At 57.0% G+C, this 48,874-nt stretch carries 32 protein-coding genes, 1 tRNA gene and 1 pseudogene; 15 read left to right on the forward strand and 19 right to left on the reverse strand.

Features of this window, described 5'->3' with window-relative positions; all coding sequences use genetic code 11:
- Positions 1–49 precede the first annotated feature (49 nt).
- The 4 genes from HBA54_RS25880 (at position 50) to HBA54_RS25895 (ending at position 6,412) form a co-directional block, all read left to right on the forward strand.
- Positions 50–126 (forward strand) — tRNA-Met (locus HBA54_RS25880).
- Positions 127–612: 486 nt separating this feature from the next.
- Positions 613–1,455 carry a pPIWI-associating nuclease domain-containing protein gene (locus HBA54_RS25885; RefSeq protein ID WP_205944925.1) on the forward strand — a complete coding sequence of 281 codons (843 nt, stop codon included), beginning with the start codon at positions 613–615 and terminating at the stop codon, positions 1,453–1,455.
- A gap of 744 nt (positions 1,456–2,199) precedes the next feature.
- Positions 2,200–4,509 (forward strand): AAA family ATPase, encoded by a 2,310-nt coding sequence (locus HBA54_RS25890; RefSeq protein ID WP_167230660.1) that lies wholly within the window; start codon positions 2,200–2,202, stop codon positions 4,507–4,509.
- Entirely contained in the window at positions 4,499–6,412 is a 1,914-nt protein-coding gene (locus tag HBA54_RS25895; protein WP_167230663.1) for a UvrD-helicase domain-containing protein, read from the forward strand. The genes HBA54_RS25890 and HBA54_RS25895 overlap by 11 nt, the downstream gene beginning before the upstream one ends.
- 59 nt (positions 6,413–6,471) lie before the next feature.
- Here the strand turns inward: HBA54_RS25895 and HBA54_RS25900 are convergent, their stop codons facing one another.
- The 4 genes from HBA54_RS25900 to HBA54_RS25915 form a co-directional block, all read right to left on the reverse strand.
- The gene (locus HBA54_RS25900; protein ID WP_167230666.1) at positions 6,472–8,181 is read right to left on the reverse strand and encodes a recombinase family protein; all 1,710 of its coding nucleotides are present in this window, start codon (positions 8,179–8,181) and stop codon (positions 6,472–6,474) included.
- A 1-nt stretch (position 8,182) separates the two neighbouring features.
- The gene (locus tag HBA54_RS25905; RefSeq protein WP_167230655.1) at positions 8,183–8,377 is read right to left on the reverse strand and encodes a hypothetical protein; all 195 of its coding nucleotides are present in this window, start codon (positions 8,375–8,377) and stop codon (positions 8,183–8,185) included.
- Positions 8,378–8,725: 348 nt separating this feature from the next.
- Positions 8,726–9,109 (reverse strand): helix-turn-helix transcriptional regulator, encoded by a 384-nt coding sequence (locus HBA54_RS25910; protein ID WP_167230669.1) that lies wholly within the window; start codon positions 9,107–9,109, stop codon positions 8,726–8,728.
- A 6-nt stretch (positions 9,110–9,115) separates the two neighbouring features.
- Positions 9,116–9,673: a hypothetical protein gene (locus tag HBA54_RS25915; protein WP_167230672.1), complete on the reverse strand. Its 558-nt coding sequence runs from the start codon at positions 9,671–9,673 to the stop codon at positions 9,116–9,118.
- 151 nt (positions 9,674–9,824) lie between these two features.
- On the opposite strand from HBA54_RS25915, the gene HBA54_RS25920 reads away from it, so the two are divergent.
- The 4 genes from HBA54_RS25920 to HBA54_RS25935 all read left to right on the forward strand — a co-directional run bounded on the left by HBA54_RS25920 (position 9,825) and on the right by HBA54_RS25935 (position 15,747).
- The gene (locus HBA54_RS25920; RefSeq protein WP_205944926.1) at positions 9,825–10,064 is read left to right on the forward strand and encodes a helix-turn-helix transcriptional regulator; all 240 of its coding nucleotides are present in this window, start codon (positions 9,825–9,827) and stop codon (positions 10,062–10,064) included.
- Between the two features lie 213 nt (positions 10,065–10,277).
- Positions 10,278–11,222 (forward strand): radical SAM protein, encoded by a 945-nt coding sequence (locus HBA54_RS25925; protein WP_205944927.1) that lies wholly within the window; start codon positions 10,278–10,280, stop codon positions 11,220–11,222.
- On the forward strand, positions 11,219–11,629 hold the full coding sequence (locus tag HBA54_RS25930; RefSeq protein ID WP_167230678.1) for a DUF6375 family protein: 411 nt from the start codon (positions 11,219–11,221) through the stop codon (positions 11,627–11,629). The genes HBA54_RS25925 and HBA54_RS25930 overlap by 4 nt, the downstream gene beginning before the upstream one ends.
- 17 nt (positions 11,630–11,646) lie before the next feature.
- The gene (locus HBA54_RS25935; RefSeq protein ID WP_167230681.1) at positions 11,647–15,747 is read left to right on the forward strand and encodes an NACHT domain-containing protein; all 4,101 of its coding nucleotides are present in this window, start codon (positions 11,647–11,649) and stop codon (positions 15,745–15,747) included.
- Positions 15,748–15,952: 205 nt separating this feature from the next.
- Here HBA54_RS25935 and HBA54_RS25940 read toward each other — a convergent pair whose 3' ends face one another.
- The 6 genes from HBA54_RS25940 to HBA54_RS25965 all read right to left on the reverse strand — a co-directional run bounded on the left by HBA54_RS25940 (position 15,953) and on the right by HBA54_RS25965 (position 25,245).
- Positions 15,953–18,043 carry a DUF3363 domain-containing protein gene (locus HBA54_RS25940; RefSeq protein ID WP_322096124.1) on the reverse strand — a complete coding sequence of 697 codons (2,091 nt, stop codon included), beginning with the start codon at positions 18,041–18,043 and terminating at the stop codon, positions 15,953–15,955.
- Between the two features lie 1,282 nt (positions 18,044–19,325).
- On the reverse strand, positions 19,326–21,179 hold the full coding sequence (locus HBA54_RS25945; protein ID WP_167230684.1) for an ATP-binding protein: 1,854 nt from the start codon (positions 21,177–21,179) through the stop codon (positions 19,326–19,328).
- A 24-nt stretch (positions 21,180–21,203) separates the two neighbouring features.
- Positions 21,204–22,577, reverse strand: coding sequence for a hypothetical protein (locus tag HBA54_RS25950; protein ID WP_167230687.1), 1,374 nt, complete (start codon positions 22,575–22,577; stop codon positions 21,204–21,206).
- The gene (locus HBA54_RS29320) at positions 22,577–23,302 is read right to left on the reverse strand and encodes an ImmA/IrrE family metallo-endopeptidase (protein ID WP_240932916.1); all 726 of its coding nucleotides are present in this window, start codon (positions 23,300–23,302) and stop codon (positions 22,577–22,579) included. Before HBA54_RS29320 ends, HBA54_RS25950 begins: the two co-directional genes overlap by 1 nt.
- A gap of 351 nt (positions 23,303–23,653) precedes the next feature.
- A complete protein-coding gene (locus HBA54_RS25960) occupies positions 23,654–24,244 on the reverse strand; it encodes a hypothetical protein (protein WP_167230693.1) in 591 nt (196 codons plus the stop codon).
- Between the two features lie 11 nt (positions 24,245–24,255).
- Positions 24,256–25,245, reverse strand: a complete 990-nt coding sequence (locus HBA54_RS25965; protein WP_167230696.1) for a DNA-methyltransferase — start codon at positions 25,243–25,245, stop codon at positions 24,256–24,258.
- Positions 25,246–25,664: 419 nt separating this feature from the next.
- Between HBA54_RS25965 and HBA54_RS25970 the strand changes: the two genes are divergently transcribed.
- Both HBA54_RS25970 and HBA54_RS25975 read left to right on the forward strand, forming a co-directional pair.
- Complete coding sequence (locus HBA54_RS25970; protein WP_167230699.1) at positions 25,665–26,180, forward strand: KwaA family protein; 516 nt, start codon at positions 25,665–25,667, stop codon at positions 26,178–26,180.
- A gap of 20 nt (positions 26,181–26,200) precedes the next feature.
- Complete coding sequence (locus tag HBA54_RS25975) at positions 26,201–27,187, forward strand: Kiwa anti-phage protein KwaB-like domain-containing protein (protein WP_167230702.1); 987 nt, start codon at positions 26,201–26,203, stop codon at positions 27,185–27,187.
- A 468-nt stretch (positions 27,188–27,655) separates the two neighbouring features.
- Here the strand turns inward: HBA54_RS25975 and HBA54_RS25980 are convergent, their stop codons facing one another.
- The 8 genes from HBA54_RS25980 to HBA54_RS26015 are packed head-to-tail and all read right to left on the reverse strand — an operon-like array spanning position 27,656 to position 36,287.
- A complete protein-coding gene (locus HBA54_RS25980; RefSeq protein WP_167230705.1) occupies positions 27,656–28,366 on the reverse strand; it encodes an AroM family protein in 711 nt (236 codons plus the stop codon).
- Entirely contained in the window at positions 28,359–29,780 is a 1,422-nt protein-coding gene (locus HBA54_RS25985; RefSeq protein WP_167230708.1) for an amidase, read from the reverse strand. Before HBA54_RS25985 ends, HBA54_RS25980 begins: the two co-directional genes overlap by 8 nt.
- Positions 29,780–30,724, reverse strand: a complete 945-nt coding sequence (locus tag HBA54_RS25990; protein WP_167230711.1) for a LysR family transcriptional regulator — start codon at positions 30,722–30,724, stop codon at positions 29,780–29,782. The genes HBA54_RS25985 and HBA54_RS25990 overlap by 1 nt, the downstream gene beginning before the upstream one ends.
- Positions 30,721–31,686 (reverse strand): ABC transporter ATP-binding protein, encoded by a 966-nt coding sequence (locus tag HBA54_RS25995; protein WP_205944928.1) that lies wholly within the window; start codon positions 31,684–31,686, stop codon positions 30,721–30,723. The genes HBA54_RS25990 and HBA54_RS25995 overlap by 4 nt, the downstream gene beginning before the upstream one ends.
- 4 nt (positions 31,687–31,690) lie before the next feature.
- Positions 31,691–32,680 carry an ABC transporter ATP-binding protein gene (locus tag HBA54_RS26000; protein ID WP_167230714.1) on the reverse strand — a complete coding sequence of 330 codons (990 nt, stop codon included), beginning with the start codon at positions 32,678–32,680 and terminating at the stop codon, positions 31,691–31,693.
- A complete protein-coding gene (locus HBA54_RS26005; protein WP_167230717.1) occupies positions 32,680–33,621 on the reverse strand; it encodes an ABC transporter permease in 942 nt (313 codons plus the stop codon). Before HBA54_RS26005 ends, HBA54_RS26000 begins: the two co-directional genes overlap by 1 nt.
- The gene (locus HBA54_RS26010; RefSeq protein ID WP_205944929.1) at positions 33,618–34,628 is read right to left on the reverse strand and encodes an ABC transporter permease; all 1,011 of its coding nucleotides are present in this window, start codon (positions 34,626–34,628) and stop codon (positions 33,618–33,620) included. The genes HBA54_RS26005 and HBA54_RS26010 overlap by 4 nt, the downstream gene beginning before the upstream one ends.
- 54 nt (positions 34,629–34,682) lie before the next feature.
- Positions 34,683–36,287 carry an ABC transporter substrate-binding protein gene (locus tag HBA54_RS26015; protein WP_167230720.1) on the reverse strand — a complete coding sequence of 535 codons (1,605 nt, stop codon included), beginning with the start codon at positions 36,285–36,287 and terminating at the stop codon, positions 34,683–34,685.
- A gap of 268 nt (positions 36,288–36,555) precedes the next feature.
- Between HBA54_RS26015 and HBA54_RS26020 the strand changes: the two genes are divergently transcribed.
- Together HBA54_RS26020 and HBA54_RS26025 are read left to right on the forward strand one after the other, a co-directional pair.
- Positions 36,556–37,677: an S-methyl thiohydantoin desulfurase family protein gene (locus HBA54_RS26020; RefSeq protein WP_167230723.1), complete on the forward strand. Its 1,122-nt coding sequence runs from the start codon at positions 36,556–36,558 to the stop codon at positions 37,675–37,677.
- Positions 37,674–39,215, forward strand: coding sequence for a hydantoinase/oxoprolinase N-terminal domain-containing protein (locus HBA54_RS26025; RefSeq protein WP_167230726.1), 1,542 nt, complete (start codon positions 37,674–37,676; stop codon positions 39,213–39,215). Before HBA54_RS26020 ends, HBA54_RS26025 begins: the two co-directional genes overlap by 4 nt.
- Before the next feature lie 164 nt (positions 39,216–39,379).
- On the opposite strand, the pseudogene HBA54_RS26030 reads toward HBA54_RS26025, so the two are convergent.
- Positions 39,380–40,137, reverse strand: a pseudogene (locus HBA54_RS26030) (IS110 family transposase).
- Positions 40,138–41,389: 1,252 nt separating this feature from the next.
- Between HBA54_RS26030 and HBA54_RS26035 the strand changes: the two are divergent.
- From HBA54_RS26035 to HBA54_RS29540, 3 genes are all read left to right on the forward strand, one after another.
- Positions 41,390–41,992, forward strand: a complete 603-nt coding sequence (locus tag HBA54_RS26035) for a toxin-activating lysine-acyltransferase (protein ID WP_167230729.1) — start codon at positions 41,390–41,392, stop codon at positions 41,990–41,992.
- 97 nt (positions 41,993–42,089) lie between these two features.
- Positions 42,090–42,752, forward strand: coding sequence for a hypothetical protein (locus HBA54_RS26040; protein ID WP_167230732.1), 663 nt, complete (start codon positions 42,090–42,092; stop codon positions 42,750–42,752).
- A gap of 40 nt (positions 42,753–42,792) precedes the next feature.
- A partial coding sequence (locus HBA54_RS29540; protein WP_277345435.1) for an SPM autocatalytic domain-containing protein occupies positions 42,793–48,874 on the forward strand: 6,082 nt, incomplete at its 3' end.

Below are 48,874 nucleotides of genomic sequence, written 5' to 3' on the forward strand. Positions count from 1 at the left end.
AAAAAAATCCAACACACTCCCTCCTCAAACAAAACAAAACCACCCATAACGCGGGGTGGAGCAGCCCGGTAGCTCGTCAGGCTCATAACCTGAAGGTCGTAGGTTCAAATCCTACCCCCGCAACCAAAACCCCGAAAAAAGCCTTGCTACCTCAAGAGGTTGCAGGGCTTTAATTTTTTCTGTGTTTGTGCCTCAACAAAATCAATGGCTTAGGTTCGTAGGTTCAAATCACCCGCAACCAATTGCTCTTTGGCGCGCCTCCGCCCTTGTGTGACGAGATCCCTGGCGGCCAGTTTCCCCAATAGCCGGGCCAGCCTCACCAAAGACTCATTCGCTTCACCTGACAATTTCAGCGTGTCGGAGGGATGTTTCGTGGACTGGTCGATAACCTCGGCAGCTACAAAGGTATTTTTCGTTCGCATTTCGTTCTTTTTCTATGGGTTTGGCAGAAATTCAGCTTATAATTGCGACAGTCGATTCTGCGTTGAGTTGGATTAAGCGGACTCTCGCGGCTGCAGGACGATGCCTCACTATTGGTCTTCTGGTAAAGGCGACACACAAGAGATTTAGACAAGCATGGTCAGACGAGTAACGCGCTCACAGTTGAACAGCATGGTACGCCAGGCGGAGCAAAAGCACCGTCAGGCGGTCAACAAGTATAATCGTGAGGCCAGAGCACATAATCAGAAAGTCAGGCAGTCGATTGACAAGTACAATCGGGACGTTCGTGCCTACAATTCGCGTGTCCGGGCGGACCGGCAACGGCTCAAGAATGAAATTGCAAGGCTCGGTCGCCAGCAGGTAACAACGCGTTACGTCACATTCCGAACATCAGTCACCGCCGTTCAGACCGCGTATGACCGGTTGGAGCATATGGCAGATGCTGGTGGTCTTGATGAGCGCTATAACGAAGTCCTCGATCTGTCTGAGCGGGAGGCCGCGAACAACGCAGGACTGATGAATGCCCTGCTCGGTGATGCAGATTCAGCCGGAGGCTTGCCACCGGATTCACCTGAAAGTGCGCTGACGCCGGTTTTGCGATCCATCTCCACTGAGCTTGGCGACCGCTGGCGAGGGGCATTGTTCTCACTGAGTCCGCACAACCCTGATGCCGCACGGCATTTCTGTACGAGTGTCCGCGAGATCATCACAAGCATCCTTGAAGTCAAGGCACCAGATGGTGCCGTCTTTGAGACGATGCCCGATTGCGACCGCACGCAGCAAGGAAAGCCGACGCGCCGCGCCAAGATTAGGTACTTCCTTCATCTAAAAGGCATGAAGCGAGATGAGCTTGAAGCGTTCGTCGAAAGCGACATGAACAATGTCGTAGAGCTATTTCGGACCTTCAACGAAGGTACCCACGGTTCCGCTGGGAATTTTGACCTCACGCAGCTTCAGGCCATTCGTAAGCGGGTGGAGGATGGCATTATGTTTCTTTCGCGGCTGGTGCCCTAATGTAGGTCACTGCAATGCATCCAGTCCGCACAGTGCGAAGCATCATAGCTGGGCAATAAAAAATAATAAATTAGCCATCTGCGTGCGCCCTTTTGCTGGGTTCAACTGTTCAGGCCATGTTGATATCTTGGTTGGAGGTTCCAAACCAAAGGATTGCCCGCCAACATGTTGAGTGTTGGCGGGCAATTAACGCTAGATCAAACGATTACTTGCTACAGATTTTGAGTACTTATACCCTAACGGCGATGCAACCCCTTTTCTGCATCCTCGCCGTGACCTGAGTGGCGTCGTGATCGCGGTTGAGCTTTCGGCGCCTAGCGTTCCCCAGTGTTGGGTGGAGGGCAACGGCATGGGCTAAGCGAGTTTCCTTAACTGACACGCCGGGGTCATATCCCGGCTGCCACGCCTGAGGGTGTACCGATGCAACCGCATAGGGAACCTAACGCTCCCCAGTGGTGGGAAGTGGTGAAAGTTGTGCTGGAGGTAATCCGGCTCATTATAGCTATCGTCCTTAACCTCTAGGGGCGTCCAGGGCGCGGGCTTCGGTCCGCGCCCGTTTTTTAAAAGACTAAGTAACGACAAATTTATTATTGTATTCAATTTGAAAACTGTCAATATAAATTTGTTAAAATAGAATATTCATCTGTGTTAATTCTTAATGCCAATCATATCTCACATAAATAGAGAATTGATGTATTGTAGTCGCAAATAGAGAAATTTTGAAAAGGGCGATCATAGTTTAAAATGAAAATCAAATACGCCGAAATTCAAAATTTCCGAAAACTTCAGTCGGTGCGTCTCGATCTGGCGTCCGAGACAACGGTATTTGTCGGCGCGAACAATAGCGGTAAGACATCGGCAATCTTAGCTTTGCGGCGATTTCTGGTTGATCCGAGACGATTTGACGTAAAGGATTTTACGCTTTCTCATTGGAAAGAAATAAACAAGGTCGGGAAAAAATGGATTGAAGCGGTTGGACAAGAGGATCCCATTGACGGAGACGAGACCTTTTGGATCAAAGTCTGCCCATCGCTTGATGTTTGGTTGGATGTCGAGGTCAACGAAGTTCACCACGTCAGGCATCTGATACCTACACTTGATTGGGCGGGCGGACTACTTGGTGTTCGACTCGTATTTTGTCCGAAGTCAGTAAAGGACTTACGGAATGAGTTCGCCGTAGCGGGACGCAATGCCCGTAAACTGGTAACGGATGCCGGGGATGATGGAGCGGACCTTAAGATTTGGCCAACTACGCTATCGGAGTTCATTGAGCGCCGTTTGCTCAGTCAATTCGAAAGGCGTTCATATTTGCTTGATCCTGCTAATCTTCAAGACCCAGAAAAAGGCCTGGCAAGGCCACAAGAACTACTTGCAGAAAGCGAGCCTTTGGATGTCGCGCCATTCGAAGGCTTGATCCGAATAGACGATATTCCAGCCCACAGAGGGTTCTCGGACGTTGGCGATACGACGCGAACTTCCGGCGAGCACAATCCGAATGATGTGTCGGGACGGACAAATGCGTATCGGTTATCCGAGCAATTGCGTTCGTACTATTCGCGGCACCTTGATCCTACAGATGGTATTCCCGAGAGCAGCGACCTTGATGCTCTTAAAGCAATCAAAGTAGCGCAAGACCAATTTGACGAGAAGTTACGTGAAGGGTTTTCTGCCGCATTGAACGAGTTAGAGGACCTTGGATATCCGGGGGTCACAGATCCGAAGGTAACAATCTCGTCTCGAATTCGTCCGGCAGAGAGTCTGAACCACGCATCTGCCGTTCAGTATGATGTTGCGAACTCGGACGACGACAAAGATTCCGGTCTCATTCGATTACCTGAGCAATATATCGGGCTTGGATATCAAAATCTGATCTCGATGGTATTCCGCTTGATGAGTTTTCGTGATGCGTGGATGCAGGTGGGAAAAGCTGCGAGGACCCTCGAAAGTGGATCGCTGACTGACATTGCTCCAGAACCCATTCATCTTGTGATGGTGGAGGAACCGGAAGCGCATCTCCATGCTCAGGTCCAGCAGGTCTTTATCCGAAAGGCACACCACGTTCTGCGTAAACATGAGAACCTCGGCAAAAGCCCAATGTTCTCTACGCAGCTCGTTGTTAGTACACATTCGAGCCATATCGCACATGAGAGTGATTTTGCATCTTTGCGCTATTTTCGCCGATTGCCTGCCGGAGAAGCGGCTCGCATCCCAATCTCTTCCGTCGTGAACTTGTCCGAAGTTTTTGGGCCGGATCGCCAGACGGCGCGGTTCGTGGCACGATACCTAAAGACGACCCATTGCGATTTGTTTTTTGCGGATGCTGCAATCCTTGTCGAGGGACCGGCGGAACGCATGTTGATCCCGCATTTTATTCGAAACTCATACCAAGACCTACACAAGCGTTATGTGACTTTGCTTGAGATTGGCGGCAGCCATGCTCATCGGCTACGTTCGCTTATCGAGAAGCTCCACCTGCCGACATTGATTGTCACCGATCTTGATCCAGCGGAGAATAAGAAGGGGCAACCAATAACCATACCAGCAAGAGGTAAGGGGCATATTACTCGAAATGCCGTGCTGCGTTACTGGCTGCCGCATATAAAGGATTTAGACAAACTGCTTGACCTCCCGTTCGAGAATAAAGTTGACCAGCTAGATAGTCTGTTTTCTGTGCGCGTCGCATATCAGGCTCCCGTCATGATTACGTTGAATGACAATGAGGCGGAGGCGATTGCAACGACGTTTGAAGACGCTTTGGTCATCGAAAATCTGGACGTTTTCAAGACTTTGAAAGGCAAGGGATTGGTCAAAAAGTTCCGAGATGCAATTACATCTTCGGACAACGTACAAACACTCTCAAAAGAACTGCGAAAGGCTCTGGCAGATGGCCAGAAAGCTGCATTCGCGCTTGATATCCTATTTATGGACCAAGCAACTGAAGTTAGGGCCCCGACCTATATTGCAGAAGGCTTGAGTTGGCTTCAGACGCATTTGGAAACCACAAAGGTGGAAAGGTTGTCGACGGAACATCTGGAAGCTGACCATGACGGATAGTGGTGCGATAGATGACGACAGTGTAGATGCCGGTGCCGACGCGGAAATCGTTGAGTGCCTGAAACTCGATGCACCGAGGAGTTTCTTTCTGTTTGCCGGTGCAGGGTCCGGGAAAACGCGCTCACTCACAGAAGCGCTGAAAAAGGTGCTCCCGGAAGTGCGCAGGCATTTGAGGCTGCATAGGCAGCAGATTGCTGTCATTACCTATACGAACGCTGCATGTGATGAGGTTCGGCATCGGACTGAATTTGACCCTTTGGTCAAGGTCTCAACAATCCATAGCTTTGTCTGGTCACAGATTGATGGATACACAGCTGATATCAAGGCGTGGCTGGAGCAAGAACTAAATAACAACATAGCCGAACTGGAAGAGAAGGAACGCAAAGGGCGTGGAGGCAAAGCATCTCTAAAACGTCAGCGGGATATACGCGCCAAATCCGAGCGATTGGCTGATCTGCCGAGCATCAAGAAATTCACCTACAATCCCGACGGCGACAACTTTGGCAGAGACTCTTTAAATCATGCCGAAGTGATTTCCATAGGTGCAAATTTCCTAACAACTAAGCCATTGATGCAGCGCATTCTGGTCAATGCATTTCCAATAATATTAGTTGATGAAAGCCAAGATACGCATCGTCCATTCATGGAGGCTTTGTTCGACGTTCAGTGCAAGCAGAAGGATAAATTCTCGCTTGGTCTGATCGGCGACACCATGCAACGCATCTATGGTCATGGATTAGCAAGCTTGGGACAGAATGTCCCGCCGGACTGGTCGACACCGGCAAAGGCAATGAACCACCGCTCTCCCAAACGGGTCATAGAACTCATCAATCGTATTAGAGAGCCGGTCGATGGCAGGCAGCAGCAGGCAAGGTCGGATGCTCAGGAGGGAACGGTTCGCCTCTTTATTGCCGTGAGTGGAGAGTCATCAACGGAACAAACCGAGCAAAAACTTAAGGCGCGCATGGCGGAAGTCACTGGTGATGATGAATGGTCGAATCCCGAAGGTGATCTGAAAGTTCTGGCTCTTGAGCATCATATGACTGCTCGTCGCTTGGGTTTCTCGGAATTGTTTGAGTCTTTGGCTGTCGCAGACCGCCTGAGAACGGGTTTGCTCGATGGGACTCTTCCAGGTTTGAGGTTGTTTTCTGAACGCGTGCAGCCGGTTATCGCAAGTCGGCAATCTGGTGATGAGTTCGCTGTCGCTGTGATCCTTCGAAAATGGTCAGATTTGCTCGGCAAGAAGACGTTGTTTGCGGCTGGTGATGATCAGACCAGAACCCTTTTAGAAGCTTCTGCTGCTGTCGACCGTCTGGTCGAGTTGTTCGGGAACGGTGCTGAACCAAGTTTTTTGGACGTGTTACATGTTGTCGCGGAGACGAACTTGTTTCCTATCCCAGAAGCACTGCAGCCATTTTCTGATCGGTCAGAAGCAGCACTATTTTATGAGGTTTCGGCGGCTCTGGCCGATGTTGAAGACGATGACCGCGAAGAGCTTTCCGAGACGACACGCGCTTGGGGGGCATTTCTACTAACTCCATATTCGCAGATTGCCGCGTATCGAGACTATGTGAATGGTCTAGCAGCTTATGATACGCACCAAGGTGTAAAGGGAAGAGAATTTGACCGTGTATTTGTGATTGTGGATGACGCTGAAGCGAGAGGTTTTTTGTTCCCGTACGAGAAGCTCTTTGGCGCTAAAGACAAATCAGCAACAGACCTTAAGAACGAACAGGAAAACAAGGAAACGGGGATAGATCGCGCGCGCCGGCTTTTGTATGTGACATGCAGCCGGGCAATGCAAAGCCTTGCGCTGATTATTTATTCAGAAGATCCAAGAAAAGTGCGTGAGTACGTTTTGCGTGAGAGTTGGTTTGAAGAGCACGAGGTCGAGCTTCTCTGAGACGTGACATGGGGCGAGTCTAATTTCGCTCTAGGCTTTTGGATGTATGACGGTAGTGTTCATGTGACTGAACAGAAAAGTTCTCGTAAGTATCGTTGGTATCGCTCCCCCGCAACCACTGAAACCGACACTCCCGAAAATGGGGTGTCGGTTTGGTGCTTTTGGGCCCGGTTTTCTCCCATTTTTTCCCGGCTCTGCGCCGCCCAATCGAGGATGGTTCCGAGGTCGCCGTGCAGGGTCGCGTCGATCTGGCCGCGCTTTGGGCCCGGTGTGAGGGTGATCCTGCCGACGATATCGCGAATAGCCTGGGTCGCCTCGTCGCGTTCCTGCGGGCTCTGGAGCGCCTCTGCGAGGCGTTCCACCTTGCCCCGGTAGATGCCGGCAAAGCCCGGGTGAATGTCCGGCACGTCGGCGATGGCGCTGTCGAGGCGCGCTCTCAACGCATCCTGTTCGGCCTCCAGTTTGTGCAGGCGTTCCATCAGCGCGCGGGTATAGCCGCCGTCCTCTATAACCGCGACGATCTCCTTGAGCTTGCGGTCGATCTCCGAGAGCGCCCGGCGGTCTGCGCCGGCCGTGGCGCGGCGCTCGCGTTTCAGGCGGTTGGTTTCCTCGACATAGGCCCGCATGGCCCGGGCCGCCACCTCCGGGGCCATCAGCCGGTCGCGCAAGCCCGCCAGGACGCGTTCCTCCAGGACCTTGCGGGCAATGGAGCGGCTGTTCTGGCAACTGGCGTTCATCACATGGGTGGAGCAGGCGTAGCGGCCCTGGCCGCGCATCACATAGCGTCCCCCGCAGCAGCCGCAGAAGATCAGGCCGGCGAGCAGGGCGCGGGGCCGGTGGGTCCGGTTCAGGCGTTCGGCATGACCGGCCTTGATGGCGGGGGCGTAGGTGATCGCCAGCTCGGCCTGGCGCTCCTTGACCGCCTGCCAGAGCGCGTCATCGATGATGCGCAGTTCCGGCACTTCCTTGACGATCCAACGCTCCGGCGGATTGAGCCGTGAGACGCGCTTGCCGGTCGCCGGGTCTTTCATGTAGCGCAGGCGGTTCCACACCAGCCGGCCGATGTAGAGTTCGTTGTTGATGATCCCGGTGCCGCGCCGGGCGTGGCCGCGCAGGGTGGTGTCTATCCAGAGCTTGCCGGCCGGGCCGGGGATGCTCTCGGCATTGAGGCGCCGCGCCAGGGTGCGCGGGCTGACGCCAGCGGCGAAATCCCGGAAGACGCGCCTGATGACCTTGGCCTGGGCCTTGTTGATTCTGCGTCCGCCCCGGATCGGATCGCCCGCGCTGTCGGCATCCTTCACCACGTCGTAGCCGTAGCAGAGCCCGCCGCCGGACTTGCCCTGCTCGACCCGGCCGCGCAGGCCCCGATGGGTCTTAGCGGCGAGGTCTTTCAGGAAGAGGGCGTTCATGGTGCCTTTGAGCCCCACGTGCAGTTCGCTGATCTCCCCCTCGGAGAGGGTGACGATCTCCACGCCGGCAAAGCGCAGATGCTTGAAGAGGGTCGCCACGTCGGCCTGATCGCGGCTGACGCGGTCCAGGGCCTCGGCCAGCACCACATCGAAGCACCCCGCCTGCGCGTCCTGCAACAGCGCCTGCACGCCGGGCCGGAGGGTGACGCTCGCGCCGGAGATGGCCGCATCGTGGTAGGTCGCGGTGACCGTCCAGCCCTCGCGCTCCGCATGTTCGCGGCAGAGGCGGAACTGATCGGCAATCGATGCCGCCTTCTGATTGTCGGAGGAGTAGCGGGCATAGAGGACGGCGCGGGTCATCCTAGCGGGCCTCCCGGTCGTCGCCGGCTTGCCGGTTGTCGTTGGCGGCGCTCAAGCGCTCGAAGGCTTCGCGGGCGATCTGCCGGCCGAGCAGGCGCGCGAGGGTCAGCACCGCTGTATCCAGTCGCGTCTCTGCCGTCCCGTTGTCGTTCGCTGCAAGGATGTCTTCCTGCGGGCGATCCTGGTCCTCGTTCATCACCGACTCCTTCCCAAGGCGAGCTTGGTGGTAAGTCAGACGTGGGCTTGATTGTGGAACAGGTCAACAGGAAAACTCCAGTAATTCCATGCAGTTAGATCAGATCATAGCAAGTAAGAGCAGGCATGAGGAAGCGCTATCCGGTGTCATCCAATCTCATCCAATGAATATTTTTTGGAGCTTGGCAAAATTCTCGCCGGGCCGAAGAAGGCGGGCTGTCAAGGGCGGCCATCAGGCCGCCGCCTCCGGCGGTCGTCAGACCCTTGACAGCCCGGCGCGGCCCGGCAGGCTTGCCGGCAAGCCCTGAAACAATCCTCTGCCGGTTCTCCGGCGTCTTGCTCCGTTGGTTCATATCTTCATCCTGTGGCGCTCGGGGACGGCCTCCGCGATGGCGGTGACGAGAGCCTGGGCCAGCCCCAGGTCGCCGTCGTCGAAGCTGCGGGCCAGGGCGGTGATGCTGGCGATCTGGCTGGCGCGGCGCTCGGGCTCACGCCCCCGCGTGCGGTCCTTGAGGCGCGAGGTGGGAAAGAGCGCGGATGCGGGCACCTGCAAGGCGATGGCGAGGCGCTCCAGGGTGACGAAGCTGGGGGCGGAGGCGCCGCGCTCGATGGCGCGGACCGCCGCCTCGGAGCGGCCGATGCGCTCGGCAAGATCAGCTTGGGTCAGGCCGTACCGCTTGCGCAGGGCACGGACCAGAAGACCGACTTCGCGGGCGAGGGCGATGGTGGGCATCGGCATCTACACCAAGACGAGAGGGTCTGGCGTCCAGGGACGCACCCTGCCGATGGGCTGCCCGGGATTAGCCAAGCGCTCCAGATCGACAAGGGCGGCTTGCAGCCACTCACGGTCCTCGTACATGTAGACCCGCGCCCCGCCGCGCCGGGAGGCGATGACCCCAAGGGCGAGCTTGGCGTGGATGCCGGCGACCGTATGGGCGGGCACGGCAACGGCCTCGCGCACCGCATCGGCATAGCGTCCGTGGGTCTCCCAGCAGTGCAGCCAAGCCTCCGGATGGCTGTCCTGGAAAGGCCGGTATGGGAGATCGTGGCGCAGTTCTCTAGCCTCGCGGAGGCGGGCGCGCAGCCGCCGCGCCCGGGCGTTCTGGTTACGATAGGATTCGGCCACGGCGATGCGGCGGAACAGCTCGGCATCGGGATTGGTGTCTGAGGCGAGCAAGGTCGGAGCCGGCAGGGCGGCCAGTGCCTGGAAAAGCGGAAATGCCATTGCCGGGGCGGCAACACTGCCGGCCAGCATGGCCCGGCGCGAAAGTCCTGTGCTAAGGGTAGGGGTAGCCATGACCGGACTCCACTAAGTCGGGTTGTGGTCAGGCGTGGGGCGGGTGTTACGAGCACCCCCTCGCGCCGCTCTGTGCACCATTGTGGTTGCTTCGGTGTTAGCTTATCAACGTGACATCCATCCTGCGTAAAGTCAATATTAAAGTACAAAAATGGACTTGATAATAATCACCCGACATCAATGCAAAGCGGCTCGGGCATTGGTGGAAATGAAGCAGGTAGACCTTGCGGAAGCCGCTGGGGTTTCAAAACAGACACTGGTTGATTTCGAACGCGGCGCCCGAACCCCGCACCGCAATCACATTGTGGCTATTCGTACCGCTCTCGAAACTGCCGGCGTTGTGTTCATCGATCCGAACGGTGGTGGACCCGGTGTACGGCTGCGGGAATGATGTCGATCCGGCCCGCCGACATGACCGCGCCGAAAGAGCGCAATTCGCGGTATGGCGCCTAACGACAGAATGCAGCGGACGGCGAAGCGCGTCGACGCTGATGCTGAGCGATAGTGGCACGGAAGCATAGCGTCACAAGTTCGGGCGAGAAACACTGAGCGGCGAAACGTAATCCTTGCGAGCTGCGCGAACTGACAGGGGAGACGTAGGGTAGTGAAAGCTTCGATGGACAGCCATCAGCCTGACACTTGGCAGTTGCGCGGCGGTCCGGCGGGACTCCACATATTCAACCGCAATACCGGCCTGAACGTCCTCGTCGACGAGATTCCTGTTCCCTCCTCGCTCCACTCGCGGGCGCCTCGGCAGGTATCTATCGCGCTCACGAACCGCTGCGATCTAGCGTGCGTGCACTGCTACGCGCCGAAATCGCGGGACGAGTTGCGTTTTGACGCGATCACACGGTGGCTCGCCGAGCTTGACGCGAATGGCTGTCTCGGGATCGGCTTCGGGGGTGGCGAGCCCACGCTATATCCGGAGTTCGCAAGGCTCTGTCAGCACGCCGCACGTGAGACCCGGCTTTCGGTGTCATTCACGACGCACGGCCACCACATCGATAGAGAGCTGGCTGAACGGCTGCGCGGCACCGTGAACTTCATCCGCGTGAGCATGGATGGAGTCGGCGCGACCTATGAGTCCATCCGACGGAAATCATTTCCCGAACTGATCGCCAATCTGGACAACGTTCGGGACATCTCCCGCTTCGGCGTCAACGTCGTCATCAACAAGCGCACGCTGCCCGACCTCGATGAAGTTGTGCGTATCGCTGCCGACGCTGGGGCCTGCGAGCTGCTGCTTCTCCCACAGATGCCAGTTCGCAACGTACAGGCCATCCCCGAGGACGCGCTGCAGGACCTTTGCCGCTGGGTGAACGCGTATAAAGGACCCCTGACGCTCTGTATCAACGAGGCGAGCGCGGACGGCTTTCCAATTTGCGATCCGTTGGCCGGGGAACGTGGTCTTCGCGCCTACGCCCATATTGACGCGATGGGCGTACTTAAGCCGTCCTCTTACTCAAAGACCGGCGTTCAACTCGGGGAGGGAAGCGTGCTTCAAGTGCTCGACCAACTCGCGGACGAACTCGTGGAGAACGACAGATGAAGATCTGGTACCAGCACGGCTCCGAGCACTCGGCAAACCTCGTGATGATCGGACACTTCGAAGACGCAACCGAGGCGACGAAAGCAAAGGAGATCATCGACGCACTCACAGAGCAGGTTGCGAAGGATCAAGAGAATGGCACGCTTGTGCTCGGCACCCCCCAGAGTCGATATGGCAGCGAGATGCTCGATCTGCTCGGTCGCTTGAACGTGGCATCGATCGGACCGGGCGAGTTGGAACAATTCGCATACGAAGTCGATATCGAAGTGAAAGGCAAGTCGGTCGTCGTCACCACCGAAGAACTCGACATTGCCGTATTCCTCAAGATCCTAATCCTCCACGGTGCGCGCATTGAGGTTTACTCCGCGCATGACTATCCAGACACTGCCCACGGGCGAGGGAAATAGGCCCTGGTGGAGTTTCCATGCCAGCACTGAACTGGGATACCTTCGCGAATCTGCCGGGTAGCGCCGAGAAGAACTTCGAGCTGCTCTGCAGAGGCCTCGTTCGCCACAATTATGGTAGCTACGGTGTCCTTCGCGCCCTCGCGAACCAGCCAGGAGTCGAGTTTCATCTGAAGTTAGACCGGCATTGTGACGCCCTGGGTGGCCCGGAACGTTGGTGGGGGTGGCAATGCAAATGGTACGACCTGCCGGAAAGCGGCACGCTGGGATCGAGGAGGCGGTCCAAGATTGTGGACGGCATTCGCAAGACAGAGGTTCATGTTCCTGGGGTCACGGACTGGGTGCTCTGGACTCGTCGCCCACTGACCAGCGGCGATCAGACGTGGTTCTATGGATTGTCGTCGAAGATGTCTTTGCACCTCTGGACCGCGGACGATATCGATAATCTCCTGGTCGGCCAGGCAAACGTGTTCCGCGGAACCTACTTCGGTGATCTGGTACTGACGCCGGACTTGTTGCGGGAACGACGCGAGCAGTCAGTCGCTTCGATTCGCGCGAGATGGCAGCCGGAAGTCCATCAAGTCGTAGACGCTGAACGTGACCTCCGACGCATGCTTGGGGAGTCAGACTCGTGGAATTCTCTCCGTGAGCTGGCCGCGGACTTGCGCTCAGCTGTGACAGCGGCGGAGTCGGCACCACAGGTGCCGGCCGCACTCGCGCCCATCGTGTCGCATGGAGTCGATACAGCAAGGCTCTTCGCTGATGGACTCGAGCGTGTTGCCGACGCGATTCGCGATGGAGACATTGACCTGTTACGAGATGAGCTCAGCTCGCAGCCGCGCAAACTGGCTGATGAAGTGGCCACGGCCCCTCGGCGACTGCGTTCAGGGAATCATCAAGCCGGGCTCTATGTGACGAACGCGATTGGCGGATGTCTTGAGACTCTGGACCTGTTCTCGGCAGTTGATGACGCCTTCTCGTCCCGCGTCGTCGCATTGGCCGCCTCGGCCGGCTGTGGCAAGACGCATCTTGCCGCCCAGCTGACAGCAGCTACAGACGGACGGCCGGACGGAATACTCCTGCATGGCCGGGACCTGCACGCGACACATAAGCTCGACGACCTTGCGCGGCAAGTGACGATCGCGGGTCAGCCCGTTCAAACCATGGAGCTCTTGCTCGCGGCTGTGGATGCCGCTGGTCAGCGCGCTCGCCACCGGGTGCCGGTGGTCATCGACGGACTCAACGAGTCGGAAGATCCACGGACATGGAAGCCGCAGCTCGCTGCGCTGGAGACGGTCCTTGCGAAGTATCCGTACGTCCTGCTGGTCTGCACCATTCGGCCAGAATTCCAAGAAGAAGCTCTTCCCGCCGCAACTCGGCGCGTAGAGATCGCTGACTACGGTGTGGATGTAGAAGACGCAATTCAGCTCCACTTTCGACATTGGAAGATTGACGCGACCGACGCCTCGCTACCCGGTTTCCTTCGCCACCCGTTGACCCTGAGGCTCTTCTGCGAGGTGAGTAACCCGACGCGTCATAAGATGGTTGGCATCGACGCGATGCCGGGATCACTGACCGCGTTGTTCGATCGCTATCTCGATCAAGTCGGCGACCGAGTCGCAGAACTCGCTCCTCGAGCACAGCGTTACTACGCGCAAGACGTTCGGTCGGCGCTTACTACCATTGCGCAGTCCCTGTGGACATCGCGCACTCGTTCAATGGAGCTGTCTGAATTGCGCCACGCTCTGGGAGACGAGGGGCGCCCCTGGGACCAAAGTCTCGTGCGAGCCTTAGAGTATGAAGGCGTCTTGCTCCGCATGCCGTCGGACGGCGGCGGCGCGTACATGCCTGTGTACGACCGCCTGGGAGGGCATATCATCGCCAACGCTTTGCTCGCAAGCTACGGGCAGGCAGCCTTCGAGGCCTGGGTTCGTGAGGCGTCCACGATAGAACTTTTAGCCGGCGACTATGATAAACGACATCCGCTTGGCGAGGATATCCTGTATTCGCTTGTCGGGCAGGTCCCTCGACGCTTCTCCTCGAAGCAGCTGTGGCAGCTGGTTGACGAACCGCTCCGCTCTCCAGCCCTGCGATTCGCTGCGAAGCTCGAGGCGGCTTGCTTGGACGCGGCAACGGTCAACGAATTGCTCAACCGCGTACGAGGAGGAGACGCAAGGTTGCTTGAGCAACTCTGGGAAGTGCGAGGAGCGGCGAATCACCCACTGAACGCGGAAGCACTGGACGGAGTGCTTCGGCCGATCGGAGTGGCGATCCGAGACCTTGCTTGGACGGAGTGGGTGCGCAGAAACCAAGACAAGATACTTCGAGACCTGGAGCACCTCTCGCGACGTTGGAGAAACAGGGTAGCGCGGCCAGGCGATGTGCTTCGTGCTCGCTGGATCATGTGGACGCTCACGAGCACGGTTCGACGGTTGCGGGACCAGGCGACGAGCGCACTCTATTGGTTCGGTCGGGTCGATCCAGGAGGCCTTTTCGGCCTGACTGTCGACTCCCTGACCGTGAACGATGCCTATGTGGGCGAGCGCATGCTCGCCGCCTCGTACGGCGTCGTGATGAGTCACCAACACGCAGACGCGGATTTCGCGGTCTTCTTGAAGCCGTTTCTCGGACAGCTCGCATCCGCGCTTGTCGGAGTTGCGGCAAGCGCGCCCACGCATCACTATCTCGCGCGACTCTACGTGCGCGGCATTGCCGCGTTCGCCGCGAAATTCTACGGGTCCACTCTGCCGCACGCATTGCGTGGCACATGGGTATTCGCGACGCCTGACCCCGTCCAGCCTCTCTCAAAAGACGATGCGAGATCCGACGAAGCAGGGCGAACGCTCCACATGGACTTCGAGAACTACACGCTGGGGAGGTTGTTTGACGATCGCCGAAACTACGACATGGACCATGCGGGGCATCAAGCTGCCGTGGCTCATGTGCGCGGCGTTGTGTGGGTCCTCGGATGGCGAGCAGCGAGCTTCCAGGAGCTCGACAGTAGGATCATGGAAGATGGCTATCGCGGAGGGCGTGGCGAGCGGCCACTCGCCGAACGCTACGGCAAGAAGTACGGCTGGATCGGGTTCTACACGTACGCCGGACTACTCGAGGAGCGAGGCGAGTTTCCTCGCGAAAACCATGAGTTTTCCGACGTGGACATTGACCCGTCGTTCCCTGAAGGTCCGCCTATAGATGGAAGCGCCTCGGTTCCAGTGGCCTGGCTGTCGCCGACCGTTGAGAGTCATGAGAGTTGGATACGAGAGAACACCACGTCGGTACCCCGCAGCCTCCTTCGTCGGGATCTGATCGGTGGCCACCGTGGGCCGTGGGTGGTCGTCCACGGCTTCGTTAAGGCTGAGGACAGGGTTCTCGGGCGAGAAGTATGGGCATTCATCTCTGCGTTGGTAACACCGAAGGAGAGCGTCGCGCGACTAGTTGCTGCGCTGAACGCCGGAGAGCGGCCTTGGGTGTCTCGTCACGTTCCGAGCGACTATTACACGTTCTCTGGCGAGATCCCTTGGCACCCACACTTTGCCTCCGGGGCACTCGCCGAGAACGCGTACTGTGAGAGCGTGCGGAACCGCGCGGGCGCAGTCGAGATGGAGGTGCTCGCGCACAGCTACGCGTGGGAGAGCTACCACAACGAAATGAACCGCGCGGGAAGCACGCTGGTGCCGTCTCAGCCCTTCTCGCATCGGTTCGACCTCCGCAGCGCCGCGCAATCCTTCGACCATTTCCTGCCTGACGGGGGCCGAGCCACGATCACGCTCAGTGGTGTCGATGGCCTCGAAGGAGACGTGCTCTACATCCACGAGGACCTACTTCGGCAGTACTTAGACGACCGCACCATCATCTGGTTTGCGTTCGGTGAGCGGGAGCTGCGACCCTATCCACCATCACCGCCGCAATGGCTCGTGGATGCTCAAGAGCAACAGGCAAGTACGTGGTGCGAGGTACTGACAGAGGCAGACCTCAAACAGAATGGAAAGCCATCGCGAAAGAAGAAGGCAGCCAAGCGGCAGCCGGGAAAGACGAGCACAGCGAAGAAGCGGTCCGCCAAGAAGGCCCGGAAGCAGGTTGCATCCAAGGGTGCAAAACGGGCCGGAAGGAAGCCGTGACCACGCCGTTCGGCAAGTGCCAGTAGAGATGGCCGCTAACCACCGGTTGCAGCGGACGGTCCGCTACGCGGCCCGCCACTGAACCGGAGCGCTAGCTGCGTTTAAACGACCGCTTTGGGGCACGGACTCCGGTGCGGTGGAGTTCTGCTTCTGGCCGGACCTCAGACCTAGGCGCCGATATTATCGGGGGGACACAGCACGCACCCTACATCCCGATACCGGGCCCGCGCTTGCGGCCCAGTTCCCAAGAGATGCCGCTGCCTCGGACAAAGCCGCTGACCTGCCGGCCCAGCGTCTTCTCGATGACCGGCCGCCAGGGGACGAGCGTGAACTCCTTAGAGCGCTCCACCAGCGCATATTTGCCGCTGACCAGCTGCACGGACTGCCGATAGGTGCCGCTGATGCGATCGCCGCTCTCGGCCATGCGGAAATTCAAGCCTTGCTGCTGAGCCAGTTTCTTGCCCGTTTCCTCCACTTCGCGTCGAGCCAGAGTGGCGAGCATGTCACGGCGGGTGACGAACCCCGCGTCGGTCTCGCCGGCCAGCCCCTGTGCGATAAGCCATTGCCGGCGTCGAGCGAGCGCGTCGCTAGCCTCTCGACCAAAGCCGCTGCCCCGGAGCGGGACCGGAGCGTCGGCGACCAGCTCGCGGTCAAGCCAGGTGGCGGCGTTCGCTGTCACCTGGGCGTCAAGATCGATGAGTGATAGCACCTGGACACCAAGCTGCTTGCTGCGCCCTGTGTCGTAGTCCCGTGCGCGGTCCTCGAAGTCCTGGGGGATGCACCAATTGCCATCGTCCAGGCGCTCGACGATGCCGGCCCGGCGCAACGCCTCCAACCGGCGCACATGGGCCTGGACGTAACCTTCGTAATTCCCGTCCGGCAGCCGCATGCTGTCGCGGGCGGCTAGGAGATGCATTGCCGGCTCGTAGAGGCCGCCGTTGTCGTGGGCCAGTTCGGCGATATTGCGGTCGGCGGGGCGGGCAGGGGCCTCGGCGCGGCCGATCTGGACAATGCTGCCGACCGCGATCTCGTCGCCGGCCGCCTCGCTCGCCTCGGCGTAGTGGACCCGGCCGTCCGCGCCGTCTATGACGAGGTGCAGCCGCCCGGTCAACTCGTCGCTTGCCAAACCCTTGCCGGCCACCCTGCCGACGGTGGGCGGCTGCCTGTCCACGCCCCTATGGATCACATAGCCCTGGGAGTCGCGCGCGAGACCCTGTCCGGTCATGGCCCGGTGCATGGTCTTGATGATATCGCCGCGCTCGCCCAGCTCCCGCAGCGTCTTCTCCAGGCGGCCGGAGAGGGACCAGCGCGCCGGGGCTTCTTCGCGGGCGAGACCCATGCGCTCCAGCCGCTTGAGACGGCTGATCAGAAGGGCGCGGTTGGCCCGCCCGAGATAGGACTGTTCCGCGCCGATCCGGAGATCGACGAGGCCCTGGTCGTTGACCTCCTGAAGGATGGCCCGGTCGAGCCGGGTGAAGCGGTCTTGTTCCACCTCCCGGCCGAGCTTCTGCCGCACCTCCCATTCGCTCTGTGGGCCAAGCTCCAGGGTGGCTATCTCGCTCGCCCGGTGGCGGATGCCATGGGCGATGTAGTCGCCCGCGATATTGAGGATCTTCCCATCGTCGGTCATGCCCCGGATCACGACATGGGAATGGGGGTGGCCGGTGTTGTGATGATCGACCGCGACCCAATCGAGCTGGGTATCGAGGTCGCGCTCCATCTGTTCCATGAGCTGACGGGTGAAGTCCCGGAGGTCGCCAAGTTCGGTCCCGTCCTCCGGCGCGACGATCAGGCGGAACTGATGGCGGTCGTCCTGGCCCCGGCCGAGGAAGGCCGCGCCGTCCGCGCGGTCCAGATTTGCCGAGTAGAGCCGGCAGCCTTCGCCGTCCAAGGTCACACCGTCGCGTTGCAGATACCGGAGGTGGGCATAGGCCGCCTGGCTCTTGCCGCCGTGCAGCTTCACGACACGGGCTTTGACGATGACGCGGCGCGCCCGGAACCGCATGCCGCCCTCGGGCCGGCTCCAGCCGCTCTGGCGCGGGAAGGTGGCGACGATCCTGGCACCCCGGCCGCGCGCGTTGAAACGGCCGGTCCTTGACGTGCCCTTGGCGAGGCCGATGCGGCGCGGGTCACCGCCGGCCCGGGTGACCTCCCGTGTCATCCGCTGCAAGAAGGAGACCGGCTTGCGTCGGTAACCGCCGCTGCGGGCGCGGGGACGGCCCAGGCGGGGCTCGAAGCGCTTGTCGTCGTCGCGTGCCATGGCTTTGCATATCAGCCTCGGGCAACGCGGAGACAAGTGGCACCAAGGCTCGAAGCTGGAAACGTGATCTAACCCAAGAGCTTGCGGAGATGCGAGCGAAAATCATGGTGCCGTGGATATTTCGATGGCGCCAAAATGGCGTTAGAAAAACAGTGTGCAGACAATCACTTAGCACTCATGGAGTGCTGCGAACGGCGTTCGCTTTATCTTGCCCTCTTAAATGTATCCGCTTTACCAACTCTCTTCGATGAAGTCTTTGCTGTTCTCATATCCACCCCCCTTTTCGCTGATCCGTTTCCACATCATCAAGGCTTGGCGGTCCAGGCACTACTTCGTGCCGACCTGGTGCTAGCAGAAACTGTCTTCAGAGAGCAGCAAAGGCCCTAACACTGACGTCGTATTTAGAAGCGTTTTCGCCTCTGGCGCCGGCAAGAAAATCGCGCTCATTTCCTCCCGTAAATCCCGTCATGGGATGCCTGCATGACACTGGAGTTGATCAAAACCCTGCGCTCAGCCTGCTCCTTCCGTCATCAGAATCTAGCCAATATCACGCTTTCGTCGACTCATTCTCTGGCCGTAAGAATCGGAAATTTGCTCCGTCGATCTGCATCCGATGAAGGATGACCGCGAGCACTCGGACCATCGTAACGACGGCTCTGTTGCGGCCTACACGGCGCTGAATCGACATACCTGAGCCACTGGGACCGACCTTTGGCACACGACAGAGAGCCAAACTGGCGGCCTTGAAAAGCTGCATTCGGACCTCCGGATGAAAGCGTTTTCGACTGCATTTTATGTCAAACGCAGTCTCGCAGCATCGTGTCTAGTAGCGATATTATGACCCGGCATTCGCTTCAGAATCATGGCCACTCGCCGGTCGACTCGTTCTTGATCACTCAGGTTTTTAGAGGCCGCGGGAGATCACTTTCCGATCCAACAGGACGCAACGTCAATTCCCATTGTTCGCACGAGATGCTGCGTCTTTGCAGGGTTCCAAAACCAAGAGTCCCTGCTACTTGTCGTACCTCTGCATCTTGCCCTATAGCTCCGCTAGGCCGCAAACTCGGTCAAAGTGCAGCTGACGACTGTTCTATCTTGAGAAAAGCTAGAAGCTCAACAAAGTCGGCGACTGATCGCTCCTTGGCCATGTTCTAGATTTCGAATCAGCTTGGTATCCGTCTTCGGGCGTGTCGATCTTCGGCCGCAAGCTGAACTATAGCAATTCGTCGGATCGCAGCAGTTTGGAGTTTCGAGTCTTTTGATCTTGGATCGTTGGGCCTGCGCTGTTTTTGTATTTGTCTGAATCCGCAACTTCGTCTCAGTCGACCATTCGGAGTTGACAAGGTGATGGATCAATCGTCGTCATTGTCGGGCGTGAGAGGTGCATGAACGAACACAGAGCTTGGCCTGGGGCAAGGTTTGGCACCGACTTCCATGTTGCATCGTTCACACCCGGAACTACCTTCCGTAGGCGTTGCAGCACGCCAGTGTCAGTGAGTTTATGTAGGATCCAATTGTTTACCAAACCCAGGACTTCGTCTGGTAGATGGCTAGGAAGCTGTGTTATGAAGACGAGGCCTAAGTAACGCTTGCGTCCACGGCGCGCGATGCGCGCCACCTGATCAAAAAGATTGGGCATCTGCTTGATCCTTTGGGCCGATAAGAATTCGTGCGCCTCCTCGATGAAAATGTTGATCCGAGTTAGCGGCGTCGGCTTCTTGGACTCTCTCAAGGCAAGCTCGCGCTCTGTGTAGAGTTCATCCTGTCGAATCTGTAGGGTCCGCAGCAATTGTGCGATCACCAAGTTGCGGAGATACGGAGCATCCATGTCACTAAGATCAATGACTGCGATCTGCCCCGGGATGATAAGTTCGCCTGAATTGATGCGATCCTGATCGTTTTGGGAGAAAACCTCGGCTTTTTTCATTCGCCAGAGACGTTTGGCAATCGCCATCCAAGAGAATTTGTTTGTCTCAATGTCACGCTTTTGAATTACCTCCACCAACCTCTTTTCATGCCCTTTGAATCCTCTCGAGCGCCCCTCGAAGCTGTCGAGCGACTTATTGATTTTCGCGATTGCCGCACTAACTGTGTCGATCATCATCTCGATGGTCATGCGTGGCCAACCACGATCGAGTTCATCGATTTCTAGTGCTAGGTTTTGTTCTTGCTCGTTCGCTGGAAAGATTCGTTCGGCTTCCATCGTCACCCGGCAGATCTCGTAGGCGTCAATCAGCCGTCGCTCCTGGGCATCGTTTAAACTGAGAATTTCGGACAGCACGTTTGGTGAAAGTTCATCAAACGCAATCTTGAACTGGCGGATGTTCGCATGTTTAGGATTGGCTGGAGTCCGACCTGCGAGTACAAACAGGCGAGTGTTGTCGGCGCCCTTTGCCCGAAGCTCTCGCTTTTTTAGTGCGGCGAGCATCTGCTGATTCTCGGTCGGTTTCTCCATCGTGGTGTATTCGCCCTCAATATCGAAGATGACAACAGCGTTTCCGGCATCTGCAAGATTCATGATTGTCCCAGAAACCGTCGTGCTCTTGCCTCCGCCGGTCGTACCAAGAATAGCCATGTGGCTGAAGAGCACTGACTTCTTCGCTGCCGGCATTTTGATAGGTAGGGAACTGATGCCGTCCAAGAGCCCCAGACGAACGGGCTTCTCGTTTGCAGGGATGTCAAGGCCAAGCACTTCTTTGATCTCATTTTCGGTAAGAAGGAAAACAGGGCTGTTCGGGCAGGGGCGGCGCAATGGAGGGATGAGTTGGCTGTCGACGCGCTCCCCGAAAACCTCAACCTGTGCAATGCCGTGATACTTTGGCGTCAAGACAGCCCCATGGGCCGCCGCGACCACAAGGGTGGGAGCGGTGGCGCCAAGCGCATCGGGCTCAGCGAAAGGCCCCGAGGCGACAACGCCAAGATATTCCGCCTCGACTTCGCCGGTCCGAGGATGGATGCTTGGGATTCTGACAAAAGCTTCACGGGCGACCGCTCCAATCTGATGTTCCGGCACAAGTACGGTGACATTGCCATCCTCGGAACCAGGGCGATCGAACATAGTACGTGCACATGAACCGATATAGGGTTCCGGCTCCTGATATGGGCCACCGTTGTCTGTACCAGTGCGCTCAAGGCGATTGGCGGCGGTGGAAATCTTCTCTGTTGAACTCATAGCAGTCTCCTGTATCAAGCGGCGTCAGGCCCGCGTCTTACGTTCATCGAGAAAACGGAAGGGGGAACCGCTGCGGGCTAGGCTGGCATGGACCTGGGCCGAAAGGCTGCCGGGCTCAAACATGCCTTTGCAGGTGCGGTCGGCGATATCGATCAGGTTTGGAAAGCCGCGCGCCTCTTGTAAAACGCTGTCCGCCATCACGATCTGCGCAGCCTCGTGAACATGATCCTCGTGGGCGTAAAAGACGCGGCCTGGGCATAGTGCGGATGCCCGGAATACTCCGAGAACCACCTTCGAGCCTGCATCCTCCTGAAAGCTACGGACCGCTTGGTACAGGCCAGATTTCTTGTAGTGCGGGCGCTCGTAACTGCTGCCAGCAATATAGCCTTCGATGATATCTTTCGTATTGCGCAGGATGGCATACTGCAACGGTAGGAGCGCATTGGCGATGGTGACGATAGCCTGATCACTAACCGTGCTCGGCACAAAGATGAACCTCTGGTGTTCAAGAAGAAGTTGCCGAAGTATTTCTAAGCTCGCAAATGCCATCTCGTTCCGACCTGAGCCGACGATCAACTCATGCGGCATCGGTCCTCCGTGTCCCATGCGCCATGGGCACTGTGAGCGCTCCACTAGCATGGCACGCTCGGCATAAATCATTAGGGCACGGCACAGCATGTCGCTGATATTCATCGGCCGACCATCGTCGCCAAAGTCTTGTTTGGCCACCTCCCGCTTCTTTCGGCGGGCGCGACGGGAAAGGAAATCCAGAACCTCGTCCTCGGGGTTTTCGTTCTTTCGCAATATGTCGTGGCGGTAGAGCCTATGCCCGATACAGCCGCCATCCCCGGTACCTTGATAGGACGTAAGGCAAATACCAATCTGGACTACGGATACGGGAAGGGTACTAACTGCGACGCGCGTGCCGTCGCAAGCCTCTACAAGTCCATTGAAGAGGACGTTGCTTAGTGCCCGAGTGAGGATGTCGGGAGTGAGAGTGTAGATGCCGCTCTCACGGGAGGCGTCTGGCGCAGATGGAAGACCTGCCTCCAATGCCTTTAGTACTCTAGGCGCCATATCATCCTCGAAGCGCGCTGCTGTTTCAACCTCACGCTCAAGACGAGCAGCGAGCAGGTTCATCCGCTCCCCAGAGGTCCAGGTATCGAGGTCTAGGGCTGCCTTAAATTCGGTCTCAAGAGACTCGGACTCCAATTGATCCTCGGGTCCAAAAGCCTCCTCTCTCTCGGCATCGCGGCGACTTGCCGCGAATCCCGCGGGCTCCTCAGCTTCGGTACCAACGCCCTCATCTTCGTCGTCGGATGAGCTTAAAGCATCCTTGACTTTGTCCAGTCCCATAATGACCTCCGATTCACTCAAATCATTTTTCGAGCGGGCCATCAGGACTTCGACTCCATTATTTTCCCAAACAGCGCGGTTACACCAGAAGACGTTCTTGTTGGCTGGATCATGGTGGCCAGCCGCGCAGCTGCAATTGCTGGTAGGCCGAAGTGGCGCCGTATGGAATCGGCAGAAGGATCACTCATAGATCGAACTTCGCGCCAAGGCGCGAGGAGTTCGATAGCCAAGTCATCCGCTTCATCCTCCATAGCGGCAACCCGTCCGGCTAGGTGAAGCTGACGACGATCCATGGCATGCCGGAACGGCTCAATGGGTACGTCACGTAGTGCCGCCGAGAGCTTCTCCCCATGTGTTGATGAGCGGGTGCGGTCGAGGACAGCTAAAATTTGGGGTCCGAAAGCAGCTACAGCGTCCTTCCGTGGTTTGAGGTAGTGGAGCAGCAGGTGTGCTACTTCGTGAGCGATGGTCAGCCGCTGCTCGTCTTCGGGATCGTTCTTGTTCACCAATACTAGGGCGGCTCCCGCATCAGCGAAGAGGCAACCATGAAGCGCGCGTGGGGTACTCTCGACCCACGGATCTGCCCCGATACGGTTGAGTACCTCGCAGATGGTGCTCGATGTGAGTCCTGGCACACGTAGAATTGCAACCGGCAGTGCCCGGCCAACTGCGCGTTCTATGTCCACCGGATTGCCAAAGAGGGAGCGGCCTCCTATTTGCCGCCAAAAAGTATCCGCTAGATCCACACTCTGCGAGCGGGCCGTCATTCATCCTCGTCCTGGTCTCGGGCAGCGATGAGGCGTCCAGTGTGAGAGGTACTTGACTTATGAGCCATCCTAAACCGCTCGACAGCCTCCGCAGCTCTCAAGAACTTAACCAATTGATCCAAGTCTATAGCAAGGTCCTTGGCTATTTCGGAAACGTCCTCGATCCAGCGTCCTGAGCGCGGGCGTAGGCACAAAGCAAGCTCGTTCAGAACTCTATCGGAAACGGCGAGGTCTAACGCAGCATCCCCATCGAACGCTTGGCACCATTCCTCGATCAGAGAGGCGATCAATGGGGCAGGCCCACGGATTGCACGGCGGGCAGCGCGGGCAATAGCCTTATCGGCAGGAGATCTAGAGTTCATCTCGCAACCTCCTCATCCTCAAAAGGATACGATCTTTAGTCTGTTTCACGATCTTTTCGATATCTGGAGCATCTGGATCGAGCCCAAGAGCCTTCGCGAATGCCGAAGTTTTCTTTTCATCGTTGAGGATGAGGCTAAGGACCCTTACCTCGATGTCATTCGTAGCAAGCTTGTTTCCGTAAAGTTTCATAATGTGTCGGGCGTCTATTGCGTCTTCACCTCTAAATACATCTTTCGAGCGAGAGGCCCAGAACTCGACATCGGTTCGAACGTTTTTGGCAAGAAGTGCGCCCCGGTTAGTGCGTGTGCGCAAAAGATCTATGGCGTCAGCGTTCACGATCCGACAAAGGTAGGACCAAAGGGAACTCTTGTCAGTGTCACACTTCGCTGGTTCGGCCGAGTAGATTAGAATCGCATCAGTGGCAAGGTCATGCCGATCTTCGGGTGATAAGCTTGGGAACTTGCGAGCGAGGAAGCCCTCCAGTGGGTCGAGAGCAGCGAGAAAGAGATCGCGAGACGCTGTGCGGCTTCCGGCGCACATTCGCTGATGGACCGTGTCAAGACGTTCCTTGAGGTCCATGGGACACACCTTTACCGGGTCTCTGGCTGTGCGATAAGACGCTGCTGGGCCAACTTGCAGTAGCTCGGATTGAGTTCAATGCCTATTGATGGAAGCCCTCGGGCGGCCGCAACGGCTAGGGTCGTGCCCGATCCAGTGTACGGATCAAGGACGATACCTTTCTTGGGACACCCTGCCGCTAGGCATCGATTGACCAGCGCCTCGGGAAAGGGCGCGGCATGTCGATACTTCCGTGGTGCATTAGGCGCGGGAATGTCCCAAACGTCTTCTTGGCCATCAAGCCCTTGCCGATCGAAATAATATTTGCCGGTTTTTGACAGGATAAAGATCGTTTCAGTAGTAGTCCAAGGTCGGTCTCTTACGCTCGGCTCCGCTAGGGGCTTCGGTTTGCGCCAAATGACGGACGACCGAAGCACCCAGCCGTCGGCTTGAAGGGCGAGGGCGACGCGCCACGGTACGCCGAGGAGGGACTTCCTTGGCAAACCGAAGCCCGGCCGATCGACCGCTCGATATTTTTGCCGGGCAACGCCCCGCCAAATTTGTTTTGGATCGCCGCCTCGGGGCTGTCCTCGGCCAGAATAATAGGTGTCGCCGAGTACAACGAAGGCCGTGCCGGTGGGTGTGAGTGTTCGTAGAATCTCGCGGAAGACTTCTGTGAGATCCTCCACATATTTTTCGACGGTCTCTTCTTGGCCAGCTTGGCCATCAATTTCATAGTCACGTTGCCAGTAATAGGGGGGGCTTGTCACCACACAGTCGATTAGATCATCTGGAAAACGTTTTAAGTTCGTGAGTGCGTCACCATTGCCTACGATCCAAGGCACTTGGCCGTCATAGTAGCCGTACTTGGAATTCTCGAGTAAGTCAGGGTTTATTAAACTGAAGTCATCGTTTTTCCGCCCTTTAAGGCTCCTGGGACAAGGCTCGGCATAGGTCTTTGGGGCATTTTGCTCTTGCCGACTAGGCAAAATATCTCCACGAGTATTGACCTGATCTGTCACTTTGCCTCCTGATTACTCACATAGATCATAAATAAATCATAGATTCCGGCCAATTATTGGGGTTTATAGAGATTTGCGCGCTTAATAAAACTAATGATTTCTATCATATTTACTTTCGTATTTAAGTGCGCTACTGGAATCATCTAAGATGACAGTGTGCTTAGGTCCCCAAGAAATAACAACCTCAAATGGCAGATTTTCGGCAGCGCATCAAAGTGTCTGTGTGCTGAGATGGTTTTGAGTGGTTGTTCTGCTCAATGCCTGACTCTGCTTATGGGAGCGACCGCCCGACAGTTGGCGGGAGGATACGACCCTTCTAGAACCAGACATAGCAACATAGCTGATCTACTATAAATTGGGACCCGATTAAGACAGTGCTGGCTGGTCAGCCAATTTTCAAGAAGGGCGTTGGCAATCGAATGAGCGGCTTCTCGAAGTCCATCTTGTTCCTCAGTTCCTACGCACCGCTGTTCGCCATCCTGGCGATCAAGTACTACCCAGTCGATTGCCAAGTCTCTTTGTTGGCCGGCATAATGACCGTAGTTTCAATACTGTTGTTCGCCGGGCTCTTTATTGGTTTGAGCAGGACCTCTGCTCCGCAAAGCATCGAGGTTAAGACCGTAGGGCGGCGTGACAGCGAATTACTTTCCTACGCGATCACTTATTTCTTGCCATTCCTCTCTCTCGACCTGAGCAACCGCTACGACCTTGCTGCCTTTCTGCTGCTCTACGCCGTGATATGGCTGACCTACGTCCGTGCGAATGCAGTGCACATCAACCCACTTTTCCACGTCTTGGGATATCGGCTGTTCGAGATTGAAGACAAGCCAAGCGGACGGCTCGTGACCGTCATAACAAAGTCGCCGTTTATTCGCCCAAATGAAGTGATCACCGTAAAGTTGGAGACCAGCCACTCAGTTGGGATCCAGGTTTAGAAGCTGCTGGAGGTAGTCCTATGGCCCGCCACTCTAAGAAGGCAAGGGAACTATTAGCCGAAGTTGCGGCGTTAGACGAACATGTCACCGACGAAGACACTTGCTCTATTTCGCTCTTCGCCCCTACTGGCCCAAGGTCCGGCCCGCCGTTCCGCACTGTCGCGGTCACACCGGATCTCAGCTATAGGCTTCGTGACACGACGCTTGCCTCACTGAAGAAAGCGACAGAGGCTGCTCTCAGTGATCCGGATGGCGTCGGCCCTTACGCCTTCGACGCCCTGCCGGACCATCATATTAGCTACTTGAACGTGGACGAGGCAGACTTCGTTGGTGAGTGGTTAGATGCGATTCCAGCCGCTCTGGAACAACCTGTCTTCGACGGGGATCAAGGCTACCTCAAGAAGATCAAGCACTACACCCTCAAGTTTTCCATCGCTGACAACAAGACCTTTGTCCGGTTCAGGGCTAGAACTCCGGCGATGGCGTTTAAGAAGGGCAGGATTCACGCGATCTTCGAGGCGAACAGATTCACGCATGTGGCACCCAACATCTTGGAGTTCGACGATGTCTCGGACTTGTTGCTCTTTGAGGGCTTCTTGTTCGTCTTGAACGCTACGGGCTTTGACCGTGTCGTGGACTGCGCAGCGAAGATAAAGGAAATCGCCACCGGCTACATGAATGACGTAATGCAGCAAATCGAAGTTGCCAATGCGGATGAGGTCGTAGCAAAGCTTTCTGAAGACGGAGCTTTCTCGAAGAAGGTGTTGAGCATGGAACGGCTAAACATCACCGCCCAAATCACTGGCGCGGACTTGGCGAAGGTGATTGATGATTTTGGGGTGGACATAGGGTACAAACTCGAAGGGGATCGCATCAAACTCATGCTCAATCCAGACGACAGGAGCCAGATGTGGAGGTTCCTCCGTCTCTTGTCACTTGACCATGTCGAGGCAGCGGCCACGAGGGAGAAATTCGTCACCCACGGCGCCAAGCGTCCCGTTGGTTGACGTATCTCGTGGTGGATGCTTTTTGAGTTTTCCCTAAATCAGTGTGCCACAGGGTTCACCTCGGGATGATTCTCAATTTTCCAAGTGACGAGCCTATTGGAAGGCTGTGCCCTTTGATACATCCGCTATCAGATCGGCACGGCAAGCGAATGTCGGTTTCGGTGGTTGCAGGCCCCCGCAACCAAACGTGACAAAGCCACCCTCCGGGTGGCTTTTTTGCGTCCCGGGCGGGGGGCTCAGAACTCGGGCTCTTTTCCCTTGAAAGCTGGAGCTGAGGGCTTGAGAGCAACCTTGGCGCCACCTAAGCGCAAACAAGGTCCAAGAGAGCCAAAGGCGAACGAAAAGAGTGCAGATCCAAATCCTCTCTCTGAAACAAATAGAATGGCTGCGGGCAGCAATGAAGAAGTATCAAATTGCAATGCCGCTTTATCTGCAAGATTGACTGAGCCTGTTGCGTCGAGTCTGTCGCTATCCCTCAATGAGCTCGGCCGCAGTTCTTGCCACGGCTGTAATGGCGAGCACAACCGGGCGGCCTGTAGCTTTGCGGATGATGGTCTTGGTTTCCAGAGTATAGCTGACGCAATCGAGAAGAATGATATCTGGCGGGGTTTCAGCGAAGATGGCAGATGCAGCCTGCGCTTCGATTGCTGTAGCATTCGGCGACAGCGCTACCGCTGTTGTCTTGTATCCTGCAGCTGACCATCGTTTTTCGGTTGCCGGGATCTGAGATTGCAATGGCGAAAGCACGCCCAGATGCCCGCCCGATTGCAGACCATTGACGAAACTACGAATAATCCGTGAGGGCAAAAGGATCGGCCGACTTTCCCACTCCGGAAATGCGCCAGTACAAAGAGCGACGACAGCTCTCGCTCCGGATTGTTCCAAGCAATCCAGTTGGGTAGTTCCATGGCGCACGACTGCGGCTTTTGAAAGTGAAACGCCTTCGCCGTTGGGCAATCGCGTGAAAATGCCAATTTCGCCCTGGCCAGGTGCGAGCTCTGATATATCTTCGCGCTTCAAGCCATCCAGGCATCCGCGTTGTTCTATCTGAATGCCGGGAACAAGTCGGTGAAACTCCTGCTCGACTTCTGGCCGCGGACTTTGTCCGACAACGAGAATGCCAAGTTTCTCTCTGGTCATGGTTGTGTCCGTTCCGTGGTTGCGTTCACTGTCAAACATCAGGATTCATCCGGTAACATTCTGTCGCTTTTTCATAGGAATGCGCGATTTGCAGAAGTTCCCAATCCTTATGCAGGCGCCCTGTGATCATCATGCCGAGCGGCAAGCCGGATGATGAAAACCCGCAGGGTACGGAAATCGAAGGGTGGCCGGTGAAATTGAAGATCGAGGTATTTTTCCAGACTTGTCGGGTGTAACCGTCGGGAAGATCCGATAGGGGCGCTGGAACAAACCGAGACGTCGGCGCGATCAGTACATCAACTTTTGAAAAGAGCGATTCGACCCGGCCTCTGAATCCCTCTCGAAAATGCTGCGCGTTGATATACCTGACCGTTTCCGTCGTCAGTCTGGCTTGCAGTGATCGGCGAACCCGGTCACTGAATTTCTCTGGATGCCTGGCAAGAGCCTCCTCATGAATGGCTGCAGCTTCAACGAATGTCGCCTCAACAGCAGCAAAGGCTTCTTCGAGATCCGGAATATCCATTTCGATGATCGTTGCGCCAAGTTCTTCCATTTTGGCTAGCGCTTCTTCAATCCTGTCCAGGATATCTGGGGCGCATTCGAAAAAGTACCGTCTGATCACAGCAATCTTCGTTCCGCCGAGACCTGGATGTGTGGTTGGCTGAAAAATCATCTCCGGCACATGGACTGAGTAAGGATCAGTTGGATCATGGCCAGCAATGGCTTGCAGTACGATCGCGGCATCTTCCGCAGTTCGGGTCAAAGGGCCGACGTGATCGAGTGACCACGCCAGAGGCTGGACCCCCGCTTTGCTGACAAGCCCGAATGTTGGCTTAAGCCCGACGATGCCGCAACAATGGGCGGGATGTCTGATGGAGCATCCCGTGTCCGTCCCGATAGCGGCAAAAGCAAGACCTGCAGCAACTGCGCTTGCGGAGCCGCTGCTCGACCCACCAGTGTCATGGCCCGCCTTCCATGGATTGTCCACCGCCCCGAAAAAGGGATTCTCGCCGGTGACACCCGAGGCAAGTTCATAAAGGCCCGTTTTGCCCAAAAGAACGGAACCGGCATCCCGCAAACGCTCGACAACCGTCGCGTCGTGGTCTGGAATATGATCTCCATACAGCTGCGAGCCGGACGTTGTCCGAATACCCTGTGTCGCCAAAATGTCTTTGACCGCGACCGGAATACCGTGAAGCGCTCCACGGTCATGCCCCTTGCCGAGTTCCGCGTCGGCTTTGCGGGCCTGTTCGCGTGCAAGATCTGCGGTGACCGTGATGAAGGCATTGAACTTTGTGTTCAGGCGATCAATGCGTGCCAGAATGTATTCGGTCAGGTCTAAGGATGTGACTTCGCCCGACCGCAGCATTCGGCCGATCTCCGAGATCGCTTTGTAATGAAGTTCCAGTGTGTCACTGCAGCCTGCCGATGCTTTCATGCTGGCAGCAGACATCACCGAAGGTCCAATCCATCCGAGAGAATTGCATTTCGTTCCAGAAAGGCAAGAAGTTCGCGTTCTGCATGGGTAAAGTGGCGTTCAGAATCAAGTACCGCGAAGAGATCGACCACCGGATTGGGTTCCGGCAACGGGATCTCCCAGAGATCCGAAGCGTGTTCCCTGGCATGATGGGTCGCCATACAGCCGATTGCCGATGTGTGACGGAGCATATCGATCAGGTCGATGATACTGCTGGTCGTGGCGACCATGGTTTCGCCGATGGAGTGGCGCGCTCTGTAGCGCACGATTTTAGCAAGAGGGCCTGTCAAAGTTTCCCCATCGAATCCGACCGTGTCGGAGGTGGCCAGGATAGCCGGGTCTGGCTGCTCTACCTGGTACGATGGATGCTCAGGTCCGCAGAAAAAGCCGAACTCCTGACCGCTCAATTTGTAAGCCCTCAACTGCGGCGCTGTTTCAAGGCGCGTGCAAAAACCCAAAGACGCCGCCCTTTGCAGCAGCGCGCGAACAACTTCCGAACATTGGGTCGATGTGATGGAAAAAGTAATGGCAGGATGCTGTTTGCGAAATTGTGCGAGTAGAGCGTTCAGGAAACTGACATCGAGATGGCTGGAACGAAAAATGACAATATTGCCGGAAAGAACCTGATCGCTGTGCTCCCCCAAGGCATTCAACCGGACCACGCCGCCATACATTTCAAGGGCTTCGCGATAGACGGTCTCACCGTCGCTGGTGATCGTAAAAACGCGACCTGATCCGCGTTCGACCAATTGAGTTCCCAAACGCTCTTCCAGTCGGCGCAACGCAGCGCTGATCGACGGTTGGGTCACATTCAGCCTTTGTGCTGCGCCGGTGATAGAACGTTCCTGTACGATCACCATGAAAGTGCGAAGCAGGTTCCAATCGAGTTGATTGGCGAGACGATCAAGCTGAAAACTCATGCGCTGGCATGATCGAGCAAATGGCAGCGGGCGCGACTTCTGGCGGTCGCTGTCCAACCGGGGTCATCGACATTGCATTTACCGCCGATGGCATAAGAACAGCGCGGGTGAAACGCGCATCCGGTTGGAAAATCGACCGGACTCGGCAGGTCGCCTTGTAGATGAATACGTCCATTGTTTCGCTCCGCCTGGGGTAACGGAACGGCGCTCAGCAGTGCTTGCGTGTAAGGGTGCTGCGGGTTTGCAAAAACCTGTTCAACAGGTCCCTCCTCGACAACGCCGCCCAGATACATGACCACCACGCGTTGGCACAAAAACCGAACGACGGCGAGGTTGTGTGAGATGAACAGCGAGGTCATACGCGGCCTCTCCGCATGAAGTTCCTTCAGAAACTCCAGGATCTGCGCCTGCACCGATACGTCCAGCGCGCTTGTCGGCTCATCAAGAATGAGCATGTCCGGATCAACCGACAAGGCCCGGGCGATCGCAACTCTTTGCTTCTGACCGCCTGACAATTCATGCGGGTATCGATGCTGGAATTGAAATGGGAGGCCAACCCGTTCGAGCAATCGGCCAACGGTTGTTGAGAGTTCCGCTCCTCTTTGCTTCGAGTGAATACGCAACGGCTCACCAACGATGTCTCGGATTGTCATGCGCGGATTAAGCGAGGAATGCGGATCTTGAAAAATGACCTGCGCCTTGGTCCGGATTGGCTTGAGCTGTCGACGTGTTGCGTTGGTTATGTCCACTCCATCGATTAGAACGCGCCCAGCGGTTGGCTTTATCAAACGAACTGCAGCCTTGCCGACAGTCGATTTTCCCGATCCGCTCTCGCCAACAACACCGACAATCTCGCCGGAATAAAGTGTGAGCGAGATACTGTCGACCGCGCGCACCAAGCCGCCCTTGGTCGGAAAATGGACCTGAAGGTCTTGCAGGTCCAGCATCGGTTTCTCGGTCATTGGGTCATGCATGCTGCATTGTATCTTCAACTGCGATGCAGGCCACCTTGTGCTGCTTGCCGATATATTTTTGGCCGATGCGACCCTTCAGACAGGATTCGGTTACATGAGGACAGCGCTCGGCGAAGCGGCATCCCGGTGGCGGTGCATAGAGATTGGGCAGCGACCCGGAAATGCCTTCGAGTTTGTTTGCCGGGCGGAGCGGATGCGGTACGGAAGCCAGAAGCCCTCGGGTATAGGGATGCAACGGATCATCAAATATCTCAGCGACCGGCGCGTCCTCCACGATCTGTCCGGCATACATCACGGCGACCCGCGAGCAGACCTGCGATACAACGCCAAGGTCATGGCTGATCATGATGAGTGAGATTCCCATGTCTTCGACAAGCTGGGCGATCAGATCAAGGATCTGTGCCTGAATGGTAACATCGAGCGCAGTGGTTGGTTCATCGGCAATCAAAAGTTTTGGCTCGGCGGCAAGCGCCATCGCAATCAGAACGCGCTGTCGCATTCCGCCCGAAAGCTGATGCGGGTAGCTTTCGAACTGGCGCAGCGGGTTTGGCAGCTGCACTTTCTCGAGCATGGTCAGAGCAAGCTCTCGCGCTCTTCTTTTGCCAAAGCCGCGCCCTTTCTGGGCGCAGATTGCATCCACCAATTGCGTGCCGATCTTGAAGACCGGATTGATGAAAGTCATCGGATCCTGGAAGATCATTGCAATGTCACGACCGCGCATGGCGCGCTGCTCTTTGGGTGAAAGCCCCAGAATCTCGCGCCCTTCGAATAAGACGGAGCCGGAACTGATCCGCGCCGGAGGCGATGGTACAAGACCGAAAGCAGCGCGGGTGAGAACCGATTTGCCGCAGCCGGTTTCCCCCACCAGTCCCAGCGCCTCACCAGGAGCGACAGCGAGCGAGACATGATCAATGGCCTGGTACACACCATCAAAGGTATGAAACTCAAGCGCAAGATCACGAATGGCCAGAAGCGATTCCATTATGACCTCTGCCTGGGGTCGAGCATGTCTCGCAATCCGTCGCCAACGAGGTTGAAGCCCAGCACGGTCAAATAGATGGCCAATCCCGGAAACAGCGAATACCACCACCAGTCGGGCAGGTAATTCTTACCAATGGAAATCATTGCGCCCCATTCCGGGTAAGGTGGCTGCGCGCCAAGCCCCAGAAACCCTAGGCTGGCCGCGCCCAAGATTGCCATGCCCATATCCATGGAAGCCTTGACGACGATGGGCGACATGCAATTTGGAAGGACATGCACGAAGACGATCCGGAGCTCCGATGCGCCGATGGACCGCGCTGCTTCTACATAGGTTTCGTTGCGGATGGACAGCGCTTTGGATTGCACCAACCTCACGTAGCCCGGCCACCAGACAAGACTTAGCGCGATCATGGCATTCATGATTCCCGGACCGAGCGCCCCAACAATGGCCACAGCCAGAATGAGACCCGGAACCGAAAGGAATACGTCCGTTACCCGCATGATGGCCTCGCGGACCCAGCTGTCCGAGATGCCGGCGATCAATCCCAAGGGCACACCAATCAGCATGGCGATGCCTGTAATCGTCAGGCCAATCCAAAGCGTGGTGCGGGCCCCGACAACCACCCGCGTATAGATATCCATCCCAACCTCATCGGTGCCGAACCAGTGTATTGCACTGGGTGGCAGGAGCTTCCGGTCGAGGTTGATGGAACCCAGGGCATCTTCGGGAAAAGGCACAATCCATGGGCCGATCGCCGCAAGGATCAGGAAGATGACGATTATCGTGAGGCCAAGCATGGCGGAATACGACCGGCGGAACGTCGACCACATACGACGATACTCGCGAAAACGGTCGATTTCCGGGGTGCCTGGGCTATCAGGCAGGCCATTTTGATCGGCAGGCCTGCCAATGACGGGTGCGGCGGTCTCCGCAACGTTCATATCTGCGACCTCACCCGCGGATCGAGCAAAGCGTAGGTCAGATCGATCAGCAGGTTGACCAGCATGAAGCTTGCTCCCAGCACGAGAGTGACAGCAATGATGGGATCAAAGTCTGACGAAACGGCGGCCTTGGTGGCGTAGAGGCCGACGCCGGGATAGTCGAAGACTCCTTCCACCAGCACCGTGCCGCCGAGCATCCAGCCAAAGCGCAGTCCAATCATCGCCAGAGTTGGGAGAATGGCATTCTTCAGGGCATAGGCCGCCACGACACGAAAAGGGCCAATGCCCTGCGCCCGCGCATTTAGAATGTAATCCTTGTTTAGAGTCTCCAGCATCTCCGCACGATTGACGCGAATGATTGAAGCCAGTGCGGGTAAGCTAAGCGCGGTGGCTGGAAGAACCATGTACCAGATGGCTTCCCGAAAGGTCTTGAAATCTCCGGCGAGCAGCGTATCGACGGTCAGCATGCCCGTTATCGCCTCTGGTCGCGGCGTCATGATTCCCAATCGACCGCCCAGCGGAAACAGGTCCAGCTTTAGCGCAAGATACCACTGCAGCATCAGGCCCAGCCAGAACATCGGCAAGGCCACGCCTGAGACTGCGACAAATCGGATGGAGTGATCGGCAAACCTGTTGTGAAAAACGGCGCCCAACATGCCGAGTGGAACACCCAGAACGATCGCGATACCGATAGAGAAAAGAACCAACTCAAAGGTGGCCGGGAAGTAGCGGGCTATGTCCGCAAGGACAGGTCGGCGTGTCAAAAGCGACGTTCCGAGGTCGCCTGATGCCAGGTTTGATAGGTAAATGCCAAAACGAACGTAGATCGGGCGGTCGAGGCCGCGCTCAATCCGTAGGGCTTCGACCATTTCGTTGGTGGCATCGGGGCCAGCCGCCAAACGCGCAGGATCGCCTGGAGCAATGTTGGAGATCGCAAAGACAATCGCCATCAGGCCGATCAGCATCACAACCATGAGCAACAGTCGGCGAAGTATCAGATGGCCCAAGTCTGTCTCCTGCAGGTCCGGTGGAGCACCTTGCGGTGCCCCTAGACCAGTATGTTACGGCTGAAGATGTACGCGGTAAAAGTCGATCTCACCTTCCATCCGGATCGGGCTATCTGCATAGCCTTTGACCCAGGTTCGTTTCGTGGTTCCACGGTTCCGCATCATACCGAAAATCTCAGGTTGCAGATCGGTGATCTTTTGCTGAATCGCGGCGTAGATGGGCTTGCGCTTTTCCCAATCGGTCTCCGCCCGGCCAGCCTCGATCATGGCGTTCAGTTCCGGATCGTTCAGGAAGTGCGTCCCGTAATACTTGCCATGCGACGTTGGATGATACTGGATGGCGACGGCGTCCGGGTCGGTGGACACAGGCGTGGTGAAGATGGCCATCAGGTTCGGGGAGGTTTCAGGACTGGAACCACGTGCAACCATGTTCGGCCATGTCAAGGGCACCATCTTGACCGATACGTTGATATCCTGGAAGGAATCGACCATGGACAGGCCCATCTGGCGCTGAATGCCGAAGCCTTCGACATACACAAATTCGATCTCGAAGCCGCCATCGGGATGTTCGGTTTTCGCCAGGTATTCCTTAGCCTTGGCGATGTCGCGACGCGGCATATCCGAGACTTCGACATGGCCCAGAACCGAATCCGTAAACGGGCTGGACTGCAGCTTGGCTTCACCATTCATGATCTTGATAAAGGCGTCGTAGTCAAAGGCATGCGCCAGCGCCTTGCGAATGTTGACGTCAGACGTAATGCCCTGTGCCGTATTCATTTTCAAGCCGAACGAAGTGAGCGAGGGGATTGTCGTTACCGAGATATCTTCATTCGATCGGATGACTGACCAGTCTTCCGGCGACAGGCCTGTCACAATATCGGCTTCGCCCTTTATCAGGGCGGCACGCTGTGCCGAGGATTCGCGTATGAGCCGATATATCACGCCACCCATACGGTCATTTTCGTAGGGAAAGCCCTTCCAGTAGTCGGTGTTGCGTTCAAGAATGTAGGCTGTGCCGGGCTCGAAACTTTTCAACTTGTAGGGACCGGAGCCGGCCGCATTGCTGAGCAGATATCCTTTGCCCATGTCTCCGTCTTTGGCGTTTGCCTCGACGACGGCGGGATTGACGATGTACCACCATGGGAGGAAGGACAGGAACGCCGCATAAGGTTTTTCGAGCTTGAATTCGACGGTATATTCGTCAACCGCTTTCACATTGCCCGGCGATACAAAACCATCAAGCATCCACGCCGGACCCTCATTGATCGCCATCGTGCGCTCATAAGAATAGACGACGGCTTCAGCATTCACAGGGCTGCCATCATGAAACCTGGCGTTCTTGGCGAGATTGAATGTCCAGGTCAGGCCATCGTCTGATGTCGTCCAGTTTTCGGCCAGCCAGGGCTTTATCTCTGCCGGGTCGCCTTCGTATTTCACAAGCGCATCATAGAGCGCCTGGTTCATCATGCGTATGGCAAGGTCGTATTTTTGCGCTGGGTCGAGATTGCTGACCTCCTGACGCCCGCCAATGACCATGTAGAGCTGACCATCGACCTGCTCGGCCGCCATTGCCCGCTGGTGCGGCAAGACAACTAGGCCGGCCGAGAGGATCACTGCCCCGGCGATCAACGTGTTTGCAATTCTTCTTGTTATTGTCATCTTTGCCACTCCTGATGTATCCACGAAGGTCCCGCCATGGCGGCTGAGCACGCCACTCTGGAATCTTGATCAGAACAGCGATTGGCAGGGTTGAAAACTAATCATTGTCAATGATGCACATTGACTGTGCTTATGGCCCGCTGCTTTGCATCGCCCATAGGTGCGGATTATAAGGTGTATGAAGCATCGTTATTTGCCAAACCGGCTGTTCAACATGTCTGGTGCCATTCACAAGACGGTATATCCTCAAGGATAGGGAGGCATGCAGATGGCCGGTCTGGCACTGCGGACACCAAATCAGACACATCGGGTTCTGACTGCCGACGACATGGAAGCACTCGCCATCGGCGCGTGGATATTGGGGACCGGTGGCGGCGGCGACCCCTACCATAAGCTGCTGAACATGCGGCAGCTCTATGCCAAAGGGCATACGGTTACATTGATCGATCCCATGTCGCTGGCCGATGATGCCTGCATTGCCGTCGTGTCCAACATGGGTGCCCCCATCGTCGGTCAGGAACGCCTTTCCGACCCGGAATTCTCGGCCCGTCCCGTTCGCATGATGGAAAACTACCTTGGGCGAAAATTCGATGCGGTCATGGCGCTGGAGATTGGTGGGGGCAACGGGTTGCAACCCATGCTGATTGCAGCCTTGACCGGCTTGCCGGTCGTTGATGCCGACACAATGGGACGCGCCTATCCTGAGGCGCAGATGACGTCTGTCGCGGTGGCCAATCTGAAATGTTTCCCCTTCGCCATGGCTGATATTCGCGACAACGAAGTCATCATACCACGCGCCGAATCCTGGACATGGATGGAACGGATCAGCCGCAAGGCATGCACCGAAATCGGTTCGGTTGCGGCCACTTGCAAAGCACCGCGAACAGGTGAAGAGGTAAAGAAACACGGAGTTCTCTATACGACCTCGAAGGCGATCAGACTTGGTGAGACCGTGTTGGAGGCCCGCAAAAATCATACCGATCCTATCGAGGCCGTTCTTGGTGCAGCGCATGGCAAGCGATTGTTTGCCGGAAAAGTAGTGGATGTGGAGCGCCGCGCGACGGAAGGATTCTTACGCGGTCAAGCGGTCATCGAAGGTCTTGAAGAGGATGTTGGCTCCACAATGGTACTGCATTTTCAGAATGAGTTTTCGGTCGCCTTCAAGGACGGCCAACCGATTGTCATGACACCTGACCTGATCTGCGCGCTCGACACGGTTTCCGGTGAAGGTATCGGCACCGATGTCATCCGGTTTGGCCAGCGTGTGACCGTTCTGGCCTTGCCTGCGCCGCCGGTCTTCCTGTCTCCTGATGGGCTGAAGGCTGTCGGTCCAGGCGCTTTTGGCTTCGACATCGAATTCTCCTCCGTCTTTGAAGAGGCGCAGTCGTGAAGCGTGTTGGAATCGACGTTGGCGGTACGAATACCGACGCGGTTTTAATTGACGGCGAGATTGTCATTGCCACAACGAAAACATTTACGACCGCAGACATCACGAGCGGCGTCAAAACGGCATTGGCGAAAGTAATCGCCAATGCGGGCGACGCGGCCGAGGGTGTGGAAGCGGTCATGATCGGCACGACCCACTACACCAATGCGGTTGTCGAGCGGAGGAATCTCGGTCGCGCGGCCGCCGTTCGAGTAAGCCTTCCAGCCTCCGCTAGTCTCATTCCCTTTTGCGATTGGCCGGCTGACCTCGCCGAGGAGGTCAATGGCGGGACCTACCTGGTTCATGGTGGACATGAGTATGATGGTCGCGCACTTGTCCCGATGGATGAGCAAGAGGTGGCGGAAGCGGCGCGCGCGATCCGTCGTGACGGTGTGAATGCGGTGGCCATCAGTGCCACTTTCTCTCCCCTGACATCGGAATGCGAAACCCGCGCCGCCGAGATCGTAAGGAATGAACACCCGGATGCGCATGTAACTCTTTCCTCTTCATTGGGTCGGATAGGTCTGTTGGAGCGCGAGAATGTGGCGTTGATGAATGCCGCGCTGATCGGGCTTGCGTCGGAAATTACACATGCTTTCAGCGATGCGGTGTCTGGCAGTGGTCTGGATGCGGCACTCTTCATCACCCAGAATGATGGAACTGTGGCGCGTGCCGAATTGGCTCGCGACTTCCCGGTGTTCTCCTTCGCCTCCGGTCCGACCAATTCGATGCGTGGCGCGGCACTTTTGACGGGACGTAAGGACGCCATGGTCTGCGACGTCGGCGGAACGACAGCAGATGTTGGGTGCCTCATTAACGGGTTTCCGCGTGAGGCAAATAATGTTGTCGAGGTCGGCGGCGTTCGCACACTTTTCCGAATGCCCGACCTACTCTCGATTGCGATTGGCGGGGGTACGATTGTTACCGATAGTGCTGAGACAATCGGCCCGGAAAGTGTCGGTTACAGGCTCGGGCACGAAGCTATTGTGTTCGGCGGGACCACACTGACCTGCACAGACATCGCCGTCGCCGCAGGCCTGCTCGATGTCGGCGACAAATCGCTGGTCAAGACTTTGGACAAGCCGCTGGTCAGCAAGGCTCTTGCGACCATCCATGCCCGCCTCGCAGAAGCTGTCGACCGCATGAAAACCGACGCGTCATCTGTCCCTCTTCTTGCGGTTGGCGGCGGCGCCATGCTGATCCCCGAAACGATGCCCGGCATCAGCGAGGTCGTGCATGTCGAACACGAGGCTGTCGCCAATGCAGTAGGGGCAGCGATTGCCCAGGTTTCAGGCGAAACCGATCGCATTTACAGGGGCATAAGCCGCGAAGAAGCGATTTTGAAAGCGAAAGAAAGCGCCATCGAGAACGCGATTGATGCTGGAGCCGATAAAGACACCATTCAGATCATCGAAGTGGAAGACCTGCCGCTGAGCTATTTGCCCGGACAGGCAATTCGCGCCCGTGTGCGTGTCGTTGGAGAAGCGGTATCGGCAAGCTAGCCACGTTTAGACTTGGAGCTCTATTGTAGGGTCTTGAATTAATCCTGCCCCCGCAGCCATGTGTGGACGGCCCTTGTATTGCAAGGGTTGTTCTTTTTTGGCACGCATTGTGGGATCGGTGCTGTCATGTGTCCGGCCTTGCAATCAGCCCTGGCGCTCGGTCTCTAGGCCCGAGCCGGCCTGTCCTTGTATGACTCCTGCCGGGCCATGACGGCCCAGGCGATACGGGCCCTCTTGTTGGCCAGGGCAACGGTCACCAGGCGTGGTGGCTTCTTGGCGAGCAGAGATATCGCCCAGGCATCGTTCGCTGTGCGGTTCTTGTTGACCACCCCAAGCATCGATGTGGCGCCGATGACCAGCAGTTGCCGCAGACATCGATCTCCCTGCTTTGAGATCCTACCGAGCCTTTCCTTGCCGCCGCTGGAGTTCTGCCGCGGAACCAAGCCCAGCCAGGCGGCGAGTTGCCGGCCTGACTTGAACTGAGAAGCGTCGGTGATGGTGGCGGAAAGGGCGTTGGCCAGCATGGTGCATTGGCGGACCAACAGGCTTCGGGTCCGGTGCCGCATCAAGACGCTTTGCTGTTCCGTGCCCTTGACCGGGACAAGGCGCATTGAGGGGCGACCCACCGCCTCGCAAATCGCCTCCGCATCGGCCGCATCGTTCTTGCCGCGTTTGACATAGGGTTTGACATAGTGCGGCGGCATCATGCGCACCTCACGACCCAAAAGCTTCAACTCGCGCGCCCAATGGTGGGCGGAGCCGCAGGCTTCCATGCCAATCAGGCACGGCGGAAGCTCAACGAAAACGGCAGAACCTTGTTGCGGCCCAATTGTTTGCGAACAACAACCGCCCCGTCGCTGTCAACGGCATGTACCTGAAAGACGTTCTTTGCCAGATCAAACCCGATCGTGGCAATCGTCATGGTGGATGGCCTCCTTCTAATGAAGTCGATGACAGCTCCATTATTGCGCCTAGACGCCGATCGAGGAGGCCGTCCACACCATCAAATCAGATAATATCGCCTAAACCGCATCATATCAGATCAAATCAGAAGATATCTGGTGCCGGTCAGCACCCAAATTACTTGCGTAGCGAGCCTTCGCAAAAAGCGGATGCTGTGCCCATCCCAAAGCAGGTTAAGGGGCGTGGTTCTCGTTGGCGATGAGGTCCCAGCCTATGTGATCGGACGCTGCCTGCTATGACGCTCTAGCGGCACTAGCACTGCCCAGTACTCATCTTCGCCTTCCATGGCACGCCAGGGAAAACTCAAAAAAACAACGTGTAAGCTGTATCGGATCGCGTGCCGGACGGAAGAATAAAACGCGACTTGGTGCGCTGCGATCTCGGGCGGCGCCGGTCGGCCGCCCTTGGAATAGTCCATGCATAAGCATTGTTCTGGGCCGCTTCACGCTTGAGCCACGGCTATGCGGTCGATGGAGCTTGCCGCGGTTCGGGGTATCGCGGTTGCGTGGCGATCGCTATCAAACAGTTAGAGCAGATTCACCCGGTCGATGGATCGCCTCCGGCGATTCCATCCGACCAGGTGAATCTGCTCTAGGGTGGCATGGAAGGCGGCTAACACACTTCGATCAGGCAGGCTCAAACGGCGCGGGTTTCGCCGCGACGGTGTCGGTCTTCGCCGCCGGCTGTGACTTCGTGCACCGCTGAAGGCCCGGTTGTCCTTGGATGCTGTTACTCATCTCCCGCGTTGGTTTTTGAATCGCATTATACGAAAAGTTGTGCTACCTTCGATTGATTGGGTGGGGAATACACAAGCTGTGCCGAATGGGGTCGCGGATGCGGTCAGCAGGCAAGATAACAACTTCTCCTGTTCTCGGTGTTGCCGCGGCATCACCGAAAACCCTCGCGTCACATTTCTCAATACCACAATATATTGATATTTATCATATAGATAAAGGCAGCCGTACCGGCTCAGATCCCTTGTGGTCTCAATGCTGGAGGATAGGATGAAGTCTTGGCAGCCGTTCATCGGCGATGCATCGACCCATCGAAGGGTGGCAACTTCAGGTTTTCTTTGGCCTTGCCGCGCTGGGCGAGGCCCGTTGGAGCGGGTGTTTGCGCCTCCGAGACCGGTTTGGTGGCGGGGGACGTGGCGCGCAAGGCAGGCGGTGCGGCGTGAAACGGCAGCGGACTTGTAAGGAGTAGGCAGGGATATGGCGAAAGAGCGAGGCTCGGCGGCGCGGAAAGCTGCAGCGACGGCAGAAGTAGCGGCAGCCGCGACAAACAGAAAGGCGCCTCAGGAGACGAAAGATGCAGGGCAGAAGCGCTCGCCAGACCAGTTGCTGCGGGCGACTTTCGCACAGGCCTCCCAGGTTTTCGGGCAAGTGATCTCCACCATGATGCAGTCGCCCCAGCACCGTCACCTGCTGCTGAGCGATCTGGAATGGCGGGTTATTCCGCCACTCCGCCTTCAGCAATACCGTCTGGTGCAGCGCAACGGCACCGCCGCCGGCTTCGTCTCCTGGGCCCTGGTCAGCGAAGAAGTCGAGCAGCAACTGCAGCAACCCGACTTCCGCCTGAGGCCCCAGGACTGGAAATCAGGCGACCGTGTTTGGATCATTGACGTCATTGCGCCGCCGTTGCAGGCACACGCCCTTGCGGACAAGGTGAAGATGAAGCTCTTCGCGGACCATGACGTGAGCGTCAGGAGAGGCGTCTTGCCGAGGCTCGCTAAGCCCAATTCCGCCGATGGTTCGCATGATGACAAGCAAGATGAAGGGAACTACGAGACCCCGGTAACGGGAGAGGTACTGTGATCCGCACCGTCTTGTCGACGGTGAGCGCTACGGAAGTTACAGGACTTTGTGTTACATCGTCAGCTTCGATTAGCACAGTTCTGAATGGTGGCCAAACATGACGCATCTCCCAACGGATGAGAAAAAACCTCAGATATTCACGCATACCTTATCGAACGTAATGCTGATGATCGTTCTCGTCTTTTTCATCTCAAACGTCTTCGTTATCCAATCATGTAAGAGCCGATATCTGCTGGATGATAGAGGCTCTGTTTGTAGCGTTGTCGAGGTGTTCGCGCCCCTTCGCCAAGTCATACCCGTAATCTACCGACCAGCTGAAGTTCTGGAAGCCCGTGGGGACCAGGACCGAGCGGATCTGGTCGTTGCTGCCTACAGTTTTTCTTGGGGTGGTTTCCTCATTTTCAGCGCGCTGATGATCGTTGTGGCCGTTGTGCGCGTCAGGCTGCTTAGCGATCAGGATCGGCGCAAATACGTTAGTTGGAGCATCCAGCATGACCGAGAACATCAGACTGATAGCAAACATGCTGAGAGCGCGGCACTGGGTTTGAGGTTCTTCGCGTTTACAACTGTACTGGTATTTATTTGGACATTTTGGGGTTTCTTCAGTTTTGATGAGCCGAGTTTTCTAAAAAACATGGTTCATGAAAGAAACAGGGACCTGTATCAACCTGCTGTTTTCTTATCTTTTATCCTGCTTTTTCTGATTCTCTTAATAGGGAGACAGATCAAGAGGTATCTATCAAAGACGCCGACTTTGTGACGGCAGTATCCGGATAAACGCTGCGAAGAGGAGAACGTTCATGAGTGAGTCCCAGGTGAACCAAAGTCAAGGCGCCGGCCCCGGAACCACCGTTCCCCTAACAGTTTTTGAGGCAATGTTCGGCGCACTCGCTGATTCTCTGCAATCCAGTAGCAGTTCTAAGGCGAAAGCAGCTGGCTTAATGGCAGGAAGCCTTGGCGCGGCGTTTGGCGGGATGGCCGCTGTGGCGCAAGAACCAACCTACGAATCAGCAGCGAAGTTCGCGGCTGGAGCACTCACTGCCATTGCCGTAGGAACAGCCGTGCCGCTGTCGGCAGTAGCCGCTGCTGCACTGGCAGCTGCGGCTGGTGCTGGTATGGCCCCACTGGCCGCCGGTCTCTTAGCCGCGGCCGCAACCGCAGCGGCCGCATACGCCGCGGCTGCGGCAGGTGAGGCGTTATACGATGGGCTTCGCGACTTGTTCGATGGCGCGGGCAAACTTATTTCGCCACTGGCTTTGGACCTCGATGGCGATGGAATAGAGGTGACGGCCCTTGGCGAAACTTCAGCCTATTTCGATCTTGATGCCGATGGCTTCGCGGAGCTGACCGGTTGGATATCGGGCGACGACGGGATTTTGGCTTGGGATGCGAACGGCAACGGTCAGATAGATGATATCAACGAAGTCTTCGGCAACGATGTGGCCAATGGGTTTTCGGAGTTGGCTGCGTTTGACACTGATGGAAACGGTATAATCGATGCGAACGACGCGCAGTTTTCTGACCTGCTTGTATGGCAAGATCTCGATCAGGACGGTTTTGCGTCTGAAGATGAGCTCAAGTCACTAGCGGAACTCGGGATCATATCGCTGGATCTCAACTCGACGCCATCGGGCGAAATGATCAACGGCAACCTGATTAGTGATGTCAGCACGTTTACTTGGTCAGATGGCAGTACGGATGCGCTTGTCGACGTGTGGTTTGCTAACGACCAGATGAACACGGTTTTTAGGGCCAGTGATGTCGATATCGATCCAAGGGCCGTCCTTTTGCCCAGCTTGAAGGGTTATGGCGAATTGCCGCCTCTTTTGTTTGCGATGAGCATGGACGAGACCCTACTCGACCAGGTTGAGAGTTTTAGCAGTCTGGATGTTTTTGCCGGTGTGGATCTCCGAGGTGAAATTGAAACAATACTGTACCGCTGGGCAGCTGTCGACAATGTGGAGTCAGGCAGCCGGGGGTACTATGTCGATGCTCAGCATCTGGCGTTTATGGAGGCTTTTTTTGGTACGGGCTTTAGCCAGTTCGGTAACCCGAATCCGCGTCCCAACGCTGGGGCGGCGCTAGAGTCTATCTGGGACCAACTCTATGGTGAGTTAGCGGCACGCGTGCTGATCCAAGGGCCGCTGGAAGGCGCTTTTCAAGGCGTTAGCTTTGATCCTTACAATGATCGCTTCTTTCTCGAAGAGGGGGTGAATGGCGAAAGCGTTATTCTATCGGCCATAACAGCTTTAGGCGGAACCGCGCCCACGGATCCACTAGAAGCTGCCCGGCATTGGGATTTATTGATTTCCACTATTGATATTGTTGGCCGGGAAGCTGGTTTCAGTGTTGGCGCGTTTGATGCTCAGCTGGAACAGGTTTTCGCCGACGCGGGTTACGTCTTTACGCCTGGTGCTCTGCGTGATGGCTCCGTTTCCATTGGCATTGATGATGTTACTGTAATCGTCGGTGGTTCCGGGGACGATACCTACAACTTTGGAATCGGCTCAGGAGAAGTCGTCATCAAAGAGACGGGAACCGGCACGGATAGTCTTCAGTTCGGGGCTGGTATTGCCCCCGCCGATGTCGAGTTCTATCGCTCTAACACCGATGCGAACGACTTGGTCTTCGTGATTGCCGGCACCTCCGACAAGGTGACGTTTATCGGTCAGTTCGATGCCGGGAGTTATGGCGTTGAAGAGGTTCGTTTCGCCGATGGAAGTATCTGGACGATCGCAGATATACAACAATGGCTCCTGACGTCCACTGCTGGCGATGATGATTTATTCGGATATTCGAGTAACGACACGCTCGATGGCGGACTTGGGGACGACTACCTTGAGGGACGGGGCGGTAGCGACACCTATATCTATAACTCTGGCGACGGTCGCGATTGGATCAATGACGCTAACTTTTCGGGTAACGATGTTATTGAGTTTGGGCCGGGGATATTACCTTCTGACATAGAGGTGTACCGCGATGGACCGGGCAATAACGATGTAGTCCTTAGATTTTCTGGCGCTGGGGATGAGCTCGTTCTACAGCAGCAGTTTTTAGGTGATCACCGTGGTGTCGAGGAACTGCGTTTTGCCGACGGAACAGTTTGGACGAAAGACGATCTAAAACAACAATACCTCGATCAAACGATCACGGACGGCGATGATGCCGTCTACGGATTCTCGACTGGCGATACGATCGACAGCGCGGCCGGCAACGACACGATCAATGCGGGCTGGGGCAACGACCAGATTACCGGTGGTGCCGGCGACGACGTGCTGGCCGGCGGTAACAACAACGACACCTATTTCTATACGCGCGGCGATGGCAATGATTCGATCACCGAAGGTGACAACAGGTACTCCAACAGCTCGCCCGGCGGTACCGAGGACAAGCTTGTCCTTCAGGACATTGATCCGGCGGCGGTGTCGCTGCTGCGCGATGGCAACAACGTCACGCTGGTGATTGCCGAGTCGGCGCCCGGGGCGGGTGACGGCGGCTCGATCCTGCTGGTGAACAATCTCGACGAATACTACAGCCAGGGCATCGACCAGATCCTCTTTGATGACGGCACGGTCTGGACCAGGGCTGATCTGCGGCTGGCGTTGCTGGCGCAAGCGCCGACTGCCGGCGACGATGTGATTGACGGCTTCAACACGGCGGACGTCATCACCGGCGGGGCCGGCAACGACACGATCAATGCGGGCTGGGGCAACGACCTGATTACCGGTGGTGCCGGCGACGACGTGCTGGCCGGCGGTAACAACAACGACACCTATTTCTATACGCGCGGCGATGGCAATGATTCGATCACCGAAGGTGACAACAGGTACTCCAACAGCTCGCCCGGCGGTACCGAGGACAAGCTTGTCCTTCAGGACATTGATCCGGCGGCGGTGTCGCTGCTGCGCGATGGCAACAACGTCACGCTGGTGATTGCCGAGTCGGCGCCCGGGGCGGGTGACGGCGGCTCGATCCTGCTGGTGAACAATCTCGACGAATACTACAACCAGGGCATCGACCAGATCCTCTTTGATGACGGCACGGTCTGGACCAGGGCGGACCTGCGGGTGGCGTTGCTGGCACAAGCGCCGACTGCCGGTGATGACGTGATTGACGGCTTCAACACGGCGGACGTCATTACCGGCGGGGCCGGCAACGACACGATCAATGCGGGCTGGGGCAACGACCTGATTGCTGGCGGCGCCGGCGACGACGTGCTGGCCGGCAGCGACGGCAATGATACCGTGGAGGGCGGTGCCGGAAACGACGTCATCTTTGGCGGCAATGGCGATGATCAGCTCATTGGCGGTGACGGCGATGACGTGCTGCGTGGCGACGCCGGCGTCGACAGCTTCGATGGCGGGGCCGGCAACGACACCATCGACTACAGCACCAGCTCAGGCGCCCTGCTGATCGATCTTGCGACCGGGGACGTCAATGGTATCGAGAACTTCCTTTCCATCGAAAATGTGATCGCCGGCTCGGGTAACGATACTCTGCTCGGCAACGACGGCGCGAACTACCTGGCAGGCGGTAACGGTGACGACTCTCTGGTGGGCGGCGATGGCAACGATACCTTCAACGGTGGTGGCGGTGTCGACAGCTTTGTGGGTGGCGCCGGTATCGATACTGCGGATTATCGTGAGTCGGCTAGTGACTTCGTCGCAGACCTGGATAGCGATACACTGACAACCTCTGGCGGGGCCGTGGAGCTCTTGGTTGAGATCGAAAACGTTCTCGGTTCTACCGGCGACAACATGCTCTACGGTGATGCTACGGGTAACCGTCTGGACGGTTATCTCGGCGACGATACTCTGGCGGGGCGCGGTGGTGATGACTCTCTGCTGGGTGGCGCCGGTAGTGACGATTTCCTCTATGATATCGGAGATGGAAACGACCTGATCACGGAAGTCGCGGGTGACAGCACAGGCGACCGCCTGGTTTTTGGTGCGGGAATTCTACAAGGGAACGTAAGCTATCATCTCAGCCCCGACCAGAGCGAATTGCTGGTCTCCCTGTCGGACGGCGCTGTAATCACGCTCCAGCAACAGTTTGCCGGTGACGAGGCTGGTATTGACAGCCTCCACTTCGTCGATGGCTCCAGCCGTAGCACGCTGGATATCTACGACGAATTGACTAACGTTGCTCCCGTAGTCGATCAGGGAATAGCCGACACCGTCGTCGACGAAGATTCGCTTCTCAATCTGGTGATCGCGGCGAATACCTTCTCCGACGCCAACCTTCGTAACACATTGACCTATACGGCGCAGCTGGTATCCGGCATGGCCTTGCCTGCCTGGTTGCTGTTCGATGGTACGGCTTTCGCAGGTACGCCGGAAAATGGCGATGTTGGGGCCCTGGAGATTGAGGTGACGGCGACCGATGACTTCGGCCAGAGTGTAACCACGCAGTTTACATTGACGGTAGCGAACACCAATGACGCTCCGACGCTTGGAGACAGCCTGTCGATAGCTGAGGTCGAGGTAGGTGGTTCCCTCGCTGCTGCAATACCCGGTACAGCTTTCGCCGATGTGGACGTCGGCGATCAGCTGACCTTGACCGCAACCCTTGTCGATGGCTCACCCCTGCCGGCTTGGCTCCAGTTCGACGGTTCGACCTTCACGGGGATGCCCGGGGACTCTGATGTCGGATTTGTCGCAGTCACGATACAGGCCACCGACTTGGCGGGGGAGTCGGTCAGCCAGAACATGCAAATCAACGTTCTCCCCAGCGGGGGAGTCGCGCTGGTTCTGGGCACGGCCGGCGATGACGACCTCGCCGGCACTGTGGCTGACGAACTGATCGTCGGTGGCTTGGGTGATGACACGCTTTCCGGCGCCGGGGGCAACGATGTCTACCTCTATAACAACGGCGATGGTGCCGATCTGCTCCAGAACACCGAAGGCCGCGGGACTTATGATCTCGATGTACTGCGATTTGGTGAAGGAATCGCCGTTGCGGATGTCTCACTGATCCAAAGCGGTGATGATCTCTTGGTGTCGCTCGCGGGTGGCGGTCAGGTTTTTGTCGAGGATTACTATCACCGTGGCCAGCTGGCAGGGATCGAGTGGTTCGATGGCACGACGCTTTCCTATGCGGAGGTGCTGGCGCAGACACTTGGCGGCACCGCTGGCGACGACAGCCTTGTGGGTGACGGCGCCCATGACGTCATGGCTGGTGGAGCGGGGAACGATACAATCAAGTCCTCCACCGGTTTCGATGTTCTCATCGGCGGCGCCGGCAACGACTACATGGAGGGTTGGTGGGACGGCGATACCTACGTCTACAATCTGGGCGATGGCGACGACACGATCTACGAGTACAGCAGCTCCACCCAGTACTCCCGCCATCTCGGTGACAAGCTGGTGCTGGGGGCAGGGATTGCGCCGGGCGATATCATCGTCACGCGCAACGCGGCTGATTGGGAGGATGTGACCATCAGCTTCCAGGGCGCGGCCGGATCGATCCTGCTCAACGAGCAGTTCGGTGATAACCGCTACGGTGTGGAAGAGATCGTCTTTGCCGACGGTACGGTCTGGACCCAGTCTCAACTCGCCCATATCGGTTATGCCCAGGCGATGACAGCCGGTGACGACTACATCTTCGGCATCCATGAGAACGACACCATCAATGGGGCCGAGGGGAACGACAGCCTCTACGGCTGGTTGGGCGCCGACAGTCTGACCGGCGGCGCCGGCGACGACTATCTGGAAGGCAGCTGGCACGCCGATACCTACGTCTACAACCTGGGTGACGGCAACGACACGATCTACGAGTACAGCAGCTCCACCCAGTACTCCCGCCACCTGGGCGATAAGCTGGTGCTGGGGCCGGGAATCGCAGTTGGCGATGTCATCGTCACGCGCAACGCGGCTGATTGGG

Source organism: Pelagibius litoralis (assembly GCF_011683915.1).
Classification (GTDB): Bacteria; Pseudomonadota; Alphaproteobacteria; order Kiloniellales; family Kiloniellaceae; genus Pelagibius; species Pelagibius litoralis.

What these genes read in the sequence shown, in the direction of transcription:
- HBA54_RS26035 (WP_167230729.1), top strand. Translation starts at nt 41,390, where the DNA reads ATGGCGAAAGAGCGAGGCTCGGCGGCGCGGAAAGCTGCAGCGACGGCA.
- HBA54_RS25970 (WP_167230699.1), top strand. Translation starts at nt 25,665, where the DNA reads ATGAGCGGCTTCTCGAAGTCCATCTTGTTCCTCAGTTCCTACGCACCG.
- HBA54_RS26020 (WP_167230723.1), top strand. Translation starts at nt 36,556, where the DNA reads ATGGCCGGTCTGGCACTGCGGACACCAAATCAGACACATCGGGTTCTG.
- HBA54_RS25930 (WP_167230678.1), top strand. Translation starts at nt 11,219, where the DNA reads ATGAAGATCTGGTACCAGCACGGCTCCGAGCACTCGGCAAACCTCGTG.
- HBA54_RS25945 (WP_167230684.1), bottom strand. Translation starts at nt 21,179, where the DNA reads ATGAGTTCAACAGAGAAGATTTCCACCGCCGCCAATCGCCTTGAGCGC.
- HBA54_RS25895 (WP_167230663.1), top strand. Translation starts at nt 4,499, where the DNA reads ATGACGGATAGTGGTGCGATAGATGACGACAGTGTAGATGCCGGTGCC.
- HBA54_RS26015 (WP_167230720.1), bottom strand. Translation starts at nt 36,287, where the DNA reads ATGACAATAACAAGAAGAATTGCAAACACGTTGATCGCCGGGGCAGTG.
- HBA54_RS26040 (WP_167230732.1), top strand. Translation starts at nt 42,090, where the DNA reads ATGACGCATCTCCCAACGGATGAGAAAAAACCTCAGATATTCACGCAT.
- HBA54_RS25920 (WP_205944926.1), top strand. Translation starts at nt 9,825, where the DNA reads ATGGACTTGATAATAATCACCCGACATCAATGCAAAGCGGCTCGGGCA.
- HBA54_RS25900 (WP_167230666.1), bottom strand. Translation starts at nt 8,181, where the DNA reads ATGACCCGCGCCGTCCTCTATGCCCGCTACTCCTCCGACAATCAGAAG.
- HBA54_RS25985 (WP_167230708.1), bottom strand. Translation starts at nt 29,780, where the DNA reads ATGTCTGCTGCCAGCATGAAAGCATCGGCAGGCTGCAGTGACACACTG.
- HBA54_RS25935 (WP_167230681.1), top strand. Translation starts at nt 11,647, where the DNA reads ATGCCAGCACTGAACTGGGATACCTTCGCGAATCTGCCGGGTAGCGCC.
- HBA54_RS25910 (WP_167230669.1), bottom strand. Translation starts at nt 9,109, where the DNA reads ATGCCCACCATCGCCCTCGCCCGCGAAGTCGGTCTTCTGGTCCGTGCC.
- HBA54_RS25885 (WP_205944925.1), top strand. Translation starts at nt 613, where the DNA reads ATGGTACGCCAGGCGGAGCAAAAGCACCGTCAGGCGGTCAACAAGTAT.
- HBA54_RS25950 (WP_167230687.1), bottom strand. Translation starts at nt 22,577, where the DNA reads ATGGCCCGCTCGAAAAATGATTTGAGTGAATCGGAGGTCATTATGGGA.
- HBA54_RS26005 (WP_167230717.1), bottom strand. Translation starts at nt 33,621, where the DNA reads ATGAACGTTGCGGAGACCGCCGCACCCGTCATTGGCAGGCCTGCCGAT.
- HBA54_RS25990 (WP_167230711.1), bottom strand. Translation starts at nt 30,724, where the DNA reads ATGAGTTTTCAGCTTGATCGTCTCGCCAATCAACTCGATTGGAACCTG.
- HBA54_RS25915 (WP_167230672.1), bottom strand. Translation starts at nt 9,673, where the DNA reads ATGGCTACCCCTACCCTTAGCACAGGACTTTCGCGCCGGGCCATGCTG.
- HBA54_RS25980 (WP_167230705.1), bottom strand. Translation starts at nt 28,366, where the DNA reads ATGTTTGACAGTGAACGCAACCACGGAACGGACACAACCATGACCAGA.
- HBA54_RS25995 (WP_205944928.1), bottom strand. Translation starts at nt 31,686, where the DNA reads ATGACCGAGAAACCGATGCTGGACCTGCAAGACCTTCAGGTCCATTTT.
- HBA54_RS26000 (WP_167230714.1), bottom strand. Translation starts at nt 32,680, where the DNA reads ATGGAATCGCTTCTGGCCATTCGTGATCTTGCGCTTGAGTTTCATACC.
- HBA54_RS25890 (WP_167230660.1), top strand. Translation starts at nt 2,200, where the DNA reads ATGAAAATCAAATACGCCGAAATTCAAAATTTCCGAAAACTTCAGTCG.
- HBA54_RS25960 (WP_167230693.1), bottom strand. Translation starts at nt 24,244, where the DNA reads ATGGACCTCAAGGAACGTCTTGACACGGTCCATCAGCGAATGTGCGCC.
- HBA54_RS25905 (WP_167230655.1), bottom strand. Translation starts at nt 8,377, where the DNA reads ATGAACGAGGACCAGGATCGCCCGCAGGAAGACATCCTTGCAGCGAAC.
- HBA54_RS25975 (WP_167230702.1), top strand. Translation starts at nt 26,201, where the DNA reads ATGGCCCGCCACTCTAAGAAGGCAAGGGAACTATTAGCCGAAGTTGCG.
- HBA54_RS29320 (WP_240932916.1), bottom strand. Translation starts at nt 23,302, where the DNA reads ATGACGGCCCGCTCGCAGAGTGTGGATCTAGCGGATACTTTTTGGCGG.